Raw genomic sequence first — 56,900 nt, 5'->3', positions numbered from 1 at the left:
CGTGGTGGAGCCGGCAGCCGACCTGGCGGTCGCGCTGGCGGTCGCCTCCGGCGGGCTCAACCTGGCCATCGCGCCGCACCTGGTGGCGATCGGCGAGGTGGGGCTGACCGGCGAGGTGCGCCGGGTCGGGGCGGTTCCGCGCCGGCTCGCCGAGGCGGCCCGGCTGGGGTTCAAGGTGGCCCTGGTCCCGCCCGGCTGCGGCCCGACCAGCACCGGCGCCGGTCCCGAGCAGATGCGGGTGACCGAGGTCACGGACGTCCGCTCGGCGCTGCACCACGCGGCCCGCGCGTCCGCCGAGTGACGCACCGTGCCGACGGGGACGGCGATACCGGACAGCGCGCCGCAAGCGGGAAACGGTTGGAGGGGCAGCATCGTGACACATCACAGTAACCACGACAGCACCCACCGCACGGCAGTCCGTAGACTGTGCCCGTGCCGATCGACCGCGATACCACCAAGCCTGCCGGCGCGCCGCCTCACGCCCGCACCGGCGGCGTGGGCTCGCCCGCCCGTCCGATCAGCGTGAGCGTGACCGCGGGAGCCGCCGGGAGCGCCGGGGACCCCCTGCGGGCGAACCTCGCCCTGATGGCGCCCGGCACCGCGCTGCGGGACGGGTTGGAGCGCATTCTGCGCGGCCGCACGGGCGCGCTCATCGTGCTCGGCTACGACAAGGTCGTCGAGGGCCTGTGCACCGGCGGCTTCCCCCTGGACGTGGAGTTCTCCGCGACCCGGGTACGGGAGCTCTGCAAGATGGACGGCGCGGTCGTGCTCTCCAGCGACGGCACCCGGATCGTCCGGGCGGCCGTGCACCTGATGCCCGACCCGTCCATCCCGACCGAGGAGTCCGGCACCCGGCACCGCACCGCCGAGCGGGTCGCCCGGCAGACCGGCTATCCGGTCATCTCGGTCAGCCAGTCGATGCGCATCATCAGCCTCTACGTCAACGGTCAGCGGCACGTGCTCGACGACTCGGCGGCCATCCTCTCCAGGGCCAACCAGGCGCTGGCCACCCTGGAGCGCTACAAGCTCCGGCTGGACGAGGTCTCCGGGACGCTCTCCGCTCTGGAGATCGAGGATCTGGTCACCGTGCGGGATGCGGTGGCGGTGGTGCAGCGACTGGAGATGGTCCGCCGGATCGCCGACGAGATCGCCGGCTACGTGGTCGAGCTGGGCACCGACGGCCGCCTGCTCGCCCTCCAGCTCGACGAGCTGATGGCCGGCGTGGACGCCGACCGGACGCTGGTCATCCGGGACTACCTCCCGGTCGGCCGCAAGTCCCGCACTCTGGACGAGGCGCTGGTCGAGCTGGATCTGCTCGGCGCCACCGAGCTGATCGACCTGGTGTCGGTGGCCAAGGCGATCGGTTACCCGGCCGCATCGGACGCGTTGGACGCCGCGGTCAGCCCTCGGGGCTTCCGACTGCTGGCCAAGGTGCCCCGACTGCCGGTGCCGGTGGTCGACCGGCTGGTGGTGCACTTCGGCAGCCTCCAGCGGCTGCTGGGCGCGACGGTGGAGGACCTGCAGGCCGTCGAGGGGGTCGGCGACGCCCGGGCCCGGGGCGTCCGCGAGGGGCTGTCCCGGCTCGCCGAGGCATCCATCCTGGAGCGGTACGTCTGACCCGGCTCAGCCGGTGATGGTGATCTTCACCGGCGCGCTGTGCTTGGTGCCGACCCGGGCGAACACCTGGTACGTCCCAGCGGGCGGGAACGGGCCGGCGGCCAACCCGCCGCTGTCGCACCGGCTGGTGTCCCGCCCGTTCCAACCCACCTCGTAGGCACGCTCGAAGCCGGGCGTGAAGGACTGCACGTCCGAACCCTTGACCTTGCCGCAGGTGTCCGACGACCACACCTTCTCGGCGCCGGACTTAATGAAGATCTCCTGGAGGTCGGCGCCGACGTTCCGGCTGCACGTCCGGTCCGAGGTGTTTTTGATCTTTAGTTGGAGGTCGACCACCACCCCGCGCTGCACCGAGGTGGGCCGCGCCACCGACGTCACGCTGATCTCGGCGTCGGTGCAGGTGCCGTCGTCCACCGACCCGGCAGCCGAACCCGGTGGCGGTTCGTTGCTGGTGACCTCCGGGCTCGGACTCACGGTGTCAGGATCGGCGGACGCCGGCGGAGCGCCGGTCTGCGGGGTCAACACCGGCCCACCGGGACCCGGGGTCGCGGCGGACGTCGGAGCCGACGTCGGCGTCGCCCCCGCCTGCGGTCGACCGTCGGAGCGACCCGAGCCGGTGCAGGAGTAGAGCAGGACAATCAGGAAGAGAAGCCCCGCTCCGAGTACGACGGCGCGACGCCGCCAGTACACGGCGGGTGGCAGGGGGCCGACCGTCAGACGCATGATGCCTCCCACCGTAGCGGCGCCGCACCCGCCAGTCCGCCGCGACGCGCCGGAGCGCCGCGGGCACGACCCGAAAACCGTCCACTGAGGACGAATGCGTCGGTCGCCCGGCGCGCCGTCAGAGGTAGACCTTGCGCTGGTAGACGGCGTGTGCGCCGGCCACCCGGTCGAGGAAGAGCAGCCCGGCGCAGTGGTCGATCTCGTGCTGCAACGCCCGCGCCTCGAAGCCGTCGGTCACCAGGCGGACCGGCTTTCCGCTGCCCGGCAGGTCGCCCTCCACCACCAACCGGCTGGCCCGCTTCACGTCCCCGGTCAGGTCCGGCACCGACATGCACCCCTCCCGGCCCGGTTTCCACCGGGTCGCCTCGACCACGCGAGCGTTGCAGAGCACGAAGGTGCCGTGCACGGTGACCGCCTTCGGATGCCCGGTCACGTCGACGGCGAAGACCCGGGCGGCCACGCCGATCTGCGGTGCGGCCAGGCCGACGCAACCCGGCGACACCCGCATGGTGGCGACCAGGTCGACGGCCAGCCGGATCGTCTCCGCCGCGGTCGGATCCACCTCGCCACCGGCCCGGCTCAGCACCGGGTGCGGGGCAGACACCACCGCACGCACCTCGCCCGGCACGGCCAGCGACTCCGGCGTCCACTCGCCCAGGCCGACGTACGTCCCGACGTTCCGGCCGGTGTCCGGGCCGCTCAGCTCGCCGGTCACAGCAGATCCGGATCCGCCGGCCGGAGGGTGACCTCGACACCCAGCTCGCCAGCCGTCCGATGCAACCGGTCGGTCAGCCCGTCGGCGACGCCGGCCGGCAACTCCACCTCAGCCAGCACCACGTAGAGCGAGCCGGCCAACCGCGTACTCAGGTCGGTGACGTTCCCACCGGCGTCCACCAGCACCCGGGTCATCGCCGCGACGATGCCCATCCGGTCCGACCCGTGCACCGCCATCACGTACGGCTCGCCCACCGGGGCCACCTCACCGTCCGGGGTGACCGCACGTACCGTCGCCAGAAGCTGGCCCTCGGCGGCCAGCGGCGCCAGCGCGGCCTCGACCTCGGCGGCGGCCGGACCGGTGCAGATGAGGGTCATCGCGAAATGCCCCCGCAGCCGGGTCATGGTGCTGTCGGTGAGATTGGCGCCCAGTCGGGCCAGCACCTCAGCGACGTCGGCCACGATGCCCGGCCGGTCCCGACCGATGACGGTGATCGCGAGCTCGTTCATCCGGGCATTCTGCCCGATCCGCCGGCCGCCGCCGTGGCACCCCGCCCGAGCCGCCCATCCAGCGGGACCGCGCCTCGTGACATCATCGACGGCGCGATGACTCAACCCGATTTCACCACCCTGGTCAGCCAGTGGTACCGACAGCACGCCCGTGACCTGCCATGGCGCGAGCCCGGCGTCAGCCCGTGGGCCATTCTGGTCAGCGAGGTCATGCTCCAGCAGACGCCGGTGGTCCGGGTGGTCCCCGCCTGGCAGGCGTGGATGGTCCGCTGGCCGGATCCGGCCGCCCTGGCGGCGGACAGCCCGGCCGAGGCGATCCGGATGTGGGGGCGCCTCGGCTACCCCCGCCGGGCGGTCCGGCTGCGGGAGTGCGCGGTCGCGATCGTGGACCGGCACGGCGGCCAGGTGCCGGACCGGCTGGAGCAGTTGCTGGCGCTGCCCGGGGTTGGCACGTACACGGCGCGGGCGGTGGCCGCGTTCGCGTACGGGCAGCGGCACCCGGTGGTCGACACGAATGTGCGCCGGGTGGTCTGCCGGGCGGTGGCCGGCGAACCGGACGCGGGGACCGTCACCCGGCCGGCCGACCTGGTCGCGACCGAGGAGCTGCTGCCTTCGGAGCCGACCGCCGCGGCGCTGGCGAGCGCGGCGTTCATGGAGCTGGGAGCGGTGATCTGCATGGCCCGGTCACCGCGCTGCGCTGCCTGCCCGGTCGAGTCGGTCTGCGCGTGGCGGGCCTCCGGGCAGGAGGCGCCGGCCGGGCCCACCCGCCGACCACAGCGGTACGCGGGCACCGACCGGCAGGTACGCGGGCTGCTGCTCGGGGTGCTCCGGGAGACCACCGGACCGGTCCCGCACCAACGGCTGGACCAGGTCTGGACCGACGACGTGCAGCGCGCCCGGGCCCTCGCCGGTCTGGTGCAGGACGGGCTGGTGGAACCGGTCGGCACCGACGCCTTCCGCCTCGCCGGCGACGGCCCGTCCCTGCCCACCGCCGACCTCACCGCCTGACCCGCCCAAACCTTCGGTGCACCCGGCCGCCCGCCCGCCACGGGGGCGAGGCGCGCCGCAGGCGTCTGCCTCCAGGAGGCAGTGCCGCTCTGCCGGAGGCCCGGCGTCGGGCCGACTCGTGAGTCGGTGATCGACTCCATATCGCCGACATTGGTGCCAACGGCGCCAGGACACCGCGACATCGCCGACACCGAGTCGATCACCGCAACGACACCGGCCGAGGCGGACGACGACCGTCGAGGTCGAAGCCGCGCGCGGCGGGGCCGACGGACAGCGAAAAGGCGGGGCCCCGGTGGCTTTCACCACCGGGGCCCCGCCCCTTGCTGCTGGTTCTACTCGTCCGCGCCTGCGGCGGCGGTGCCGCCGAGATCGGCCGGCACGGCGTCCGGAACTTCGACCGGCTTGTCCGCGCCGTGGAACACGAGCTTGGACTTGTCGATGTCGTTCGGGTCGCCCTCGCAGTCCACCACAACGATCTGACCCGGGGTCAGCTCGTTGAACAGGATCCGCTCGGAGAGGTTGTCCTCAATGTCGCGCTGGATCGTGCGACGCAGAGGACGGGCACCGAGCACCGGGTCGAAGCCCTTCAGCGCCAGGTACTTCTTGGCGTTGTCGGTCAGCTCCAGACCCATGTCCTTGTTGCGCAGCTGCGTCTCGATCCGCTGGATCATGATGTCCACGATCGAGAGGATCTCGTTCTGGCGCAGCTGGTGGAAGACGATGGTGTCGTCGATCCGGTTAAGGAACTCAGGCCGGAAGTGCTGCTTGAGCTCGTCGTTGACCTTCTGCTTCATCCGGTCGTAGGTGGACTCGGAGTCCTCCGACTGCTGGAAGCCGAGCGACACCGCCTTGGCGACGTCCCTGGTGCCCAGGTTGGTCGTCAGGATGATGACCGTGTTCTTGAAGTCCACGATCCGACCCTGACCGTCGGTGAGCCGACCGTCCTCCAGGATCTGGAGCAGCGTGTTGAACACGTCCGGGTGGGCCTTCTCGATCTCGTCGAAGAGAACCACCGAGAACGGCCGACGCCGCACCTTCTCGGTCAGCTGCCCGCCCTCGTCGTAGCCGACGTAGCCGGGAGGGGCACCCACCAGCCGGGAGACCGTGTAGCGGTCGTGGAACTCGGACATGTCCAGCTGGATGAGGGCGTCCTCGCTGCCGAAGAGGAACTCGGCGAGCGCCTTGGACAGCTCGGTCTTACCGACGCCGGACGGGCCGGCGAAGATGAACGAGCCCGACGGGCGCTTCGGGTCCTTCAGGCCGGCCCGGGTACGCCGGATCGCCTTCGAGACCGCCTTGACCGCGTCCTCCTGGCCGATGACGCGCTTGTGCAGCTCGTCCTCCATGCGCAGCAGGCGCGAGGTCTCCTCCTCGGTCAGCTTGTAGACCGGGATGCCGGTCCAGTTGCCGAGCACCTCGGCGATCTGCTCGTCGTCAACCTCGCTGACGACGTCCAGGTCACCGGCCTTCCACTCCTTCTCCCGCTGCGCCTTCTGGCCGAGGAGCTGCTTCTCCTTGTCGCGCAGCTGGGCGGCGCGCTCGAAGTCCTGCGCGTCGATCGCGGACTCCTTGTCGCGACGCACCTGGGCGATGCGCTCGTCGAAGTCACGCAGGTCTGGCGGCGCGGTCATCCGGCGGATCCGCATCCGGGCACCGGCCTCGTCGATCAGGTCGATCGCCTTGTCCGGCAGGAAGCGGTCGGAGATGTATCTATCGGCCAGAGTTGCGGCAGCCACCAGGGCCGCGTCCGTGATCGAGACGCGGTGGTGCGCCTCGTAGCGGTCGCGCAGGCCCTTGAGGATCTCGATGGTGTGCGCCAGCGACGGCTCACCCACCTGGATCGGCTGGAACCGGCGCTCGAGCGCGGCGTCCTTCTCCAGGTGCTTGCGGTACTCGTCGAGCGTGGTGGCACCAATGGTCTGCAGCTCACCACGGGCCAGCATCGGCTTGAGGATGCTCGCCGCGTCGATCGCGCCCTCGGCGGCACCCGCACCCACCAGGGTGTGGATCTCGTCGATGAACAGGATGATGTCGCCGCGGGTGCGGATCTCCTTGAGCACCTTCTTGAGGCGCTCCTCGAAGTCACCGCGGTAGCGGGAACCGGCGACCAACGCACCGAGGTCGAGCGTGTAGAGCTGCTTGTCCTTGAGCGTCTCGGGCACCTCGCCCTTGATGATCTTCTGGGACAGGCCCTCCACCACGGCGGTCTTACCGACGCCGGGCTCACCGATCAGGACCGGGTTGTTCTTGGTACGGCGGGAGAGCACCTGCATGACCCGCTCGATTTCCTTCTCGCGCCCGATGACCGGGTCGAGCTTGCCCTCACGGGCGGCCTGGGTCAGGTTGCGGCCGAACTGGTCCAGCACCAGGCTGGTCGACGGCGCGGCCTCACCCGGCGCGGCGCCCGCCGCGGCCGGCTCCTTGCCCTGGTAGCCGGAGAGCAGCTGGATCACCTGCTGGCGGACCCGGTTGAGGTCGGCGCCGAGCTTGACCAGCACCTGGGCGGCGACGCCCTCGCCCTCGCGGATCAGACCGAGCAGGATGTGCTCCGTGCCGATGTAGTTGTGGCCGAGCTGCAGCGCCTCGCGCAGCGACAGCTCCAGCACCTTCTTGGCCCGCGGCGTGAACGGGATGTGCCCGCTCGGCGCCTGCTGGCCCTGGCCGATGATCTCCTCGACCTGCTGGCGGACGCCCTCCAGGGAGATGCCGAGGCTCTCCAGGGCCTTTGCCGCGACGCCTTCACCTTCGTGGATCAGGCCCAGCAGGATGTGTTCCGTACCGATGTAGTTGTGGTTGAGCATCCGGGCCTCTTCTTGGGCCAGGACGACAACCCGTCGCGCTCGGTCGGTGAACCGCTCGAACATGCCCTCGTGCTCCTCACGTGCCGTGCGCCTTGATGGTCAAGATCTTGGCGGGGCCGGTGCACGAACGTCCGGGACGGGCGTCCGTGCCTCCTTACTCTATCGTCGCTGACCGACTCAGCTGAGGTCGTGTGTCTCGGGTACGGGTCGGTTCCACGTCGTTTTGAACAACCGTCCGCGCTCAGAAGGTGTTCCGGTACCCCTGTCGCTACGCGCAGAGCGAAATCCGACTGGCTCGACGGAAGCCCTCTCCCGGCTCCGGAAGGCTCCGGGGAGGGGGACCGACGCCGGCGACGAACGCCGCACCCGGCCCTGGGGAGGGTTGTCCACAGGCTGTGGACAGCTGCTCCACCGGTTGTGGACAACGTCGGTCGCGCGGGAATGCTTCCCCGACCCCGGGGCCCGGCCTCCGGCGCCCGGTCGGCGGCTGACGGGAATACGGCGACGCCGGCCCGGAGAATGCTCCGGCCCGGCGTCGGTGTCGCCCTGCGGCGGCCGCTGGCCACCAGACTGCTGACGGATCAGCGCTTCGCGTGGTACTCGTCGACGATCTCCTGCGGGATGCGCCCCCGGTCCGAGATGTCCTTGCCGGCCTTCTTGGCCCACTCCCGGATCGCCTTGTTCTGCTCCCGGTCGGCGGTCGCGCCGCCCCGGCCGCGGGCGGCCCGTCCACCGATCACCACGCCGCCCCGGCCCACCTTGGTGCCGGCGCCCACGTAGGGGGCGAATACGTCGCGCAATTTCGCGGCGTTGGAACTCGACAGGTCGATCTCGTACTGAACGCCGTCGAGCGCGAACTTGACGGTCTCGTCCGCGTCCCCGCCGTCCAGGTCATCGACCAGCTTGTGAATGATCTGCTTGGCCACGTCCCACATTCCTTTCGAGCAGGGTGCTCCTGCTAACGAGAGCACAATAACCCGCGCGCTGCTCGCCCCGTCAATAGGATGCGGTATCGACGCGGCACGAGCCGAGCCGGACTACTCGGGGCGGACCAACGGGAAGAGGATCGTTTCCCGAATTCCGAGCCCGGTCAGGGCCATCAACAGCCGGTCGATTCCCATTCCCATACCGCCGGCCGGCGGCATTCCATACTCCATCGCCCGGAGAAAGTCCTCGTCGAGACGCATCGCCTCGTCGTCGCCGCGGGCGGCGAGCTGCGCCTGGGCCACCAGCCGCTCCCGCTGCACCACCGGGTCGACCAGCTCGGAGTACGCGGTGCCCAGCTCGAACCCGAGAACGTAGAGGTCCCACTTCTCGGCCAGCCCCGGCTCGCTGCGGTGCGCCCGGGTGAGCGGGCTGGTCTCCTCCGGGTAGTCCCGGACGAAGGTCGGCGCCTCCAGGCCGGGGACGACCAGCTCCTCGAACAGTTCCTCGGCCAGCTTGCCCGGGCCCCACTTCGGGTCCACGGCCAATCCCACCTTGTCCGCGTACTCCACCAGGCGGGACCGGTCGGTGCGGACCGTGACCTCCTCGCCAAGCGCCTCGGAAAGCACCCCGAACAGGGTCACCGACCGCCACTCACCGCCCAGGTCGAACTCCCGACCGCTGGCGTGGGTCACCACGGTCGAGCCGCTGACCGCGACCGCCGCCTCTTGTACGAGATTGCGGGTCAACTCGGCCATCGTGTCGTAGTCGCCGTACGCCTCGTACGTCTCCAGCATCGCGAACTCGGGTGAGTGCGAAGAGTCGACACCCTCATTACGGAAGTTGCGGTTGATCTCGAAGACACGGTCGACACCGCCGACCACGGCGCGCTTGAGAAACAGTTCCGGAGCGATTCGCAGATACAGATCGGTGTTCAACGCATTGCTGTGGGTCACGAACGGTCGGGCCGCCGCGCCGCCGTGCAGCAGTTGCAGCATCGGAGTTTCCACCTCGATGAAGCCCTGCCCGTGCAGCGAATCGCGAAGGCTGCGCACCGCCGCGGACCGGGTACGGACCATCTGGCGGGCCTGCGGCCGGACGATCAGGTCGACGTAGCGCTGCCGGACGCGCGCCTCCTCGGAGAGCGGCTTGTGCGCCACCGGCAACGGCCGCAGCGCCTTGGCGGTCATGTCCCAGCGCTCGGCCAGCACCGACAGCTCACCCCGGCGACTGGTGATCACCTCGCCGGTGACGCCGACGTGGTCGCCGAGGTCGACCAGCCGCTTCCAGGCCTCCAGCCGCTCCGGCCCGACCCGGTCCAGCGAGAGCATCGCCTGCAACTCGGTGCCGTCGCCGTCCCGCAAGGTCGCGAAGCAGAGCTTGCCCGTGTTGCGTACGAAGATCACCCGGCCGGTGACCGAGACCTGGTCGCCGGTGGCGGTGTCGGTCGGCAGGTCGGCGTAACGCGCCCGGACCTCGGACAGGGTGGTGGTGCGGGAGAATCCGACCGGGTAGGCCTCGATGCCGTCGGCGATCATCCGGTCCCGCTTCTCCCGGCGGACCTTCATCTGCTCGGGAAGGTCGTCGGCGGGGTCCACTGGCACGGCGTTCTGCTCGCTCACGGCACGCTTCCTCGTCACGGAGATACGGGGGGTCAGGCCCGAGCGTACTCAAGCGCCCTGAGGGTCGTTACCAGATAACCTGCGCCTCATGGCCGATCACACTCACGCCCTCTCCTTCGGTGCCGCGGCGAGTGACTATGACCGGTTTCGTCCCAGTTATCCGCAAGAGGCGGTCCGCTGGGCGCTTGACGGGCTGAGCGACGCCGCCCAGGTCGTCGACCTCGGGGCGGGCACCGGCATCCTGACCAGGGCCGTACGGGCACTGGGCCACCAGGTGCTGCCGGTGGAGCCCGACCCCGGCATGCGGGCCCAACTGGACGCCGCCACCCCCGACGTAACGGCCCTGGCCGGCAGCGCCGAATCGATGCCGCTACCGGACGGCAGCGCCGACGGGGTGCTGGTCGGCCAGGCCTACCACTGGTTCGACAGGGAGCCCGCGCACGCCGAGGTCGCCCGGGTGCTGCGGCCGGGCGGGACGTTCGCGCCGATCTGGAACGTCCGTGACGACCGGGCGGCCAGCTGGGTGGTCGAGCTGAGCCGGATCGCCGACCTCCGGGACAACTCGGCCAACCTGTTCGAACAGGTCACCGGCTTCGGCCCGGCCTTCGGGCCGGTGGAGGTGGCCCAGTTCGCGCACCGGACGCTGCTCACCCCGGACGAACTGCTCGGCATGCTGCACACCCGCTCCTACTGGCTCACAGCGCCGATGGAGGAACGGGAGAAGATCGACCGAGAGGTACGGGGACTCCTGGCCAGCCATCCGGACCTCGTCGGGCGGGAGACCTTCGAGCTGCCGTACCGGACACTGGCCTTCCGCGCCCGCCGGCGCTGAAGCACGGGGGTCACAGGTTCCGGTCGTAGACCATCCGCAGACCGATCAGTGTGATCATCGGCTCGTGGTGGGTGATGGTGTGGCACTCGTTGATCACCAGCGAGGCGAGGCCGCCGGTGGCGATCACCGCCTTCACCTCGCCCAACTCCTCGGTCATCCGCTCGACGATCCGGTCCACCTGCCCGGCGAAGCCGAAGTACAGGCCGGACTGGAGGCACTCCACGGTGTTCTTGCCGATCACCGAGCGGGGCTTGGTGGCCTCGACCTTGCGCAGCTGGGCGGCCCTGGCGGCCAGCGCGTCGAAGGAGATCTCGATGCCCGGGGCGAACGCCCCGCCGAGGAACTCACCCCGACCGCTGATCACGTCGAAGTTGGTGGTGGTACCGAAGTCCACCACGATCGACGGCCCGCCGTAGAGCGTGTACGCGGCCAGGGTGTTCACCACCCGGTCGGCGCCCACCTCCTTCGGGTTGTCGATCGCCAGCTGAACCCCGGTCCGCACCCCGGGCTCGACGATCACGCTCGGCAGGTCGGCGTAGTAGCGGCCGAGCATGGTGCGCAGCGAGCGCAGCGCGGCCGGCACGGTGGAGCAGGCGGCCACGCCGGTGATCTCGACGTTGTCCCCCGCGAGCAGACCCCGGAACATCAGACCCAGCTCGTCCGCCGTCGAGCGGGCGTCGGTCTTGATCCGCCAGGAGTGCACCAGCTTGTCGCCGTCGAAGGTCGCCAGCACGGTGTTGGTGTTTCCGATGTCGATGCAGAGCAGCACGCACGAAGCCTAGACAACGACCGTCCGGGCGGGCGCGGACCGGCCGGCGGACCGTATCCTGGTGCCATCACGACATGAACACAGGTCGATCCACGGCGCGGCCGGACGGGGAGCGGACATGTCGGGGACGTGGTGGGTGCGAGGGCGCAACACCCTGCGCCGGCGTCGGCGCCACGTGCTCGTGCTGGTGGCTCTGGCCGGCGGCGCGATCTGGATGATCGTGCGGGCGTGGCAGGCGTCCCGACGGGAGACCGGCAGCTTCGCCGGCGACCTCTACCTCAACATCGGCGCCGCGCTGATCATGACGCTGCTGACCTATGTGGTGCTCAACCCGCTCTTCCGCGAACTCCAGACGGTCAGCATCATCGAGCATCCCCGGTTGGACCGGGACGCGCTGATCGAACGGGTCGCCCAGTGCCGGGAGATCGTGGCCATCCTGGAGACCTGGACCAGCATGCTGGAGGGCCCGTACGCGAGCCGGTTCGTGGCCGCGCTGCGCTCCGCGCTCGCCAACGGCGCCACCGTCAAGGTGCTGCTGCTGGACCCGGACTCACCGGCGGTCCGGCTGCGCGGCGAGGAGCTGCGCCGACGGGACGCCTCGGTGGCCATCCTCAACAACCTGTGGCACCTGGCCCGGCTCCGCGAGGAGCTGCCGGAAGCGGCCCGCGCCCGGCTCCAGGTCCGGGTCTACAGCGCCGCCCCCTCGGTGCAGATGTACCGCTGGGACGGCAAGGCGTTCATCTCGTTCTTCCCGGTGCAGGGCAGCACCTTCGACACCCAGCAGATCGAGGCGTTCGTCTCCACTCCGCTGGGCGAGTTCGTCGACGACCGGTTCGCCGAGCTGTGGGAGACCGCGCCCCTGGAGGATCTGGAGGCCTGCCTCAGCCTGCGGCTCTGCCTGCGCCAGGCTGGGCGGGACCTGGAGACCTGCGAGGCGCTCTACGTACGCTCCGACGGCGACTGGTACATCGCCGGCACCGACCTGGTGCGCAACGTGGCCCGGCACGGGCTGGCCGGGCTGAGCGTCGTGCTGGACCGGCCCGAGGCGGCCGGCGAGGTCTTCGCCATCGGCGAGGCCGACGAGCTGGCGCCCGAGATCTACAACCGGGTGCTGGAGCTCTTCCGGGCCAAGTACGGCCTGGACGGCCGGCAGGACACCGAGAACCGGGTGATCTTCAATCTGGCCGCGACCTCACTGACCACCGTCTGAAGCCCGATCAGGCATCCGTCATTCGACGCGCAGGTCCATCGCGATGTCCAGGATGGGCGACGAGTGGGTCAGCGCGCCCACCGAGAGGAAGTCCACGCCGGTGGCGGCGTACCGGGCGGCCACCTCCAGGGTGAGCCCGCCGGTCGCCTCCAGCTCCGCCCGGTCACCCACCGCGGCCACCGCCTCGGCCAGATTCTCCGGGGTCATGTTGTCGCAGAGCAGGAAGTCCGCGCCGGCGTCCACCGCCTCCAGCGCCTCGCCGACCGTGGTCACCTCGACCTGCACCGGCACCTCCGGGAACGCCTCCCGGACCCGCCGGTACGCCGCGGTGATGCCCCCGGCCGCGAGCTTGTGGTTGTCCTTGATCATGGCCACGTCGTAGAGGCCCATCCGCTTGTTGGTGCCGCCGCCCGCCCGCACCGCGTACTTCTCCAGCGCCCGCAGGCCCGGCGTGGTCTTGCGGGTGTCCAGCACCATCGCCTTCGTGCCGTCCAACGCGTCCGCCCAGGCCCGGGTGTGGGTGGCCACCCCGGACATCCGGCAGAGCAGGTTGAGCGCCGTCCGTTCGGCGGTGAGGAGCAGCCGGGTCGGCCCGGTCACCGTCGCCAGCACATCGCCGCGGGCAACCCGCTCACCGTCGCGGGCCACCTGCGACACCTCGACGGTACGGCCGAACCCGGTCACCTCGCCGACCAGCTCGAACACGGCGGCGGCCACGGCCAGCCCGGCCACCACGCCGTCCGCGCGGGCCACCAGGTCGGCGGTGTCGGTCTGCTCCGCCGGGATGGTGGCCACGCTGGTGACGTCGAGGAAGTCCGGCCCCAGATCCTCGACCAGCGCGCCCTCGATCACCCGCCGCACCTGCGCCGGGTCCAGTCCGATCGCCCGCAACGCCTGCTGCGTCGACTCCGTCATGGCCGTCCCTCCCACTGCTGCGTCAACCCGCCCTGCGCCCCGATCGACCCGACCAGGTGGCCCGACCACCGCTCGTCGGCCGTCGGGAAGTCCTCCCGCCAGTGGCAACCCCGGGTCTCGCCGCGCGCGTACGCGGCGGCCACCAGCGTCGATGCCACGGTGAGCAGGTTTGTCGCCTCCCAGTCGGCCGTCCGCGGCCGACCTCGGGCGGCGCCCAGCTCGGTCAGCGTCCCGGCCGTCTCGGCCAGCGTGGCAGCCGAGCGGAGCACCCCGGCACCCCGGGTCATCGCCCGTTGCAGGGCCGGCGTCGCCTCGGCCGGCAGCACCCAGCCCGCACCACCGCGCCACGCGCCGGTGTCCGCCGGTCGGACCTGCTCGGGCAGGCCCGCCGCGATGTCGTCGGCGATCCGCCGGGAGAAGACCAGACCCTCCAATAGCGAGTTGCTGGCCAGGCGGTTCGCGCCGTGCACGCCCGTGCAGGCGACCTCACCGCACGCGTAGAGGCCGGGGATCGAGGTGCGGCCGAAAAGATCGGTACGGACACCGCCGGAGGCGTAGTGCGCGGCCGGGGCGACCGGGATCAGGTCGGTGGCCGGGTCCACGCCGATCGCCAGGCAGGACGCCACGATGGTCGGGAACCGCGCGGCCAGGAACTCCCCGCCCAGGTGCCGGGCGTCGAGGAAGACATGGTCCGCGCCGGTGGCGAGCAGCACCCGGTGGATGCCCTTGGCCACCACGTCCCGGGGAGCCAGCTCGGCCAGCTCGTGCTGGCCCACCATGAACCGCTTGCCGTCCGCGTCCACCAGGTGGGCGCCCTCGCCGCGCAGCGCCTCGGAGACCAGCGGCTGCTGCGCGTGCCCGGCGCCGGGCACACCGGCACCGGGCGGCGTGATCAGGGCGGTCGGATGGAACTGGACGAACTCCACGTCGGTCACCGCCGCGCCGGCCCGCATCGCCAGCGCCACCCCGTCCCCGGTGGAAACCGCCGGGTTGGTGGTGGCCGCGAAGATCTGGCCCATCCCGCCGGTGGCCAGTACCACCGCCCGGGCCAGCAGTGCGCCGACACCGTCCTCGCTGCCCTCGCCGAGCACGTGCAGCGTGATCCCACAGGCCGGTCCGAGCCCGTCCGGGCCGTCGCCGGGCGCCCGCAGCAGGTCCAGCACCAGGGCGTGCTCGACCAACCGGATCCACGGGTCCCGCCGCACCGCCGCGTGCAGGGCCCGCTGCACCTCGGCCCCGGTGGCGTCCCCGCCGGCGTGCACGATCCGGTCCGCCCGGTGCCCGCCTTCACGGGTCAGCATCAACGAGCCGTCCGGGTGGCGGTCGAACTCGGCGCCGATCCGGATCAGCTCCCGCAGCCGGATCGGCCCCTCCTCGACCAGCACCTGGACCGCCGCCGGGTCGCAGAGCCCGACGCCGGCGATCTCGGTGTCCGAGGCGTGCGCCGCCGGAGTGTCCCTCGGGTCGAGCACCGCCGCGATGCCGCCCTGCGCCCACCGGGTCGACCCGTCATCGATGTTGACCTTGGTGACCACCGTGACGTGCAGGCCCGCCTCGCGCAGGTGCAGCGCCGCGGTCAACCCGGCCACCCCGGAACCCACCACGATCACGTCGGTGGTCTCCACCCAGCCGGGGGCGGGCGCGGCCAGCAACGGGGGCAGGGCCGGCAGGTCGACGGTCGGAAGGTCCATTCCCCCAGTCAACCCGAACCATCCTCGTCCGGGGCGGCGGGGGCTGGACGAGTGGTATGGACTACCCCGTCCCGCACCCACCGTGCCGCGCCGACCGGCGGGCCGTGGTCACTTCGTCCGGACCGGCAGCCCCGCCGGGCCCGCGCCCCGCAGCGAGGCGGTCACGGTACGGTCGCTGAGCCAGAGATAGCAGCGGACCCCCCGGTCACCGACCCGCCAGCGCCCCGCGCCCGGCGGGCGGACCACCACCCCGCTGCGGAACCGCAGCTCGGCGTCGTCCGGCACCCCGACGTACCGCCCGAGGACGCTACGACAACCCGTGTAGAGCGGAGCCCAGTCGGCATCCCGGGTCGGATAAGGCCCGTCCGGCGCCCGCCACACCCCGACGAACTCGGCGTCGTGCCGAACGCCGCACTCCACCGGGACCAGCGTCCGCACGCCCCGGCCGGCCCCGCCGCGGGTCTGCTGGCAGCCCAGACGCAGCCCGGAGGGCCCCTTCAACGCGTCCCGCAGGCTGCCCGACCGGACCACCACCGTGGCCGCCGCCTCCACCGTGGTCAACTCGCTGACGTCGCACCGGTACCAGCGCGACCCGGCCGCCCAGCCCGGCACCGAGGGCAGCGCCACCGACAACCGCAGCCGGCCGGCCTGCCAGTCGTCGCCCACGTACCCGGTGGCCCGGGTGTCGCACTCGGCGAACGCGCCACGCAGCTCCGCCGAGCCGCCGGCCGGGGCGGTGGCCCGCTCGGCCGGGAAAGCGCCCACGTGCACGGTCTCCAGCCGGTGCGGGCCGGCGCAGTCCATCGGCTGGTAGCTGGCCAGGGTGACCACGTCGGTGAAGTCGGCGGCCTGACACACCGCCGCTGCCGGAGTGAACGCCGCCGCTGGCGGCAGCGCCGCCCAGTCGTCGGTCAGATCACCGTCCAGGTCACCGGCTCCGGCGCAGCCGACCAGCAGAACTGCCGTGACGGCAGCGGCGAGCAGGGTCGTCATGGCACGGCGCATCGCGGCCTCCCCCAGCCACCGACCAGCTTCCGACGGCGTGACAAGGGTAACCGGAAATGACCTTCCGGTGACAGACCGGAATCGCCGCGCGCGGGATCAGACGCTCGCCACGGCCAATGGGCTGGGCACCGGGTCGCCGGCCGTGCCCGGAGCCGCGGCGGCCGGATCGGCGCCCAGCTCGACCACCCGGTTGTCGGCGTCCACGTGCACCACCCGCGGCCGGTACGACCGGGCGTCGGCGTCGTCCATCTGCCCGTACGAGATCAGGATGACCAGGTCACCGGGGTGCACCAGGTGCGCGGCCGCGCCATTGATGCCGATCACGCCGCTGCCCCGCTCGCCCGGAATGACGTACGTCTCCAGCCGGGCACCGTTGGTGATGTCCACGATCGCCACCTGCTCGCCGGGGAGCAGGTCGGCAGCGTCGAGCAGATCCTCGTCCACCGTGACCGAACCGACGTAGTGCAGGTCGGCCTGGGTCACCGTGGCCCGGTGGATCTTCGACTTGAGCATGGTCCGCAGCATCGGGATGGCCTTTCGCGAAAGTGGTTGAGGATGCGGCCGGGTCAGCGGCGGGGGGCGAGGTGGATCGCCATGTTGTCGATCAACCGCGTTGCGCCCACCCACGCGGCGATCAGCAGCCGTGCCGGCCCGGACACCGGCCCCGGCTCCAGCTCGGGATCGGTGAGCACCAGGTAGTCGAGCCGGGCACCCGGCGTACCGGCGCCGAACACGGCGTGCGCGGCGGTCAGCACCGCCCCCGCGTCCAGGCCGGCGTCGGCGGCCTGGACTCCGGCCCGCAGCGCCGCGGACAGGCTCAGCGCGGCGGCCCGCTCGGGCTCGCTCAGGTAGCGGTTGCGGCTGGACAGCGCCAACCCGTCCGACTCCCGGACGGTCGGCACACCGAGCACCTCGACGGGCACGTCCAGGTCCCGGGCCATCCGCCGGACCAGGGTGAGCTGCTGGTAGTCCTTCTCGCCGAAGAACGCCAGGTCAGGCTGGGTGAGCTGGAACAGCTTCAGCACCACGGTGAGCACCCCGTGGAAGAAGCCGGGGCGACTCGCGCCCTCCAGCTCCCCGCCGAGCGGGCCCGGGTCGAGCCGCACCCGCGGCTGACCGTCCGGGTACATCTCGGCCACCGACGGGGCGAACACCAGGTCCGCGCCCGCCCGACGGCACACCTCCAGGTCCGTGTCCAGTGTCCGCGGGTAGCGGTCGAAGTCCTCGTTCGGCCCGAACTGCAACGGGTTCACGAAGATCGTCACCAGCACGTGGTCGGCCTGGTCCCGAGCCGCGCGCAGCAGCGTCTCGTGCCCGGAGTGCAGGGCACCCATGGTCATCACCACACCGACCGTGCCCTTCAGCCCGGCGCGAGCCTCGGCCAGGTCGGCGCGGGTGTGCACCAGCTGCGTCACCGCGTCACCTCGGTTCGCGACCGCGGGGCGCGCAAGATCGGCTCACTCCGTACGCTCACGCGTTCACCGCCCGGCTGGTGTCGGCGAGCACGCCGAGCAGCGACTGCGCGTCCACCGGCCGCAGCCGACCGGCGGCGATCGCCCGGTCGGCGGTACGCCGGGCGAGCGCCAGGTAGGCGGGAACGGACTCCGGTGCGGTAGCGGCCAACCGGGCCAGATGCCGCTGGACCGTGCCCGCGTCACCGCGGGAGACCGGGCCGGTCAGCGCGTCGTCGCCGAGCCGCAGCGCGTTCTCCAGTGCGGCCCGCAGCAACGGGGCGAGCACCTTCTCCGGCCGGGCCACGCCGGCGTCACGCAGCCGGTCGGTCGCCTCGTTCACGAGGGTCACCAGGTGGTTCGCGCCGTGCGCCAGCGCTGCGTGGTACAGCGGGCGGTCGGACTCGCCCACCCACTCGGGCACGCCGCCGAGATCGGCGACCAGCCGGGCGGCCAGCGGGCGCAGCTCCGCCGGGGCGGTCACTCCGTACGAGATGCCGGCCAGCCGGGACAGGTCGTCCGGCGTACCGGTGAAGGTCATGGCCGGGTGCAGGGCGAGCGGCCGGGCGCCGACCGCGGCAGCCGGCGCCAGCACGGCCAGCCCGTGCGCGCCGGAGGTGTGCGCGACCACCTGGCCCGGGCGCAGCGCGCCCCGGTCGGCAAGGTCGGCGACCACACCGGCCAGCGCGTCGTCCGGCACCGCGATCAGCAGCAGGTCGGCTGCGGCGTGGGCGACGGCGGGAACCGGGCGGCGGGGCACCTCGGGCAGCAGCAGGGCGAGCCGGGCACGGCTGGCCCCGGAGCCGCCGGCGACGGCGACCACCCGGTGGCCAGCAGCGACGAGTGCGGCGCCCAGCACGGCACCGACCCGGCCGGCACCGACGACGCCGACGGTGAGCAGGCGGGAGGTGACGGCAGCCGGGGCGCCGGTGACGGCGCGATCCCGCGATGCGGCGGGCCCGTACGGGGCCGCCGGACGCGGGCGCAACGGTGCGCTCATGACGACGATCCAGTCCTCGAGAAGGGGTACCGGTCGATCGCAAGTATGCGCCCGGCCCGCCGAACCGGGACAAGCATGTGTGAAAACCTTCACCACCGAAGGAAGGGCCCCTTGTTAACGCCTCCGGTTGTACAAGGGGCCCTTCCTGACAAGTCAGCGGCCGGGGTGCAGGAAACCGGCGTCGAGGAAATTGGAGCCGGCAGCAGCGGTACGACCGTCAGCGCGGGGATCACGAGTCGTCTCCTGACCGCTGACCGTAGGGTCGGCACGGTGATGCACCCTGGACGTGGAGCGAACTGATGTCGATTCCCTGGCGGGACGCGATGAGCCGGGCCCTCTACGGGCCGGGCGGCTTCTTCGTCTCCGGCACCGGACCGTCCGACCACTTCCGGACCAGCGTGCACGCCTCCCCGGCGTTCGCCGCCGCCCTGCTGCGGCTGATCTCCGAGGTGGACGCGGCCCTCGGCCACCCTGACCGACTCGACGTGGTCGACGTGGGCGCGGGTCGTGGGGAACTCTTGCGCACCCTGCTGCGCTCCATCGAAGACGCCGTCGGGCTTGCGGTGGGAAATTCCGGGGAGCCCACCCGCTCCGGGCGGTCCGGCTTGATCCCTCCGCGGGCGGGCTCCCCGGAAACCCTGACCTCCACGGCCGCCGCCCGTCCGTCGCGGGACGATCCGTCGTCGGTCGCCGTCCGTCCGTCGCTCGCGGAACGAGTGCGCTTCACAGCAGTCGAGTACGCAACCCGCCCGCAAAACCTCCCAGAAGAGATCAACTGGACCTCTGAGATCCCTGATGGGATCAACGGGCTGTTGCTGGCCACCGAGTGGTTGGACAACGTTCCACTCGACGTGGCGGTGCACACCGCAGATGGCTGGCGATATGTGCTGGTCGACCCCGACGGTGGTGCGGAAACAGTTGGCGAGCCGGTCAGCCATGCCGATCTCGATTGGCTGACCACCTGGTGGCCTCACCCCACGAGCCCGCCCCACGCGGCCCGTGATCTGACCTCGACGGATGCGACAAGCCAGTCCGGGTCGGGTTTCGGGGCAGCCCGGCCGGCGCAGGGATCAAGCCTGACCGCCCGGAGCCGGCCCGGCCGCCCCGAAACCCCGCACAGCGACCACCGCGCAGAGATGGGAAGGTCGAGGGACGAGGCCTGGGCGAACGCGGTGAAGAAGATCAGCCGAGGGCTCGCGGTGGCTGTGGACTACGGGCATCTGAAGGAGGACCGGCCGATCGACGGGACGTTGACCGGGTACCGGGCTGGGCGGCAGGTGCCTCCGGTGCCGGACGGGACGACAGACGTGACCGCGCATGTCGCCATGGACTCGGTCGCCTCCGCCGGTGCGGCGGTCGCCCGGTGCGCGTACTCCCTGGTCTCGCAGCGGGAGGCGCTGCGGGCGCTCGGGGCCGACGGCGGCCGACCGCCGCTGAGCCTGGCCGGCACCGACCCGGCCGGGTACGTGCGGGCTCTGGCCGCCGCGTCGGCGGTGGCCGAGCTGACCGACCCGGCCGGGCTCGGCGGGCACTGGTGGCTGCGCCAACCGGTCGGCATCCCGCTCGGTCCGGCCGTGGCACGATGACGGGCATGACCACCGACGCCGGGGACCTCCGTGAACTGACCGTCGGCACCGGGGCCGGCCTGGTCGCCGGCACCGGCGACCAGCAGCTCGGCACCGACATGGTGCTGAACATCGGCCCGCAGCACCCCTCCACCCACGGCGTGCTGCGGCTGAAGCTGGTGCTCGACGGCGAGCGGGTGATCGCCTGCGAACCGATCGTCGGCTACATGCACCGGGGCGCGGAGAAGCTCTTCGAGGTGCGCGACTACCGGCAGATCATCGTGCTGGCCAACCGGCACGACTGGCTCTCGGCCTTCTCCAACGAGCTGGGTGTCGTGCTCGCGGTGGAGCGGCTGATGGGCATGGAGGTGCCCGAGCGGGCCACCTGGCTGCGGATGGCCCTGGCCGAGCTGAACCGGGTGCTCAACCACCTGATGTTCCTCGGCTCCTACCCGCTGGAGATCGGCGCGATCACGCCGGTCTTCTACGCCTTCCGGGAACGGGAGACCATCCAGGCGGTCATGGAGGAGGTGTCCGGCGGCCGGATCCACTACATGTTCAACCGGGTGGGCGGCCTCAAGGAGGAGGTGCCGTACGGCTGGACCGGCCGGGCCCGCGCGGCGATCGGCGAGGTACGCCGGCGGCTGCCCGACCTGGACCACCTGATCCGGCGCAACGAGATCTTCCTGGCCCGGACGGTGGGCGTGGGGGTGCTCTCCGCCGCGGACGCCGCCGCGTTCGGCGCGTCCGGGCCGGTGGCCCGGGCCTCCGGGCTCGACCTGGACCTGCGCCGCGACGATCCCTACCTGGCCTACGACGAGCTGGACGTGCCGGTGGTGACGAAGACCGCCGGAGACTGCCACGCCCGCTTCGAGGTGCTGCTCGATCAGGTGTACGCCTCGCTGGACATCGCCGAGCAGTGCCTGGACCGGGTGGACCGGCTGACCGGGCCGATCAACACCCGCCTGCCGAAGGTGCTCAAGGCGCCGGAGGGGCACACCTACGCCTGGACCGAGAACCCGCTCGGCATCAACGGCTACTACCTGGTGTCCCGGGGTGAGAAGACGCCCTGGCGGTTGAAGCTGCGCACGGCGTCGTACGCCAACGTGCAGGCACTGGCCACCCTGCTCCCCGGCTGCCTGGTGCCGGACCTGATCGCCATCCTCGGCTCGATGTTCTTCGTGGTCGGGGACATCGACAAGTGACCCCGAGCGGCCCGGCCGCCGGTCAGCGCCAGCGGTCGGTGGCCGGGGCGCCCCCGGCGCGCGGCACGTCGTCCTGCGGCGGGTAGCCGTACCGCTCGTCGACCCGGCGCCGGCCGGTCCGCTCCGGTGCGGGCTCCGCCTGGTGGCCCCGCTGGCGCGGCGGACGCCACTCGTCGGGCACCGGCACGCCGCCCACCGGCAGCGCCGGCCGGTCCGCCGGTTCGTCCCGCCAACCGCCGTCGCGGTCGTGCCGGCGCGCCGGCTCGTCCCGGTGGTACGGCTCGCGCTCGTCGTACCGACGCGGTTCGTCGTAGCCGCGCGCGTCCTCGTGGCGGCGGGGCTCCTCGTGGCGGACGGAGGCCCAGCGGTCCGCCACCCGGTACTCGGCGCCCGTGGCGTCGGCGTGCACCTCGGCCCGGCGCTCCCCGACCCGCAGCTCACGGCCGTTCTCGTCGTCCCGCACGGCGGCCCACCGGTCACCGGCCCGCAGCTGTGACCAGTACTCACCGGTGTCGTCCGCCCGCAGAGCCGGTCCGGGCTGCCCCGGGGCGACCGGCCGGTCGGGTTCCCGCTGCTCCGACCAGCCGCGGTCGTCGGGGCCCACCCACGAATCCGGCTGCGGCCGGTCCGCGACGGGCTGCGGCCGGGCACCCCAGCCGGGCTCTTCGGGCTGGTAGTACGCGTCGCGCGGATCGGCCCACTCCGGCTCGTCGCGGCGGGCCGTCCAGTCGGGCTCACCCCGGGTCGCGGGCTGCGCGCCCCGGAAACGGTCGTCCGTGGGGCGGGCACGGTCGTCGGCGTACCCCGACGCGGGGTGCTCCTCGGGCTCACCCCAGGAGCGGTCCGCCGGCCGGGAGCGCTCCTCCGCGCCGCCGCCCGGGGTCCACTCCTGCGCCGGCGGGGTCCACTGCCCGGCGTACCCGCCGCCGTACCGCCCACCCGGCTCGGCCGGACCGCCGTCCACCACGGTGTGCCGGGTGGTGACGTGCACGGTCTCGGTGTGCCGCACCACCCCGACCGGGCGGTGCCCCGACTCGGGGCGGTCGTGCTCACGGGGGCGGGGCACGGAGCCGTACCCGGCAGCGGCAGGCCGCTCCGCGCCGTACCCGGCGGCCGGCCGGTCCGCGCCGTACAGCCCGGGGGCCGGCGGCTCCGCACCGTAGACCCCGTCGCTGGCCGGAGGCTCGGCGCCGGCATCGGGGGTCGCCCGGCGGTACGCCGGCTCGTCATCGTCCACGCGCTCGGGGTGACCCCACCGCGCACCGGCGGGCTCCGGGGGCGACACCCGGCCTCGGCCCGCCGGGGCGTCGCCGGGCACCGGCACGCGGCTGCGGACGACCGGGACATCGTCCGCCGGCTCGCCGGCCGACACCCGCGCCCGGCCGGCACCCGCCGGTTCGCTGGCGGCGGGGGCGGCACCGGCGAGCGCGGCGCCGCTGGCGTCGAGGCGGCGGCGGACGGCGACGACACCCTCCTGGGCCCTTTGTGCCTGGTCGAGCGCCTGGTTACCGCGCTGCGCGGCCGCGACGATCTCGGCGCGCAGCTCCCGGCGGAGTTCCTCGATCTCGTCCAGCAGCTCATCGGCTCGCGCCGAGGCGTCCTCACCGTCGGGCCGCAGCGCGATGGACAGGCCGATCAGCACCACCGCCAGGATGGCGAGCACCGCCGCGAAGCGCAGCGGGCCGTTGCCGTCGGCGACCAGCAGGATCAGCGCCGCCACCGGAGCGAGGCCCACTCCGGCCCAGAAGAGCAGGGTGAGCAGCGGCGGTTGACGCCGGGCATCGGGGGCGACCGGGGCTGGCATGGCTGTGCAGCCTACCGAGGATCCCCAGCTGACGGAACGGGGTCCCGGGAAGCGCGGACGCCCCCGCCCCGGGTGGGGGCGGAGGCGTCCGTCATCACGCCACGAGGTGGCTCAGCTGCTGGCGAAGGCACCGTCCGACGAGAAGATCAGGCCTACGCTGATCGCGCCGGTACGCAGCCCGTTCTTGGTCAACGGCCCGCCCTGGTCCAGCGAGGAGAACGAACCCACCGACAGCCCGTACGTCTTCTCCAGGCCCGGCTTGCAGAACGGGCGCTGCTGGCACTCCGGCGGACCACCCAGCACGGTCGCGTTGCCCGAGCACTTCGCGGCCAGCTCGGACAGGGTCCGCACGCCGTACTTGTCGGCGAACGCCTGCGTGACCGCGAAGGCGTTCTGGTTCTGTGCGGCGGCTGGCGCGCCGAAGGTGATGCCCACCTTGTCGCCCTCGGCCTTCAGCGCGGTCACGGTGTTGTTGATGTCGGGCGAGGAGACCGGCTGTGCGTTGGGGCCGTTGGCCTTGGTGTTGAGGAACTCTGCCATGGTCGCCGCGTACTCCGGGACGACCTGGACCTCGCCCTTCTCCAGCGCCGGCTCGTAGAGCTCCCGGTTGCCGATCTGCTGCACCTTGACCTGGTAGCCGGCGGCGGTGAGCGCGATCCGGTACAGCTCGCCCAGGGTCTGGCTCTCGGCGAAGTTGCCCGCTCCCACCACGATCTCGCCGCCCGGGCCCTTGGCGATGCCCGCGGTGACGTTGTTGGCGGAAGCGAACTCCTCGGCCGCCACCTTGGGGGTCTTGCGGTCGTCGTTGACGGCCTTGTTGAGCTGGATCAGCTTCGGCGTGTCGAGCGCGGCCGAGACCTTGTCCAGCGCGGCGATCAACTGCGGGTTGACCGCCTTGCTGTTGACCGCCGGAATGACGTTGTCGGCGTTCTGGAGCTTCTTGTCGTCCTGCAGTGCGATGAGCTGCTGCCCGGCGACCGGGGCGCACCCGGCCCCGGAGGCGCCCTGCTGGGGCGCGTCGGTGCCGGACGAGCCGGCGTCACCGCACCCGGTCAGAAGCCCTGCCGCAGCGACGGCGCCGATCGCGCCGATCGCCAGACGTGTACGTGCGCGCATATGCCCGCCTTCCGTGTCCCGGCGCGACCCGTTCCGGGCCGGCCGCGTGTCCGACGGGCGATCCTGACTGTCGGCCGCCCGCGAATGTCCACCCAACATCCTCCGCGTCCGACCGACAACTTGAGGTGGAGTTCGTCACCGCATCGTCACCGACCGGCCGGCTGCCGGTCACCGGTCCGGAGACCGCTCACCCAGAAGGGTCGTCCGTGGGGCGCACCGGGACAGATCAGGCGCGGCCGGTGGCGTCGGCGGGCCGGGGCCGCCCCGCGCGTTGCCGGTCGCGCCGCAGCGGACGGGGGGTGACCAGCCGTTCGACGCCGCCCAGGACCACCTCGGCCAGCAGGGCGAGCCCGGCCACCAGCACGCCGCCCGCCAGGATCTGGCCCCCGCCCGCCGCGATACTCAGGCCGAAGCCGGTACGGATGATCTCGCCGAGGCCGCCGCCGTTGACGAACGAGGCCAACGCGGTGGTGGCGATCACCTGCACGGCGGCGGTCCGGAACCCGGCGGCCAGGTAGGGCACCGCGAGCGGCAGCTCCACCCGCCGCAGCACCTGCCCGCCGGACAGGCCCATCCCACGGGCCGCGTCGAGCGCCTCCAGGTCCGCCTGGCGTACGCCGGTGTAGGCGTTGGCCAGCAGCGGCGGAACGGCGAAGACGGCCAGCGCCACCACCACCGGCGTGCGGCCGAAGCCGAGGAAGGTCAACGGCAGGATGGTCAGCAGCGCGAGGGTAGGGATGGCCAGGGTGGCGTTGGACACCAGCACCACCAGGCCACCACCCCGCCCGGTGTGCCCCAGCCAGAGTCCGAGCGGCCAGGCCACCAGGCAGCCGAGCGCCACCGCCGCGGCGGAGATCTCCAGGTGCTCGCCGAGCCGGTCCAGGATGCCGCCGGGGTTGGTCCAGTTCAGTGGGTCGTTGAGCCACATCACCGCCTGCTGCACCGGGCTCGCCGCGGCGCTCACCGGACGCCCCGGGCGGACCAGGGGGTGACCAGCCGGCCGACCAGGACCAGCAGCAGGTCCAGCAGCACCGCGAGCGCCACGCAGAGCACCGTGCCGGTCATGATCTCGGCCTTGTAGAGGTTGTTCTGAAAGCCCGCGAAGATCAGCTGGCCGAGCCCGCCGTGCCCGACCAGCACCCCCACGGTGACCAGCGCGACCGTCGACACGGTGGCCAGCCGCAGCCCGGTCATGATGCCCGGGATCGCCAGCGGCAGGTCGATCCGGAACAGCCGGCCCCACCGGCCGTAGCCCATGCCCTCGGCAGCCTCGCGGACCTCGGGCGGCACCTGGTTGAGCCCCGCAACCACGTTGCGGACGATCAGCAGCAGCGCGTACAGGACCAACCCGACCAACACGGTGGTGGCGCCGGTGCCCAGGTAGGGCGCGATGAACGCGAACAGCGCCAGCGACGGAATGGTGTAGATCACGCCGGTGACGCCGAGGATGGGCCCGGCCAGCGGGCGGAACCAGTACGCGGCCACGGACAACGGCATGGCGATCAGCACCGCGACCAGCACCGCACGCCCGGTGAGGGAGGCGTGTTCACCCGCCGCCGCGAGGATCGTGTCAGAGTTGTCCCGCACGTACTGCCAGGAGAACCAGGGGTTACCCGGGTCGGCCCGGTAGCTCAGGCGGAAGGACATACGTGGACGTTACCCCGGAGGCTGCCGGCGGGGTCGGATCCCCTCGCGCAGCGTCGATCTCCCTTCAGGGCATCCATAAGCGCTACCCGAACGGCACCGAGGCCGTCCGGGAACTCAGCCTGGAGGTCAAGGCCGGCGAGCTGGTGGTGCTGATCGGCCCGTCCGGCTGCGGCAAGTCGACGGTGCTGCGCATGGTCAACCGGCTGATCGAGCCGACCGCCGGGCGGATCATGCTCGGCGACGAGGACGTCACCGACGTCGACCCGGTGCGGCTGCGCCGCCGGATCGGCTACGTGATCCAGAACGTCGGGCTGTTTCCACACCAGACGGTCCGGGCGAACGTGGCCACCGTGCCCGGGCTGCTCGGCTGGTCCCGTGACCAGACCCGGGCCCGGGTCGACGAACTGCTCGACCTGGTCGGGCTGGACCCGGCCCAGTTCGGTCGCCGCTACCCGCACGAACTGTCGGGTGGGCAGCGGCAGCGGGTCGGGGTGGCTCGTGCGCTCGCCGCCGACCCCGTTGTGCTCCTGATGGACGAGCCGTTCTCGGCCGTCGACCCGATCGTCCGGGCCCGCCTCCAGGAGGAGTTCCTCCGGCTCCAGGCCGAGGTCCGCAAGACGATCCTGCTGGTCACCCACGACCTCGACGAGGCGGTCCGGCTCGGCGACCGGATCGCGGTGCTCTCCCAGGGCGGGCACCTGGAGCAGTACGACACGCCGGCCGCCCTGCTGGGCGCGCCCGCCACGCCGTTCGTGCGCGAGTTCGTCGGGGCCGACCGGGGCATCCGCCGGCTGGCGGTCACCCAGCTCGACCGGGACGCGCTGGAGCCGGTGCCCGGCGACGTCGAGGCGGACCTGCCCACCGTGCCGCTGGACGGCTCCGCGTACGACGCGCTGGCGGTACTGCTCACCTCGGGACGGGACCGGCTCGTGGTCACCGACGGCGGCCGACCCGTGGGCGCGCTCAGCCGGCAGCGCCTGCTCGACCTCGGCCGCGTGACGGGCTGACCCACCCGGCTCGACCGGTCGGGTCAGGCCCGACCGCCGAGGCTGGCGGTGCCGATGATCCAACCGGAGAGGAAGCCGTAGCCGGCGCCGCTGCTGGCGTCCTGCAACGCGCCCAGCAGCGACGGGTCCGGGCCGAACGGCGCCGCGAGCACGGCGGCGAGCCCACCGGCCAGCACGTACGCGGCCCAGCCGGAGAAGAACTGGCTCACCGGGCCGGGCACCCGGGCCACCTGGGCGGCGGGCAGCAGGTAGAGCAGGGCCACCGCGAGGACCACCAGCAGGACGGCCCGCAGGTCGGCGGCGAGCAAGCCGCCGGGCTGCCCGTCCGCGTCCAGCCGCCAGGCAGGCCAGGCGAGCAGGCGCAGGTAGTAGTCACCGGCCGATGCCGGGTCGGCCCGCGTGCCGGCCCATCCGGTGTACGCCGGGCTGCCGCAGATCCCGACCAGCAGCAGCACGGCGAGCGCGCCGGTGCCGGCGGCCGTCCCGTAACGGCTGACCGGGCCGCTGCGGTGGAAGAGCCCCATGATCCGCCCAGGGCCCGAGCCGACCGACCGGGCGGACCTGGGCTGCCCCGACCGGCTCAGCGCTTCAACAGGTAGTCGATGAAGGCGGCCCGCAGCAGCGGCTCCGACTCCTCGTAGCCGTGACCGGTCAGCTCACGCCACAGCGCGTTGGCCTCGTCGATGATCGGACCGATCGAGTTCGGCGCGCCGTCCAGCACCGTCGCCTCGTCCGCGTTCGGCAGATGCCGCAGCACCGACCAGAAGAAACCCACGTCACGGTGCTCCCGGGCCCGGGCGAACGCCCGCTCCCGCAGCTCCTCGGTGGACAGCGCGTCGAGCTCCTCGAACGAGGTTCCGCCGGGGGTGGCGGCAGGTGTGTCGGTCATGCCGCCGAGCCTAACGGTCGAGATCAGCTCCGGCTCGGCGGACGCCGCACGGCTCATCGCTCACCGGCGTCCCACCGGCGCGGGCTGTCCTCCCAGCGCGGATCCCGCCACGGGTCGACCGGTTGCGGTGCGGCCGGCGTCGGCAGGGTGGGAGGCCAGTTGTCGACCGGCTGCGACCGTGGCATCGTCCAGCCCGTGCTGATCGCGCCGTCGCCGATCGGCTCGGGGTTGTCGGTGCTGCCCGGCCGGGGCCGCCCGTACGTCTCGACCAACCGGGTGACCAGCAGTCCGACGCCGATCGCGACCGCGCCGACCGTCCAGCGGTCGACCGTCCAGCCGCGCGCCGGCGCGTACGCCTGGAAGACGGTGACCAGGCTCACCGCCAGCAGGGTGCCGAACAGGCCACCCCGACGGCCGTACGCGCTGGTGCCGCCGAGCAGGGCGACCCCGATCGCCAGCACCGTCCAGTCCAGCCCCGGCGTGGGTGTGACCGGCCCGGGGCCGTTGGCGGCGAGCAACACGCCGGCGAGGGCGGCGAGCACGGTGGAGCCGACCAGCGCGAGCGCCGTGACCACGGCGGCCACCACTCCCCGGCGACGGGCCGGATCGGTGACCGGCCGGTACCGGCCGACCAGCCGGCGGATCGCCCGGATGGCGCCGAACAGCCCGCCGAGGACCGCCACCGCGGCGAAGCCGGCGAAGAGGTAGCCCGCGCTCCGGCCGGGGTCGTAGTCGCCCTGCACCAGCACCGGCGCCGACCGGCGTTCGATGTACACCACCACCCCGGCCGCGCCGGCGAGACTGGCTGCCCAGCCCGGCACGTGCAGCACCACCACGGCCAGCGCCAGCGCCAGCCCGCCCAGCGCGGCGACCGCGACCGCCGGGCCGACGGAGGCCGCCAGACCCTGGTCACCCTGCTCCGCGTAGTGCAGTGCGGCGGCGACCGCGACCGGCCCGACGGCCAGGTTCGGGGCGGCGGTACGCAGGCTCAGCCCGGCGGCGAGGGCGAGCAGCCCGAGCCCGACCATGCCGACCAGCAGGGTGCGCAGGTTGTCGCCACGCAGCACGTCCGAGTCGGCCCGCCAGAGCAGCCAGCCCAGGGTGGCGAGACCGGCCAGCAGCAGGACCTCCCACACCAGGTGCACACCGACCCGGTCCCGGCCGGAATCACCTTGACCGGGGTCGTCGAAGACGTTCTCCAGAACGGCGGCGGGCACCTCGGACGAGGGCTCGACCGACCCTTCCCGGCCCGTTTCTTCGTACCCCATGACGCCGCCTCCCCAGTGGCCCGCCGTCCCCGCCCCGGTTCGCGGACGGACCGGGGCGGCCGTTGCTCTCCGATCGCAGGCACCGTACCCGCGCCCGGAGCCGGGCGTAACCCCCTGTCAGAGGCTGTCGGGAGACCCCGGGGCGGGCGAGGCGGAGTCCAGGCGGCGATCCGGCAAGGCGGGGTTGGGTCTGGATACCGGTGTTGTATCCGGACCCAACTCCAACGCCGCCGGTCGTCGCCGGGGCCGCCGCAGCCGCCGCGGGGTCTCCCGACAGCTCTCAACGCTGGCCGGGGTGGCTCTCCCGCTGGTCGGGCTCACGCTCGTCGTCCGGGCGCTCCGGCACCCGGCAGGAGCGCTCCAGCCAGAGCGCGGCGCCCACCAGCGCCAACGAGGCGAGCAGGCCGGCGCCGGCGGCCGGTCGATCCTCCGTCGCGGCCCGGGTGTTCTCGACGAGGAGCCAGCCGGTGAGCCCGGCGTAGAAGCCGGCGAAGATGGCCGCGGCCAAGGCCGACGCCTTGGCCAGCACCACGAACCGGGCGACCAGCAACGGGTTGACCGGGTCCCGGCCGGGCTTGCGCTCGATCCGACCCCGGGTGTTGACCGCGGCGTACGCCTCGAGCACGGCGAGCGCCGCCAGCGTCACCACCGGCAGCCAGGGCAGCCGGGGGATGCCGCTGTAGTAGAGGGTGCTGATCAGCAGCCAGGCCACCGCCGCCGCGGCCAGGGCGGCCACGACCAGGGTGGAGATCCGGGTGGGGCCCATCCGCGACCCGTCGGGGCCCGGCCCGCCCGGTGGTGGGGACTTCGCCTGGGTCATGCCGGCCGGCTCCGCTCGGTCATGCCGTCGACTCTAACGCCAGTTCCGGTCGGGGACGCAGATCCAGCGCGTCGTCGGCGGCCGGGCCGGCGGTGAGCAGGTCGGTCAGCCAGCCGTGACCGGGCAGCCGCCCGTACGGCTGGATGTCGATCCACGGTCGCAGCACGAAGGCGCGCAGGTGCGCCCGGGGGTGCGGCAGGGTCAGCTCGGGGTCGTCGCTGAGCACCGGCTCGTCGTCGTCGCCCCAGACCGCGATCACGTCCACGTCGAGGGTGCGCGGCCCGAACCTCCGCTGCGGGTCACGGACCCGGTCGGCCGCGCGCTCCGCGGCCCGCGCCCGCTCCAACCAGTCGCGTGGGGTCGCGGCGTCGTCCTGGGCCAGCAGCACCGCGTTGAGGTACGCGGGCTGATCGGCGTCGCCCCACGGTGGAGTCTCGTACACGCCGGAGAGCACCAGCACGCTGTCGCCGAGCGTGGCGACGGCCGTACGCAGGTGGCCCAGCCGGTCGCCCAGGTTGCTGCCGAGCGAGAGCACGGCCCGGGTCACCGGGCACGCGCCCGGGTCATGGTGACGGCCACGTCGGTGAAGGTGTGCGGCACCGGCGCCTCCGGCTTGTGCACGGTGATGGTGGCGCTGGCGACCCGCTCGTCGGCCAGGCAGACCGCGAGCAGCCGGTCAGCGAGGGTCTCGATCAGGTTCACCGGCTCGCCGGTCACCACCGCGACCAGGCGTTCGGCCAGCTCGCCGTAGTGGACGGTGGCGGTGACGTCGTCGCTGGCGGCGGCCGGGGCGAGGTCCAGTTCCAGCACGGCGTCGACGACGAAATCCTGCCCCTGGACCCGTTCGAAGTCGTACACCCCGTGCCGGCCCCGGGCCCGCAGGCCGATCAGGTGGATCCGGTCTGTCATCGCTGGACCTCCCGCTCGTGACCGGCCGGGGCGGGGACCACCCGCGGACTGCCGGTGGCGACCCAGACGGCGAGCGCGTCGGCGGTGGCCTGGACGTCGTGCACGCGTACCCCCCAGGCGCCCGTCGCGACCGCCAGCACGCTGGTGGCGACGGTGGCCGCCTCCCGCTGCGCGGTGGGCCGCGGCGTCCCGTCCGGGCCGGCGAGCAGTCGGCCGAGGTAGGACTTGCGGCTGGCGCCGAAGAGCAGTGGGTAGCCGAGGTCGAGCAGCTCCGGCAGGCGGGCGCTCAGCTCCCAGTTGTGGGCGGCGGTCTTGGCGAAGCCGAGGCCGGGATCGATGACGATGCGGTCGGCGGCCACGCCGGCGGCCAGCGCCGCGTCGATCCGCTGGGCCAGCTCGGCCCGGACGTCGGCCACCACGTCGGTGTAGCTGGCCAGGTCGCGCATCTCCCGGGAGTGGCCACGCCAGTGCATCAGCACCCAGGGACAGCCGGCGTCGCGGACCACCCGGGCCATGTCCGGGTCGGCCAGCCCGCCGGAGACGTCGTTGACGACAACCGCGCCGGCAGCCAGTGCGGCCTCGGCGACCCGGGCGCGGCTGGTGTCGATGCTGACCGGCACGCCGGCGGCGGTCAGCTCGCGGATGACCGGCAGGACCCGGTCCGCCTCGGTCTCCGCGTCGATCCTCTCGGCGCCCGGTCGCGTCGACTCACCGCCGACATCGACCAGGTGGGCCCCCGCAGCGCGCAGACGGACGCCGTGTCCGACGGCCGCACCGAGGTCGGCGTACCGTCCGCCGTCGGAGAAGGAGTCCGGCGTGACGTTGAGGACGCCCATCACCACCGGGCCGGGGGCCCGCACCAGATCGGTCACGACTAGACGGTACCGGTCGTGGCGGTCGGCCCGGCCGACCCGGGTCCGCCCCCGGGTCACCATCCCTGACGTGCGCATTGGAACAGGTGTACGATCGGTCGTCCGGGCAGTATCGGGCAGTCCCTTCGCGGCTTGTCGCAATCCGGGGCGGCCCGTACGCTTTGGAATTGGCCAGCATCGAGATGGCGAAGCCTGGAGGGAGGGCCGAAGCGGGGGAAAACCGCCCAAAGCTCACCACTCTCCGTGGTGAGTAACGAACGCAGGGTCGAGAACGCTGCGCCCTGTGAGCACATTTCCCGCCAGGCTTGCCTATTGCACCGCCGCGGCATCGCCGGCCGCGCTATGGGGAGGTTCCAGTGATCGCCTTCGAGCTCATGGAGACGACGTCGTCCGGCGTCGCCCACGCGCTCTCCACCCTGGCGTCGACTCCGCTCGCCGAGCCGGCACCGAAGGGGATCGACACCAACAGTGTGGTCACCTTCTTCGCCAGCAAGATCGCGCCGATCCTGCTCGCCGTCCTGGGCGTCATCTTCATCGGGCGGGCCAGCCGGGGCGAGATCTCCAAGGTGCTGACCAGCTCCGCGATCGCCATCGTCGGGCTGGCCTTCATCGCCGGCGCGGCCACACTCTTCTTCGTCGGCGATTACCTGATCGACCTGATCTTCGAATAGGCGCGTTCCCAGATGCGGCTGCGCACCGACGACGACATCTACCGGGCCCGCCTGGTCTACCTCGGGCCGCCCGGCTACACCCTTCCGGTCCACCTGCCGTATGCCCAGTACGGGCTCTTCATGCTGCTCGTCCCCCTCTACATGTTCATCCACTGGCTGTTCACGCTGACGGTCGAGCTCTTCCCGGCGTGGGAGATCGCGCTCGCCATCGTGACCACGTCGTTCATCTTCCGGCACGTCGACCCGGACCGGCCGGCGCGGGTGGTCATCCGCACCGCGCTGACCGACTGGCGACGCACCCGGGAGCCGGCGATCGAGCAGCGCGACCCGCGCCTGGTCGGCAGCCGGATCAGGATCCGGGAGGAGCTGGCATGACCGGGCGTACGCCGATCGGTCCGTCGCACGACGCGGGTAGGAGGCTGTCGGCGGGCCCCGGGGCGAGCGAGGCGGCGCGGCAGCCGCTGCGGGGTCTCCCGAGAGTCTCTAAGGCGGTCGCATGAGTCGCTCTTCCACGCCGGGTCCCCCGGCCGGCCGTCCGGCCGTGCCGGGAGGTCACCGTGCGCAGTCAGTTGACTACACCGACTCCGAGGACGAGGTGGCGCTCGACCCCGCGCTGGTGACCTCGCCCGGGCACGGTGCGGTCGGGGTCTTCCAGGCCCCCCGGCCGGTGCCCCGCCGGACGCCGCCTGCCGAGCCCAGCGCGGTGGCGGCCGGCGAGAACGCCGACATCGACTCCCCGTTCCTGGACTTCTTCGGCGCGTCCCGGCCCGGCGCGACGCGTGCCGTGCCGGCCGGACCGCCCCACCGGGAGCAGCCGGCGATCCCGCAACAGCAGCCCGCCACCGAGCCGACCCGGCCGGCCCACCGGGCACCGGGCCTCGAACCGCCCTGGACTCCCGAGGACGCGTCCACCAGCAGTGGGGCGTCCGTCGAGCGGCGGCGCGGCGGCGGCAACCCGGCCGGCGAATCCCGGGTGCCGCACCAGGCCGGCGACCGGCTGCCAATGCTCCGGCCACCGCGCGAGCCCGACCCGGTCGCAGAGGGTGCGCCGACGACGTCGACCGCCGGTGCGACGACCCGACCGTCCAGCGCCGCGCCAGCGGGCCGCCCGACGGCACCGGCGGCCGGGCCGGCCAGCGCCGCCCCGACGGAGCGACCGGCGCTGGAGCGCGCACCACGCCGCGCCACCGGGACCGGCCCGGCGCGGCCGGCAACGATCGACACGGAGCCGACCGGGCGGGAGGTCGCCGCACCCCGACAACGGGCCGTGAGCCGGCAGGAACGGCCGACCCGGCCGGCCCGGGTCCGCGCCCCGAAGATCAAGTTTGGGGACCGGGACCCGTCGGTCGAACTGGCCATCACCGAGATCGCCGGCCACCTGACCTTCACCCCGAACACGGTCACCGCCTGGTACTGGCTGCCCGAGGTGCGCTGGGCCTTCCGGCCGGACGCCGAACGCGAGGCGCTGCTCTCGGCGATCTCCGAGCAGTACGCCGGCCTGGCCGGCTTCCGGCTGCACCTGCGCCGCACCACCCGGCCGTTCCCCGCCGACGAGTGGGCCCGCACCATCGACGCGCACACCCCGGCACCGCTACCCGACGTGGCCGGCACCACCGGCTGGGCCGACCACCTGGTCGCCGCCCAGCGGCACCTGATGGCGGTCAACCACGCCGAGGGGCAGACCTACCTGGGCGTCACCTTCGCCCGCCGGTCGCTCGGTGACTCGCTCACCGAGCGGTTGCTGCGCACCTTCGGGCGGGGCACCGCCGAGGGCGAACGCCGCAAGCTGGGCCGCACCGTGGAGCAGTTCGACGAGGTGCTCGGCGCGTTCGGCATGCGCGGCCGGCGGGTCACCGCCCAGGAACTGGAGTGGTTGCTCTACCGCTCGGTGGCGCTGTGCATGGCACCTCCCGGCACGCTCTCCCCGGTGACCAACGGTCGCTGGGAGCGCGGTGACCTGCTCGCCCTGACCGAGCAGGTCGAGCGCTACCGCACCCCGTACGGCTCGACGGTGAAGCTGGTCAACCGGGTGACCGGTGAGGAACGGCACGTCGCCGTGCTCGCTGTCGGCCGGATGGAGCCACTGGAGATCCCGGAACGGCACGAGCCGTGGCTGCACTTCCACGAGCGGCTGCCCTGGCCGATGGAGATCTCCACCCGGGTCGACATCCTCGGCTCCGGCGACTCGTTCCGCAATCTCGAACACCGGCTGCGGATGATCCGCTCACAGCAACTCGACTACGCCGAGCACGGCATCGACGCGCCGCCCGAGTTGGAGCGGCTGGCCAAGCGGGCGCTGGTGATCGGCGACGAGATGACCACCGGGCTGCCGGTCGACTCGGCCCGCGCACACGGCTGGCACCGGATCGCGGTCGGCGGCCGGACCCGGGAGGAGTGCCTGGAACGGGCCCGCCGGCTCATCCAGCTCTACTCCCGGGAGCTGCGCATCTCGCTTCAGCACCCGAAGAACCAGGACTGGCTAGCCCGCGAGTTCATTCCCGGCGAGCCGATCGCCAACACCGGCTACGTCCGTCGGATGCCGGTTCCGCTGCTCGCCGCCGCGCTCCCCCAGGCCGCCTCCAACGTGGGCGACCGGCGGGGCGACCTGATCGGCCGCACCGCAGGCACCTGCCGCCGCCCGGTCTTCCTCGACCTGCACTTCCCCATGGAGGTACGGGAGCGCTCCGGGCTCGCGGTGTTCGTGGCCGAGCCGGGCGGTGGCAAGTCGACCCTGCTCGGCGCGCTGGGCTATCTCGCCGCACGGCGGGGCGTCCAGGTGACCCTGCTCGACCCGTCCGGGCCGCTGGCCCGGCTCTGCGCCATGCCCGAACTGCGGCCGTACTCCCGGGTGCTGAACCTCACCGGCTCGGAGCACGGCACCCTGGCGCCCTACTCGCTCATCCCGACGCCGCTGCGCAGTGAGTTCGGCGCCGGCGCCTCCGGTGACCGGGAGTTCGAGATCGCGGTCTCCAATGCCCGGGCCGAGCGCCGGATGCTCGTCCAGGACATCTGCATGATGCTGGTGCCGCCGCAGGTGGCCCGGGAGGCGTCCACCGCCACCCTGTTCCGGCACGCGGTCCGCCAGGTCCCCGCCGAGGAGACGTCCACCCTGGACGACGTGGTGAGCTGCCTCGGGCGACTCGACGACGACGCCGGCAAGGAGCTGGCCAACCTTCTGCTGGACACCGCCGAGATGCCGCTGGCCATGCTCTTCTTCGGCCGACCACCGGAAGGGCTGCTCGGCGCCGACGCCGCGCTCACGGTGATCACCATGGCCGGGTTGCGGCTGCCCGACCTCAAGATCGAACGGGAGTACTGGTCCGCCGAGGAGGCACTCGCCCTGCCGATGCTGCACACCGCGCACCGGCTCGCCGTCCGCCGCTGCTACGGCGGGTCGATGTCGTCGCGCAAGCTGGTCGGCCTGGACGAGGCGCACTTCATGGAGGGCTGGCGGTCCGGGCGATCGTTCCTCGTACGGCTCGCCCGGGACTCCCGCAAGTGGAACCTGGCCGCGCTGGTGGCCTCCCAGAACCCGCGCGACATCCTCGGCCTCGACGTGCAGAATCTCGTCTCCACCGTCTTCGTCGGCCGGATCGCCGAGGACGCCGAAATCGCCTCCGAAGCGCTGCGGCTGCTGCGGGTGCCGGTCAACGACGGGTACGAGGCCACCCTGGCCTCGCTCTCCGCCGCCGACACCAGCTCGGCCGCCCGCCTCGGCTTCCGCGAGTTCGTGATGCGCGACGTCGACGGGCGGGTGCAGAAGGTCCGTGTCGACGTCTCGTACGTCGAGGGGCTGCTGGACCACCTCGACACGACGCCCGCCGCGATCGCCGCAGCGGCCGGAGTGCTGCCGAGCATCCCCCTGCCGGACCTGGAGGCGTGACATGGCTAGGGCCTGGGTCAAGGTCCTCGGTCGAGCCGAGGCGGAGTCCAGGCGGCGTCCGGCAAGCCCTCGGGCCCGGGCACGGATCGCGGCGTTCCTGCTCGCCCTCGGCGTACTGGCCGGGGCCTCCCTCACCTGGCCGCTGATCGGCGCGGAGGCGGCTGCCGCCGCCCCGCCCGCCGCCGCCCAGGCCCGCGCCGACCTCTGCACGACCGCGGAGTGGCAGGCCGACTTCCGGGCCTGTGTGGCGAAGCTCAAGGAGGTCAGCGAGGACGAGGTCACCTGCCGCAACGCACCGACCCCCGGCACTCCCGACTCCGGCCTCGCCGGCTGGTTCGCGGCAGCGCCACCGGCAGAGGCGGCGAACGGAGTCGCCGGCCGCTACAGCCTCTACGGCTACGCGGGTTACAGCTATACCACCTACGACATCGGTGGTTGCGCATCAAGCGTGCTGCATCCCGACTACAAGTTCACCACCACGATTGCCAATGGCGAATTCATGGCCGCAACCGCGATCATCGGTGCATCAAACGCGCTCAGGGAGCGTGCCTGGAATCCAGGATCGATGTGGGGCTGGGCTGATCCTCTGGTAGACAAGGCAACCAAAGCCGTCTACGAGAAGGTATTCAGCGTCTTCGGCATCGTCACGCTCTGCGTGGTGGGGCTCTACCTGCTTTGGCGGTCTCGCCAGGCGGACATGAGCAACGCCATGACCACCGCTGGCTGGGCGCTGCTGGTCATGGTCGCGGTCACCGCGCTCGCCGCATGGCCGGTGAAGTCAGCGAACGTTGCCGATGGTGCGCTTGTCACCGGCCTGGGAGTGGTACACGACGCTGTGGGGCCGCAGGCGAAGGAGCCGGCGCCAGGACGGTGCATCGACCCTAGTCGCTGCAAGGACCTCCGCACCCCTGCCGTCCGAGCCAGCGACACCGCTACCGACACCATGCTGTACCGAAATTGGCTCCGTGGGGTGCTGGGTTCTGCGGATAGTGAGACCGCGCGTAAGTACGGCCCCGCCCTTTATGACGCACGGTCTCTAACCTGGGGCGAAGCTCAGTCCATGCGCGCTAATCCGGAGACGCGGAAGGCGACGATCAAGGCCAAGCAGCAGCAGTGGGCGCGAGTGGCCCAACAGATTCAGGACGAGGACCCGGAGGCGTACGAGTACCTCCAGGGTGTGCGGGACATGGAGCGGGTGGGTGCCGGGTTCATCGCGGTGCTGGCGTCGGTGCTGTTCGCCATGTTCGATCTGACCGCGTCGCTGCTGGTCCTGCTGGGCTTCCTGATCTTCCGGTGGGCCGTGATCGCGGCACCCATCCTGGGCACCGTCGGTCTGCTCCGACCGGCGAGCGCCGGGCTGCGGCGGCTCGCGAACGCCGTGGTCGCCGCGGTCTTCAACATCGCCATCTTCGGCACCGGGGCAGCGATCTACCTGTTCGCGGTCGACCTGATCATGAGCACACCCACCCTGCCCGGCTGGCTCCAGGTGGTGCTGGTCTGGCTCTGCGGGGTGGTCGGTTGGCTACTGCTGCGGCCCTACCGGCGGATCACCCAGCTCGGCGGCAAGGACAGCAGCGAGGCGGTCAGTTCGGCCGGGTCCTGGCACCGCCGGTTCTTCCGGGACATGCGGACCGCCGCGCGGCTGGACGTGGCGGAACCGGGCGGCACGGCGGAGCCGGTGGGAGGCCGCCGCCGCTCACCGGTGGCGGAGCAGACCACGCTGCGCCCGGAGGCGCGGCGGGAGGACCCGGTCCTGGCACCGACCACCCCCGTCGAAGGCTCGCGTTCCGGCGCGGGGCGTCCGGACGGTCAGGAACGCGCGGAGGACGCGCCGAAGGAGGAGACCGGTGGCCGGGGCCGGCCGGTCGCGCCTAAACCCCGTCGCCGGCAGCCAGCGAGCTGGACCGAGCCGGACGTGCCAGCCGAGAACCCGTCGTTCGTGGTCTACCGACCCGGCTCCGCCGAACGTGCGCCGGACCGCGCCGGACCGCGGGTGCGCACAGAGGCACGGTGACGGCGATGCGACGGGCTCTGGAGTTTCTGTTCACCCGGGTCCTGCGGTCCCGACTGGGGGTGGCGCTGGTGATCGCGGTGCTCGTCTTCGGCGTGCTCGGGGCGGCCCGGCTGGTCGCCGGCCCGGCCGATCCGGCGGACGGGTTGAGCAGCCGTCCGGACCGGCCGATCACCACCGTGGACCCGACGGCCGGCGACGATGGTGCGATCTCCACCGAAGCTCCGCCGTCGCCGGTGACCCGGCCGGGCGACCGCACGCCCGAGCAGACCGCCGACCGGTTCACCGCGGCCTGGATCGGCCGCCCCGGGATGACCGCCGAACAGTGGCAGGCCGGCCTGCAACCGTTGTCCACAGCGGCGTTGACCGAGAAGCTGGCCGGCGTCGACCCCGCCGGTGTCCCGGCCGAGGAGGTCGCCGGCCCACCGGCGGTGCGGGCGCGCACCGAGACGTTCGTCGAGGTGCTGCTGCCCCTCGACACCGGCCGGCTGCGGCTGGAGTTGGTCGCAGCGGATGACGGCTGGCTGGTCGACGTGGTGGATTGGGAGCGGCAGTGAACGCCGGCAGCGGCGGCGCCTTCCGCCGGCCGGTACGGGTCGGTGTAATCGCCACAATCCTCACCGGGGTACTGCTCCTGCTCTGCTGCACCGGGGGGACCGCGGCGTTCTTCCTCAGCGGACTCGGCGGGGACCCGGAGGACGCGGACACCCTCATGGGCCGGGGCTGCGGCCCGGTCCGCCCGGTGGACATCGCCGGTGAGCTGCCGCGGTTCACCGAGTACGGCGACGCGCAGATCCGCAACGCCGCCATCATCATCAAGGTCGGCCAGGACCTGGGGGTGCCGTCGCGGGGTTGGGTGATCGCCCTGGCCACCGCGATGCAGGAGTCCGCTCTGCGCAACCTGGCAAACACTGGCGTGCCCGCGTCACTGGCCCTGCCGCACGAAGGGGTCGGCGCCGACCATGACTCGCTGGGCCTTTTCCAGCAGCGGCCGGGGTGGGGAACTGCCACCGAGCGGATGACTCCCGCGTACACGGCCCGCAAGTTCTACGAGAAGCTGGTCAAGGTGCGGAGCTGGCAGCGCCGACCACTGACGGTGGTGGCACAGCAGGTCCAGATCAGCGCCTATCCGGACGCGTACGCCAAGCACGAGGAGTTGGCCAGCCGGATCGTCGACGCGCTGGCGGGTGGCGCGGCGCGCACGATCGAGATCAACGGCAAGGCGGTGTGCAACGCGGCCGAGCGCGGCCAGATCGCCGCCTCCGGGTGGACAGCACCGATTCCGGGCGACGTCGGCTCCGGCTTCCGTACCAGCAGCCGACCCAGCCACAACGGGGTCGACATCGGGGCGGCCAAGGGCACCGAGATCCGTGCCGCCGCCGCCGGCCGGGTGCTGGTCGCACGCTGCGACCCGGACGACCGCGGCCGGAAGGACTGCGACGTGGACGGGCACCCCGGCAAGGGGGGTTGCGGCTGGTTCGTCGACATGCTGCACGCGGGTGGCTACATCACCCGGTACTGCCACATGGTGGTCCGTCCCCGGGTGTCACCCGATCAGATCGTGCCGGCCGGCGAGGTGATCGGGCAGGTCGGCAGCAGCGGCAACTCGTCCGGCCCGCACCTGCACTTCGAGGTGCACCTGCGCAACGACCGCACCAGCCGCGGCGCGATCGATCCGGTCCCGTTCATGCGCGAGCGGGGCGCCCCGCTGCGCAGCGCGGAGTGAGGCCACCACGGGCATGACCGGACCGCTGCCGGACCCGTTCGCCGACCAGCCCGACTGGGCGCCCCGGCCACCCCGGCCACTGGCGATCGTGCCGGCCACCGAACGGGTGGAGCTGCGCGGGCGACGGGTGCTGGTCGGGCTGCCAGGGCTGGGCTGGCGGGGCGACCTGCGCGCGGACGACCGGGTGGTGCAGGGCGCCCGGACCTATGTGCCGGTGATCCCCGAGCACGAGTGGTACCGAGCCGAGACCGACCAAGTCGAGGTGTTCGCGCCGCTGGTGCCGGTCGATCGGGTCTGGGTGGAGACGGTCGGAGACCGGCCGGGGACGGACGACACCCGGGGCACCGGCATCCGGCTGGTCTCGCTGGACGGCCCGGCCCACCGGTCCCCCACACCGGTCTTCGAGGCGGATGCCGTCACCGGGCGCCGGGTCGTGCACGTCGAGGGCGCTCTGGAGCACCGCGACCTGCGGGCGGTGACCGAGACCTACTCGGGCGCCGAGGGAGACATCTGCGTCCGCATCACACCCGAGGTGGAGTGGTACCGCTGGGCCTGGCGAGGCCAGGCGCCCTCCACTCTGGAGGTTCCCGTCCATTTGCTGTGGATCGAGTGAGAATTCAGCCGACTCTGGCACCGGCGCAAACGCGCCAGCCCTCCCTCTCTTGCACGTCAAATTGCCACGTATCGGTCAGGCTCTGCTGGACTCCGTCTATCGATGCGCTACGGCGGATGACAGCAACAACCGATGCATCAGCAGGACCGTCCTTCGAAACAGCGACGTTCTCGATGTTGATCGAGAACGATACGTTCAACTCCTGCTCTCGCCGTACCATCTGCGCGCCGAACTCTTCCAAGGCGGGAACCGCTCCGTCGCAGGTGAACAGCGTCGCCCTGTTGGGATCGCGGGACACGAGTGCTGCCTGGAGATAATTGACCACCACCACGTCGGGCGCGCTGCGGTCCGGGGTAGAAGCGCGGTCGTACAGCACATAAGCGGTGGCCACCGCGCCCAGGCAGAGCAGGGCGAGAACGCCCCCGACCACCGTCAGCACGGTGCGCGCCCGGCGGCGTGGCCGCTGCGGCGCTGGCGCGGCCGGGGCCGGCGGCAGCTGCTCGGACGGCGTCCGCTGGGCCGGTACGCGGGAGACCTGGGAACCGGCGGGGGGCTGCACTGATTCCACCCCCTGAAGCTAACGGCTGGACGCCCCGGAGCCAATGCCTCAAGTCCAGCGGATCGTGACGGACCCCTGTCCATCGGTGACATCCCCGACAACACCGGCGCACCGCCGTGGCACCTCCCGGAGGAGCGGCCCCGGCTGGGATACCGTCTCTGCTCAGGGAGGGGTTGCCAACCTCGGGCAGAGGGGGTGGACGCGGTGGCCGGTCCGAAGGCACGCACGAACCGCGCCGCAGCCCTGCACCGGCGGGCTGCGGCCGTCGCGACCGCCGCGGCCGGCATCCTCGACGAGACCCGACCTGCCCCCGCCGATCAGCGCCGCCAGTACGACCTGGCCGACCGGCTGCGGGCGGTCGCCGCGCGGCTGGCCCCGGGATGGTCGGGGGCCGCCCTGGACTCCCTCACCGTTGACTCGCCGGCTGGCGACGGCCCGCCGCCCTTCGTGCGGGTCGGCACCGCGGCGCCACTGGACGACGCCCGCTTTCCCGCGCTGGTGCCGCTGGTCGGCACCGGGCACCTGAGCGTGGACACCGACGCCCGGGAACCGCGGGTGGCGGGGTTGCTTCGGGCTGTGCTGCTGCGGTCCCTGGCGGCGGCACCGGCGGGTGCGCTGCTGGTGCGCGCGGTGGACGCCACGGCGGGCGTGCTCACCCCGTTCGGGGCGCTGGCGGACGCTGGCCTGCTGCCGCCACCGGCGGTGGACGTGGCGGGTCTGCGCGCGGTGCTGACCGAGGCGGAGCAGTGGGTCACGCCGGGGGCGAGCGGGCGACGCCGGCATGACCGGACACTGCTGCTGGTGGTCGCCGCGCTGCCGGAGCTGACCGGGCCTACCGACCTGGCACGGATCGAGGCGTTGGCCGAGCAGGGGCCGGCGGCCGGGCTGCACCTGGTGGTGGCCGGCTGGCCTCCCGCCGGCCCGTACGCGGCCCGTGGGCCACTGCCGCGTGCCACCCCGCTGGTGCTGCGCAACGCGTACGCGCTGCTCGGTGACCCGCCGGGGGCGTCCTTCGCCAGCCCTGGCGCCGACCCGCCGGGCGGGTTGAACTCACCGGTCTTCGTCGAGGCGGACCCGCCGGCGGACCTGGTCGACGCGGTATGCCGGCGGCTCGCCGCTCAGGTGGAGGCGGGTTCCCGGTTGGCCCTGGCGGATCTGCTGCCGCCGACGGGTGAGCGGCTGTGGGAGTCGGATTGCGCGGACGGGTTGACCACGACGGTCGGTGATGCCGGGGGCCGCCCGGTGCCGCTGGGTTTCACCGAGCTGACCCCGCACTGGCTGGTCAGCGGCCGGTCCGGTGCGGGCCGCGCGGCGTTCCTGACCACCGCGCTGCTCGGGCTCGCGGCGCGGTACGGCCCGGACGACCTGGCGCTCTACCTGGTGGATCTGGGCGGCGGCGAGTCCTTCGTGGAGTTCCTCCAGACCGAGCGGGACCGCTCCTGGATTCCGCAGGTGCGGGCGGCCGCGATGGCCGCCGATCGGGAGTACGTCCGGGACCTGCTCGATCAGTTGACGGTCGAGGTGCAGCGCCGGGCCGAGGCCGGCGGGCGCGCCGGTGGGCAACGCTTCGCGGAGCTGCGCCAGCATCGGCCGCTGCCCCGGATCGTGTGCGTGCTGGACAATCTGCCGCTGATCTTCGCCGAGCGGGACCGGCTGGCCGCCGAGGTGGCCGCCCAGCTGGATGGGCTGGCTCGCGCCGGCCGGGCGTACGGCGTGCACCTGGTGCTGGCCGGCGCGGGCGAGCTGGGGCTGAGTGGCCGGGCGGACACCGGGCACCGGGATTCGGTGCTCGGCCAGTTCCCGGTGCGGGTGGCGCTGCCGGGCGGCGGGCCGGTGCTCGAACCGACCAATGACTCGGCCGCCGGCCTTCCGGTGGGTAGCGCGGTGGTGAACACCGCTGGCGGGCTCGGCGGCCCCCGGGGCGCGATCCGAGGTCACGAACGGTTGATCCGCCACCCCGATCCGCAGGACCACCCGGAGGTGGTGGATCGACTGCGGCACGAGCTGTGGACGGCACGGCCGGCCGGGTCGGTGCCGCCGGTGGTGTTCGCCGGGTACGCCCGTCCGTTGTTGGGTAACGATCCGCGACACCGGGCGGCGTTGGCCGGCCAGGCGCACGGGCCGGCGGCCCTGCTCGGCCGGGCGGTGGACGTGGCCCGCTCGACGGTCGCCGTACCGCTGGGGCCGGCGGCGGGGCGCAACCTCGCGGTGCTGGGGTCCGGCCCGGCGGCCGGCGGGCTGCTGGCGACGGCGGCGCGGAGCACGGCGGATCACCACTCGCCCGGCACCGCCCGGTTCCTGGTGGCGGCGCCGGACCCGGGTTCCCGGCAGCTGGCGGAGGCGTTGACGGCCGAGTTGGCGGTCCGTCATCCGGCCACCCTGGTGGACCTGCCGACGCTGCTCGCGGACGCGGACGGGGAGCTGCCGACCTACCTGGTCGTCTTCGGCCTGGACCGGCCGGGGCCCCGCGAGCTGCCGGTGGACCGGCTGCGCGCTCTGCTGCGGGACGGGCCGCCGTCGGGTCGGCACCTGCTGGGCTGGTGGCGGGCGGTGCCACCGTTCGCCGCGTTGCTGGAGCCGGAGGGCGAGGTGGACAAGCTCGCCGCCGTGGCCGTGCTGGACGTGCCGGCCGCCCAGCTGGCCGCAGTCTTCGGTCGGCCGGTGGAGTGGCGGGCCCGTCCCGACCGGGCGGTGCTCTGGGACGGGCCGGACGAGCGGGGCACGGTCCTGGTGCCGTTCGCCGACGAGGCCGGGTGATCCGGTGATGCGCGCGGGGGGTGTCGGGATGGGTCCGAACGCGACGGTGACCGGGCCGGGACGGCAGCGGGCCGCCGCTCCGGACGGGGGCGTCGCGCCGGCGGGCGCGGAGACCACCACCACGGCCTGGTCGGAGTATCTCGCCGCGGCCCGTCAGCTGGACGGGGTACGTCGCAGCGCGGCGGCCGCCGCCGGTGAGCAGGCCCGCTCGGCGGAGGCCGCCCGGGAGGAGCTGACGGTGGTTCGCACCGGGCTGGCGAGCCAGCAGGAGCGGCTGCGCGAGCTGAGCGTACCGGCGATCTCGCTGGTGCCGTCCCCACCGGAGCTGAGCGAGGCGGCCCGGTCGATGGTGGGCGGCCCGGCGGCCGTGCTGGCGGCACTGCGGGCCGCGCGGGGGCGGGCCGAGGCGGCGGACGCGGCGCTGGCCGCGCGTGGTCGATTCCGCCTTGGGTCCTGGTCGGCGCGGGGACGCAACCTCCTGGTGTACGGGCCCTTGGCGCTGCTGGTGCCGCTGATCCAGGTCGTGGTGTTCGTGGCGACCGGAACGGGCCCGGCCAGTGTGGCGGCGTTGATCTGCGGTCTGCCGATGCCGGCGGTCGCCTTCGTCGCCGGCTGGGTGGGCATCGGCCGGGTGTTCCGCGCCGGCCCCGGCGAACGGCTGGACCGTACGGTGCGCTTCGGTGCGCTGGTCTGCCTGGTGCCGGCGGTGCTGGTCACGGCCGGCCTGTTGCTGGCCCTGCTGGCCGGCTGACCGGTCAGGAGGCGGGCAGTCGGCGGAAGGCCCGGCCGGATACGGCGAGCCGCGGAGACGGAACGACCGGCCGTCCCGGGGTGGGTCGGCCGGCCGTCGACGCGTCCGGGTGTCAGCGAGGGATGATCAGCGCCATCGCCTCGGCCCGCGACTTCGCGTCGTGCTGCAGGGTGCCGCGTACGGCCGACGTGATGGTCTTGGCACCCGACTTCTGGATGCCGCGCATCGCCATGCACATGTGCTCGCACTCGAGCACGACGACGACGCCGCGTGGGGCGAGTTTGCTCATCAGCAGATCGGCGACCTGCGAGGTGAGCCGCTCCTGCACCTGCGGCCGACGGGCGAAGACCTCGACCAGCCGGGCCAGCTTGGACAGGCCGGTGATCCGTCCGTCCGGGCCGGGAATGTAGCCGATGTGCGCACTGCCGCGGAACGGCAGCAGGTGGTGCTCGCAGAGGCTCATCACGTCGATGTCCCGGACGATCACCAGCTCTTGGTGGTTGGCCTCGAAGGTGGTGCTGAGCACCTGGGCCGGGTCGACCCGCAGGCCGGCGAAGAGTTCGGCGTACGCCCGGGCTACCCGGGCCGGCGTCTGCTGGAGCCCGTCGCGGTCCGGGTCCTCCCCGACGGCGATCAGGATCTCCCGGACCGCCTTCTCGATCCGGCCCAGGTCGATCGCGTCCTCGACCGGGCGGCCGGTCAGCTTGCCGCTGATCAGCCGTGCGGCCACGTAGTCCAGCCCGTCGTCGCCGTCGGGCTCGGTCGCGGAGACGGCCAGCTCCCGGTGGGGGGAGCTGGCCGTCGGGTCGGTGCTCAGTGCGTGCCGTCCGAGTTGTTGGACGAGGCGCCGCCGCCCACCGACGCCTGCGCGCCGTCGGCCTCGGCCTGCGCCTTGAGCTTGTCCTTCTCCGCCGGGGTGAGCACGGGCGGCTCGGTGGAGGGCTGGCGCTTGCCGAAGCCGTTGTACGGCACCAGCGGCGGGCGCTTGACCACCCGCGCGCAGATCCGGGCCATGTCGGCGGTGGAGAGAGTTTCCTTCTCCATCAGCTCGAGCACGATGTTGTCCAGGACGTCCCGGTATTCCACCAGGATCTCCCAGGCCTCGTCGTGCGCCAGCTCGACCAGTGCCCGCATCTCGCCGTCGATCTCGGCGGCCACCGAGTCCGAGTAGTCCCGCTCGTGACCCATGTTGCGGCCGAGGAACGGCTCGTCCCCGCTGGTGCCGTACTTGATCGCACCGAGCTTGGAGCTCATGCCGTACTGGGTGATCATCGCGCGGGCCAGTTGGGTGGCCTTCTCGATGTCGTTGCCAGCACCGGTCGTCGGCTCGTGGAAGACCAGTTCCTCGGCGGCGCGACCGCCCAGCGCGTACGCCAGGGTGTCGATCATTTCGGCGCGGGTCTGGGTGTACTTGTCTTCGGTCGGGAGCACCAGGGTGTGGCCCAGCGAGCGACCACGGGACAGGATCGTCACCTTGTGCACCGGCGCGGCGTGCGGCAGCGCCCAGGCGACCAACGCGTGGCCACCCTCGTGGTACGCGGTGATCTTCTTTTCCTGGTCGCTCATCACGCGGGTCCGTCGCTGCGGACCCGCGATCACCCGGTCGATCGACTCTTCCAGCGAGTCGTTGGAGATCGCGCGCTGATCCTTACGGGCGGTGAGCAGGGCCGACTCGTTGATCACGTTGGCCAGGTCGGCGCCGCTGAAGCCCGGGGTACGCCGGGCCACCGAGTCGAGGTCGACGTCGGGGGTGAACGGCTTGCCCTTGGCGTGCACCCGCAGGATGGCCTTGCGGCCCTCCATGTCGGGGGCGTCCACCGGGATCTGCCGGTCGAACCGGCCCGGGCGCAGCAGCGCCGGGTCGAGGATGTCCGGCCGGTTGGTGGCCGCGATCAGGATGACCCCGCCCTTGGTGTCGAAGCCGTCCATCTCGACGAGCAGCTGGTTGAGCGTCTGCTCGCGCTCGTCGTGACCGCCGCCCATGCCGGCGCCACGGTGCCGGCCGACGGCGTCGATCTCGTCGACGAAGACGATCGCCGGAGCGTTCGCCTTGGCCTGCTCGAACAGGTCACGGACCCGGCTGGCGCCGACACCGACGAACATCTCCACAAAGTCGGAGCCGGAGATGGAGTAGAAGGGCACCCCGGCCTCGCCGGCGACCGCGCGGGCCAGCAGGGTCTTGCCGGTGCCGGGCGGGCCGAACAGCAGCACGCCCTTCGGGATCTTGGCACCCAGGGCCTGGTACTTCGCCGGGTTCTGCAGGAAGTCCTTGATCTCGTGCAGCTCCTCGACGGCCTCCTCGGCACCCGCGACGTCCGCGAAGGTCGTCTTCGGAGTGTCCTTGGTGATCATCTTCGCCTTGGACTTGCCGAAGTTGAGCACCCGGGAGCCGCCGCCCTGCATCTGCGACATGAAGAACAGCAGCAGGAGCACGAGCAGCGCGATCGGCAGCAGGTTGACCAGCAGGCTCACCCAGATGCTGTCCGACGAGACCTTGGCGTCGGCCGGGCCGGTGACCCGGTTGGCCGCCTTGGCGTCCAGCACCTCGTTCCAGACTTCGTCCCCAACCTGGTACGGGAACTGGGCCTCGATCTTGTTGGTGGTGGTCTCGCCGAACTTCGTCTTCTGGGCCAGGTCCAGCTGGAGCGTCTGCTCCTTGTCCTGGAAGACGACCTTATTGATCTTGGCGGTGTGGAGCTGGTCGAGCGCAACGGAAGTGTCCACGCGGTGGTAGCTGGGACCAGCGGTGAACAGCTGACTGAGCACAACGGCGCCGAGGATGACCAGGATGATCCAGACCACCGGTCGGCGGAAGAAACGCGTACGTTCCATACTGTTGTCGAGCGCCGGAGCGCCCGCATCCTCCTGATCGACGTCCTGACCGTCTGATGGTGTCGCCGCGGTTGAGCGGCGGCCGGAGCCGCCGTGCGGGCCGGCCTCGGCCCCGAGGCGCGGAAACTGCCGCGCCGCGGTCATTCGACGGTACACCGTGTACGCGAGGAGTGAGCTTGCGAGCCCCGCACTCGGCACACCTTCGCGATCGACGGCGCGCACTGTGGGCAGGCTCACCAGCCCTCACCGATACGTACAGCGGGTCCGGGCAGAAGCCGGCGTGGCGGAGAGTCCGGCCCGACCACCCGAACGCCCGGTCACGCGGTCGAGGGGGTCGGGCGCGGATTAACCTCCGCGCCACCGGGCTCCACGGTAGCCGGAACAGCTGAGAGCGCGCTGAACGTCGGCTTGACGGATGCCGATGCGAGTTGATCTCACACCGCGGGCGGGCCCGGCGGTTGTGGCTCCGGCCGGCGTCAGGACCGGGCGTAGACCTCGGGCTTGAGCACCCCGACGTACGGCAGCTCCCGGTAGCGCTCACCGAAGTCCAGGCCGTACCCGACCACGAACTCGGTCGGGATGTCGAAACCGACGTACTTGACCGGAACCGGCACCCGGACCGCGTCCGGCTTGCGGAACAACGCGACCACCTCGACGCTCGCCGCGGAGCGGGACTCCAGGTAGCGCAGCAGCCAGGAGAGCGTCAGGCCGGAGTCGACGATGTCCTCGACGACCACCACGTGCCGGCCGGCGATGTCCCGGTCGAGGTCCTTGAGGATGCGGACCACCCCGGAGGAGGTGGTGCCCTGGCCGTAGGAGGAGATGGCCATGAAGTCGAGTTCGGCCGGGGGACCGTTGCGGCCCAGTGCCCGGGCGAAGTCCGCCATGAACATCACCGCGCCCTTGAGCACGCAGACCAGGAGCAGTCCATCGCCCACGTGGGCGTAGTCGGCGGAGACCTGTTTGGCCAGTTCCGCCGTCTTTTCGCGGATCTGCGCCTCAGAAATGATCACGTGGTCGATGTCGGCGTCGTACCAGGAGCCGTCAGCCATGACTCCTAGCCTGCCGTACGTCGGATGGCCTCCGTCGGCGGGGCCGCACCTTTTGGCGCGGTCCCGCCGGGGATTTTCGCCGCAAAGGCCACCAAACACATCAGCTGGTACGGGACCGCCAGCGGCGGCCGTCGTCGCTGGGCTTCCAGTCGGCCGAATCGCGGCTGTCCGTGGTGAGGCCGGCCGCCGAGGCGGCGGCGAGAAGGATCACGAACAGGAGGAAGAGCAGGAACTCCATGGCGGCGCTCGCTTTCGCATGGTTGCTGTCGGTTTCGCCGCCGGTGCGCACCGGACTGGGACCAGTCTGCGACGACTCGCACCGACCGGACAGTGGCAGGGATGCCACTGGTCATCGATTTTCTGCCACCTGTCGGGTTACCCTCGTCACATGCTTCGCTCCGTGGCCGTCCTCGCCCTCGACCAGGTCGCCCCCTTCGAGCTCGGCGTGCTCGCCGAGGTCTTCGGCACCGACCGCACGGCCGACGGTTTCCCCGGTTACCGCTTCCGTGTGTGCAGTCCGGACGGCGCACCCGTGCGCACCTCATCCGGCTTCCACCTCACCCCGCACGCCGATCTCGGCCCGGTGGAGGACGCCGACCTGGTGGCCGTGCCCGCGCACAGCCAGGGCACCACCGTTCCCGGCCCGGTGCTCGACGCGTTGCGCCGGGCCGACGCGCGCGGCGCGTACCTGTTCAGCGTCTGCTCCGGCGCCTTCCTGCTCGGCGCGGCCGGGCTGCTGGACGACCGGGAGTGCACCACCCACTGGCGGTACGTCGACGAGTTGCAACACCGGCACCCACGCGCCCGGGTGCGCTGCAACTCCCTGTACGTCCAGGACGGTCGGCTGCTCACCAGCGCCGGCACGGCGGCCGGCATCGACGCCTGCCTGCACCTGGTCCGCCAGGAGCACGGCTCGGCCACCGCGACCCGGCTCGCCCGGCGGATGGTGGTCCCGCCGCACCGCGACGGCGGCCAGTCGCAGTACGTGGAAGCGCCCATCCCGAAGGCACCCGAGGCGCCCACCCTGGAGCCGGTGCTGGAGTGGCTGATGGGACACCTGGACCGGACGATCACGGTGGAGGAACTGGCCGCCAGGGCGGGCATGGCACCGCGTACGTTCGCCCGCCGGTTCCGGGCCGAGACCGGCACCACCCCGCATGACTGGCTCACCAACCAGCGGGTGCTACTCGCCCGGCGGCTGCTGGAGGAGACCCCGTTGAGCGTGGAGGCGGTCGCCGACCAGGCCGGCTTCAGCGACGCGGCGGCGCTGCGCCACCACTTCAGTCGCCGGGTCGGCGCCACCCCGCACGGCTACCGGACCACCTTCCGCGACCGGGCGCACAGCGGCTGAGACCAGCCGACCCGATGCACCACCCGCACGGCCGATCAGGTGGGGGCCACCGGCGCCAGCCGGTCGGCGCGGCGGAGCACCCGGACACCGCCGGGCAGGTCGGTCGGGCCCTGACCGTGCCACCCGGTGACCAGGGCGTCCAGCGCGGCGACGTGCCGGTACGACAGGGCACCCGGCGGGGCTCCCAGCTCGCGCGCCCACGCGTGCAGCACCCGGCCGCGTACGGCGGGGGCCAGGCCGACCAGTACCGGCACCCGGAGCCCACCCCCGGGATGCCGGGCCGCCGCCAGTGCCGCCTGCGCCACATCGTCGAGGGCGGCGTTGTCGGCCGCCACCAGCCGGGCGGTACGCGCCAGATTGTCGAGTACGTCCGGCCCGAGCGCCCGCACCAGCGCCGGCAGCACGTCGGCCCGCACCCGGGACCGGGCGTACGACGGATCGGTGTTGTGCGGGTCCTGCCACGGGCTCAACCCGAGCACCTCACACGCGGCGCGGGTCTGCTCTCGACCGATCTCCAGCAGCGGCCGCAGCAGCGGCACCCCGGACAGCTCCCGCCGGACGGGCATCCCGGCCAGCCCGCGCGGACCGGCACCCCGGGCGAGGGCGAGCAGCACCGTCTCCGCCTGATCGTCGCGGGTGTGCCCGGTGAGCACCGCGACCGCGCCGTGCTGCCCGGCGATCTCGGTCAGCGCCGCATAGCGGGCCTCCCGGGCGGCCGCCTCCGGTCCACCCGGTCTCCCGGCCACCTCCACACGGACCGCGGTCGCCGGCATGAAACCGGCCTCCCGGGCCCAGGCTGCCACCGCCTCGGCGCGCTGCGCCGAGCCGTTCTGCAGGCCGTGGTCGACGGTCACCAGGCTGGCGGCACGACCCAAGCGGGGCGCCACGAACGCGGTGGCCGCCGCCAGGGCGAGCGAGTCGGCGCCGCCGGAGCAGGCGACCAGCACCGGCCCACCGGACGGCAGACCGGTCAGCGCGCGGCGGACCGCCACCCGGATCGCGGCCACCGACGGAGCGAGCGCGGCCACCGGCGGATGGTCAGCCGGCGGCCGGGAAGGTGCCGGCCGGGCCGTGCACCCGGGCCACCCAGGCGTCCGGATCGCCCAGCTCGGAGAGCCGGGGCAGGGTGAGCGGCGAGTTGAAGATCGAGTTGAACCCGTCCATGCCGACCCGCTCGACCACGCCGTGCACGAACTTGCGCCCCTCTGCGTACTGGCGCATCTTGACGTCCACCCCGAGCAGCCGGCGGATTGCCTTCTCCAGCGGGTTGCCCGCCTCGCGGCGCCGGTTGAACGACGCCCGAATCCGCTCCACGCTCGGGATCACCTGCGGGCCGACGCCGTCCATGACGAACTCGGCATGCCCCTCCAGCAGGGTCATCAGCGCGGTGAGCCGGTCCAGCACCGCCCGCTGCGCCGGGGTCTGCACGATGTCCAGCACGCTGGTGCGGCTCTCCGGGTCGCGGACCGCGTCGGACAGGGTGGCCACCCCACGCCGCAGCCGCTCGACCAGGTGCTCGCCGCCGCTGGACGAGGCGTCCACGAACGCCTGCACCTCGCTCAGGAAGTAGGCCCGCATCCACGGCACCGCGGTGAACTGGGTCCGGTGGGTGACCTCGTGCAGGCACACCCAGAGCCGGAAGTCCCGCGGGTCGGCGCCGAGCTTGCGCTCCACCTCGACGATGTTCGGCGCGACCAGCAGCAGCTGGCCCGGGTCGGCGGAGAAGACCTCGTACTGGCCGAGCACCCGGCCGGAGAGGTAGGCCAGCACGGTGCCGGCCTGCACCCCGGTCAGCCGGGACCCGATCGCCTCGGTCAGCGCGCCGGGCCGCTTGTCGCCGGAGAGCCGGCTGACCAACGGGGTGATCACCTCACGTAGCCCGGCGATGTTGGCGGCGGCCCAGTCCCGGCGGTCGACCACCCGCACCGGCGGGTGCGCCACCTGCGCCCGCAGCCCCGTGTAGTCGGCCACGTGCCCGGCTGCCTCGTCGGTCAGCCGCCGCAGGTCGCCGACCACGTCGGTGGCCTCGGTGTACGACACCCGGGGGCCCGACTTGCTCAACGCCCCCGCGGTGGCGGCGGCCAGATCCCAGTCCACGAACTGCGCCATGGACCCACCGTACCCGCGCCGCAACACCCTGGCCCGGGCTCGCGACGGCGCTCGCGGCGTCCGCCGTCGAGGGCACCGCCGCCGTCGAGGGCGCCCCGGGCCGGCGACGGTCAGCGGCAGCCGCAGCCGGCCAGCGCGGCGGCGATCCGGTCCAGCGCCGGTTGGGCGGTTTCCTTTCCGCCGGGCACCTGGTCGGTGAGCACCGCAAAGGTGAGCAGCCGGCCGTCGGCCGTGGTGACCAGGCCCGCAATGGCGTGCACGCCGGTCAGCGTGCCGGTCTTGGCCCGTACGGTGCCCGCCCCGGCACCCGTGCCGGGGGCGTTGCGGTAGCGGTCGTCCAGGGTGCCGGACCAGCCGCCCACCGGCAGGCCACCGAAGATGCCGGCCAGCTCCGGATGGTCGGGGCTGGCGGCCAGCCGGACCAGGTCGGTCAGCAGGGACGGGCTGATCCGGTTGCGGCGGGACAGCCCGCTGCCGTCGGAGAGGCTGATCTCGTCGGCGGGCAGGCCCAGCTCGGCCACCTCCGCGTCCATCGCGGCGGCGGCCCCGTCGAACGAGGCCGGCTGGTTGCGGGCCAACGCGACCTGCCGTGCCAGCGCCTCGGCCAACAGATTGTCACTCTCGCTGATCATGACGTCGACCAGCCGGATCAGCGGCGGCGACTGCACCACCCCCAGCTCCGTGCCGGGCGCCGGGGTCGTGCCACCGGCGGCGGCGGCCGGCGCCGTGCCGCGCTTGACGGCGGCGGCCGGTACGCCGAGCAGCCGCGCGAACGAGCGGCCGGCGGCCAGGTCGGGCTCGCTGACCCGCTCGGCGGCGCCCGGCCCGACGCTCGGGTCCCTGCGCGCCCCGTCGGCCATCAACGCGGTCACCGCTCCGCCAGACCCGCCGGTGGGGATGTCGTCGTCCCAACCCGGGCCGTAGACCGGACCGGAGTAGATCGAGCCGTCGACGATGACGCTGGTCGGGGCGGCGCCGCCGAGCGCGGTGCGCACCTGGGCGGCCAGGTCGTCGAGGCGCGCCGCACCCGGGTAGTAGCCCTTCTTGTCGACCGCGAGGGTGGGGTCGCCCCCACCGACGATCACCACCTCGCCGGGGTTGGCGCCGGCCACCGCCCGGGTGGGGATCCGGTACCCGGGGCCACGCGCGGCAAGCACGGTCACCGCCGTCGCCAGTTTGGTCACCGAGGCGGGCACCGTCCCGTCGTCCGCCCCCTTGGCGAACAGCGTGTTGCCGGAGGTCACGTCGGCCACCGAAACGTTCACCCGGTCACCCAGGTCGGCCGCCCCGACCAGCGGGTCCAGCGCGGCGCGTACCCCGTCGGCGCTGGGCAGGGGGGCGTTCGGGTCCGACCCGGCCAGCACGTCCGACGGGTCGGGTTCAGGGGTCGCGCCGGCGGCGGTCGGCGCGGGCCCCGCGTCGTCGCCCAGCCAGCCGGCGACCGGGCCGGGCTGGGTCACGCCGACCCCGACGCCGGCGAGCACCAGCAGCAGTACCACGGCGAGCACCATCGGCAGCCGTCGGCGCGGCGCGGCAGGCGTGGGAAGTGGTTCGGCGCCGGCGGGAGTGGGGGGCGACGCGGCGCCGCCGGGGGCGGGCAGCGCGGAGATCGGCGGATACAGCGGTGGGACGCCGGTCGGGATCGGGATGGTCGACTCGTCGCCGGCCGGCGGGCGCCCCGGGGCCGGGCTGGTCGGGATCGCAGCGCTCCCGCCGGGCGGGGCGCTCGTGGGCCGGTTGCCGTCGAAGGTCGGAAAGCGACCGGTGTTCGGGCCTACGGGAGCCGACCCCGCGGGTGGGCGCCACGGCAGTGGCGGAGGACGCTCGGGAACGTGCTCCGGCGCCGAAGGTGCCGGCTCTGCCGCCCGAGGGAGGTGGGCGTCGGGCACCGGGACCCTGCCGGTGGCACCACCGGAGCCGGATCGTCCGGTACCGCGCGCGGCGCCCCCGTCCGGGCGGTAGTGTGAATCTTCCCTCCCCACGACCCCCTCCTCCCCCAGCGAAAATCGGCTTGGGTGACACTACTTCGGTCCGAAGACTATGCGGCGGCCGGAGTCGGTGGGTGGGCATTCGCCTGTCCCGGGGGGCCGCCAGTGGTTTCCGTTAGCCAGCGTGGGCAGACGAGGGAGCGTGCAGATGGATTTCGACGTGACGGTTGAGATCCCCAAGGGTCACCGGAACAAGTACGAGGTGGACCACGCGACCGGCCGGATCCGGCTGGACCGCACCCTCTTCACGTCCACCCAGTACCCGGCGGACTACGGGTTCATTGAGGGCACGCTGGGCGAGGACGGCGACCCGCTGGACGCCCTGGTGCTGGTCCCCGAGCCGACCTTCCCGGGCTGCCTGATCCGCTGCCGCACCATCGGCATGTTCCGGATGACCGACGAAAAGGGCGGCGACGACAAGGTCCTCTGCGTGCCCTACGAGGACCCCCGCCAGGAGCACCTGCGCGACATCCACCACCTGGGCGAGTTCGACCGGCTGGAGATCCAGCACTTCTTCGAGGTGTACAAGGACCTGGAGCCGGGCAAGTCGGTGGAGGGCGCGACCTGGGTCGGCCGCACCGAGGCCGAGGCTGAGATCCACGCCTCCTACCAGCGGGCGCGGGACGCTGAGGCCCGCGGCGAATCCGCCCACTGACGATCGCTGACGTGCCGGGCCCGGGGGCCGCTCAACCGAGCAGCCCCCGGGCCCGGTCGTACAGGTCGAGCACCGCACAGGCGACCGGCACCACGGCGACCACCAGCGCCGTGTCGGTCAGGTCCGCGATCCGGCCCAGGTACGGCGAGACCGGCCGGCGGGCGTACCCGGTGCCGGCCGCGACGGCCACCAGGGCCAGCGCCGCCCCGCCGAGGACCAGCGCCAGCCGCCCGGCGTCGTCGGCCCGGCCGACCAGCACCGCGCCCAGCACGGCGTAGCCGGCCAGACCGGCGAGCACCGGCGACACCCGGTGCCGCAGCGCCACGAACAGCCGCGCCCGCAGCAGCAGCACGGCCGAGGTCACCGCCACAAGCTCCCGGCCGGCGGTCCCGCCGGCCACCCCGAGCACCGCCGCCGCGGCCACCGCCAGCAGAGCGTGCCCGAGCAGCATCCCGGTGAGCATCTCCTCGGTGCGGGTCACCGCCGCGTGCACCCGGCCCCGGTCCGGCAGGTCCCGGGCCCGCTCCGGCTCCGCAGCGGGGGTGGCGGCCGGCAGGGTGATCGGCGGCAACGGCAGCTTGCCCAGGCGGATGGCCAGCAGCGGGATCGCCCCCACGGCGAAGACCAACGTGCTGAGCAGCACCGCCGCCGTGCCGGCCGGGGTCAGCAGAAGCCCACCGAGCGCCGCCCCGGCCCCGACCAGCCCCACCGTGACGCCGGCCACGAAGACCCGCAGCCGGCTGGCCACCCCGAGCAGCCCGAGCAGCGCGACCAGCAGGAGCGCCACCGAACCGGCCAGCAGTTCGGGCGCGCCGACCCAGCGCACCGGCCCGAACACGCCGACCGGGTCGCCCGAGCCGACCGCGAGGGCGCCGGCCACGAACGCGTACGGCAGGGCGTAGCCGCCGAGCGTCGCCCCGGCGGCGCCGTCGCCGTTGGCCCGGGAGGCGACCGTGCCGGCCACCGTGAGCAGCACCGCCACCACCGCCGCCGCGATCCAGCCGCCCCGGGGCGCCGGACCGCCGGCGAGCAGCGCGAGCAGCCCGACGGCGAGCGGTACCGCGGCGCCGGCCAGACCGGCCACCCGGGTGGCGGTGGGCGACCAGGCGCCGCCGCGGCGGCGGGCGCCGTCGGCGATCGCCTCCACCACGTCGTCGTACTCCAACTCCGGCCAGTGGGCGCGGGCCGGCACCAGGTGCAGCACCTCACCGTCGCGGACCCCCTGTGGCAGCAGCGCCTGAGCGGTCGCCAGCAGCGCTCCGTCAGTCCGGCGCAGCACCCAGCCGCCGTGCCGTTCGCCGTCGTCGGCCAGCCCCTCACCGGCGTGCCGGAGCACGTCGGGCAGCAGCTCGGCCAGGGGCACCTGCTCCGGCAGGGCGACGTCCACCCGCCGTTGCGGAGTGCTGATGGTGACGCGTGCCAGCCCGGTTGTCATCGACTGATCTCCATATCGAGGGGGATCGGAGGCTGCGCGGACGACAGGACTTTACCTACCATGAGCCAGGCTCGGGTTACCCAGCGCTGTCAGGAGGCCGAGTGTCCACCGTCGTCATCAAGCGCCCGCCCCGCCGGCCGGCGCCGGAGATCCCTGCCGGTGAACTGCCGGTCGAGGCGCCACCGGAGATCCCCGCGGTGACCGGTGGGCGGTGGCAGCAGATACTCATGCTGCTGCCCATGCTCGGCGGCACGGTGGCAATGGCGATGATGTTCGGCCGGGGTGGCGGCGCCTACTCGTACGTGGTGGGCGGGATGTTCGGGCTCTCCTCGCTGGCGATGCTGGTGACCTCCTGGGGCAGCGCATCGGGCACGCCCAAGAAGTCCGAGATGATGGCCGCCCGCCGGGAGTACCTGCGCCACCTGGCCACGCTGCGCCGCCGGGTCCGGCAGACCGTCGGGCGGCAGCGAGCCGGGCTCTACTACCGACACCCGGACCCGGGTCGACTGTGGTCGACGGTGGACAGCCACCGGGTCTGGGAGCGGCGCCCCGCCGACCCGGACTTCGCGGTGGTCCGGGTCGCCGTCGGGCCGCAGACGCTGGCCACCCCGCT

The 56,900-nt window shown here is 72.9% G+C and carries 53 protein-coding genes (2 of these 53 only partly in view); 20 read left to right on the top strand and 33 right to left on the bottom strand.

The features are described 5' to 3' along the window. Positions 1-301, top strand: the 3' end of a protein-coding gene (radA, locus tag KBX63_RS16255; RefSeq protein WP_210912075.1) for a DNA repair protein RadA. Its footprint begins 1,157 nt before the window's first position; the window shows 301 of its 1,458 coding nt (coding positions 1,158-1,458); the start codon falls outside the window, past its left edge; it ends in the stop codon at positions 299-301. 131 nt (positions 302-432) lie between these two features. Further along, a complete protein-coding gene (gene disA / locus KBX63_RS16250; RefSeq protein ID WP_074318983.1) occupies positions 433-1,617 on the top strand; it encodes a DNA integrity scanning diadenylate cyclase DisA in 1,185 nt (394 codons plus the stop codon). A 6-nt stretch (positions 1,618-1,623) separates the two neighbouring features. On the opposite strand, the gene KBX63_RS16245 is transcribed toward disA, so the two are convergent. From KBX63_RS16245 to KBX63_RS16235, 3 genes are all read right to left on the bottom strand, one after another. Further along, complete coding sequence (locus KBX63_RS16245; RefSeq protein ID WP_210912074.1) at positions 1,624-2,340, bottom strand: hypothetical protein; 717 nt, start codon at positions 2,338-2,340, stop codon at positions 1,624-1,626. Positions 2,341-2,458: 118 nt separating this feature from the next. Further along, positions 2,459-3,055 carry a peptide deformylase gene (locus KBX63_RS16240; protein WP_210912073.1) on the bottom strand — a complete coding sequence of 199 codons (597 nt, stop codon included), beginning with the start codon at positions 3,053-3,055 and terminating at the stop codon, positions 2,459-2,461. Continuing rightward, the gene (locus KBX63_RS16235; RefSeq protein ID WP_210912072.1) at positions 3,052-3,564 is read right to left on the bottom strand and encodes a glycine cleavage system protein R; all 513 of its coding nucleotides are present in this window, start codon (positions 3,562-3,564) and stop codon (positions 3,052-3,054) included. Before KBX63_RS16235 ends, KBX63_RS16240 begins: the two co-directional genes overlap by 4 nt. A 96-nt stretch (positions 3,565-3,660) precedes the next feature. Here KBX63_RS16235 and KBX63_RS16230 point away from each other — a divergent pair, with 96 nt between their 5' ends. Next, positions 3,661-4,572, top strand: coding sequence for an A/G-specific adenine glycosylase (locus tag KBX63_RS16230; protein ID WP_210912071.1), 912 nt, complete (start codon positions 3,661-3,663; stop codon positions 4,570-4,572). A 332-nt stretch (positions 4,573-4,904) separates the two neighbouring features. Here the strand turns inward: KBX63_RS16230 and KBX63_RS16225 are convergent, their stop codons facing one another. The 3 genes from KBX63_RS16225 to lysS all read right to left on the bottom strand — a co-directional run bounded on the left by KBX63_RS16225 (position 4,905) and on the right by lysS (position 9,919). Further along, a complete protein-coding gene (locus KBX63_RS16225) occupies positions 4,905-7,436 on the bottom strand; it encodes an ATP-dependent Clp protease ATP-binding subunit (RefSeq protein WP_074315081.1) in 2,532 nt (843 codons plus the stop codon). A gap of 518 nt (positions 7,437-7,954) precedes the next feature. Next, the gene (locus tag KBX63_RS16220; RefSeq protein WP_074318984.1) at positions 7,955-8,299 is read right to left on the bottom strand and encodes an Lsr2 family protein; all 345 of its coding nucleotides are present in this window, start codon (positions 8,297-8,299) and stop codon (positions 7,955-7,957) included. Between the two features lie 111 nt (positions 8,300-8,410). Continuing rightward, the gene (lysS, locus tag KBX63_RS16215; RefSeq protein WP_210912070.1) at positions 8,411-9,919 is read right to left on the bottom strand and encodes a lysine--tRNA ligase; all 1,509 of its coding nucleotides are present in this window, start codon (positions 9,917-9,919) and stop codon (positions 8,411-8,413) included. A gap of 88 nt (positions 9,920-10,007) precedes the next feature. Between lysS and KBX63_RS16210 the strand changes: the two genes are divergently transcribed. Next, on the top strand, positions 10,008-10,751 hold the full coding sequence (locus KBX63_RS16210) for a class I SAM-dependent methyltransferase (protein ID WP_210912069.1): 744 nt from the start codon (positions 10,008-10,010) through the stop codon (positions 10,749-10,751). 10 nt (positions 10,752-10,761) lie between these two features. Here KBX63_RS16210 and KBX63_RS16205 read toward each other — a convergent pair whose 3' ends face one another. Continuing rightward, complete coding sequence (locus KBX63_RS16205; protein WP_210912068.1) at positions 10,762-11,520, bottom strand: type III pantothenate kinase; 759 nt, start codon at positions 11,518-11,520, stop codon at positions 10,762-10,764. Between the two features lie 118 nt (positions 11,521-11,638). Here KBX63_RS16205 and KBX63_RS16200 point away from each other — a divergent pair, with 118 nt between their 5' ends. Continuing rightward, on the top strand, positions 11,639-12,730 hold the full coding sequence (locus KBX63_RS16200; RefSeq protein ID WP_210912067.1) for a DUF5919 domain-containing protein: 1,092 nt from the start codon (positions 11,639-11,641) through the stop codon (positions 12,728-12,730). 18 nt (positions 12,731-12,748) lie between these two features. On the opposite strand, the gene nadC is transcribed toward KBX63_RS16200, so the two are convergent. From nadC to KBX63_RS16170, 6 genes are all read right to left on the bottom strand, one after another. Continuing rightward, a complete protein-coding gene (gene nadC, locus KBX63_RS16195; protein WP_210912066.1) occupies positions 12,749-13,645 on the bottom strand; it encodes a carboxylating nicotinate-nucleotide diphosphorylase in 897 nt (298 codons plus the stop codon). Beyond that, positions 13,642-15,336, bottom strand: coding sequence for an L-aspartate oxidase (locus tag KBX63_RS16190; RefSeq protein ID WP_210912065.1), 1,695 nt, complete (start codon positions 15,334-15,336; stop codon positions 13,642-13,644). The genes nadC and KBX63_RS16190 overlap by 4 nt, the downstream gene beginning before the upstream one ends. A 108-nt stretch (positions 15,337-15,444) precedes the next feature. Continuing rightward, positions 15,445-16,341: a septum formation family protein gene (locus KBX63_RS16185; protein ID WP_210912064.1), complete on the bottom strand. Its 897-nt coding sequence runs from the start codon at positions 16,339-16,341 to the stop codon at positions 15,445-15,447. Between the two features lie 96 nt (positions 16,342-16,437). After that, complete coding sequence (gene panD, locus KBX63_RS16180; protein WP_210912063.1) at positions 16,438-16,866, bottom strand: aspartate 1-decarboxylase; 429 nt, start codon at positions 16,864-16,866, stop codon at positions 16,438-16,440. 41 nt (positions 16,867-16,907) lie between these two features. After that, the gene (gene panC / locus KBX63_RS16175; RefSeq protein ID WP_210912062.1) at positions 16,908-17,756 is read right to left on the bottom strand and encodes a pantoate--beta-alanine ligase; all 849 of its coding nucleotides are present in this window, start codon (positions 17,754-17,756) and stop codon (positions 16,908-16,910) included. A gap of 55 nt (positions 17,757-17,811) precedes the next feature. Further along, positions 17,812-18,792, bottom strand: coding sequence for a Rossmann-like and DUF2520 domain-containing protein (locus tag KBX63_RS16170; protein ID WP_247662459.1), 981 nt, complete (start codon positions 18,790-18,792; stop codon positions 17,812-17,814). Positions 18,793-19,091: 299 nt separating this feature from the next. Between KBX63_RS16170 and KBX63_RS16160 the strand changes: the two genes are divergently transcribed. Next, complete coding sequence (locus KBX63_RS16160; RefSeq protein WP_247662458.1) at positions 19,092-20,378, top strand: SAM-dependent methyltransferase; 1,287 nt, start codon at positions 19,092-19,094, stop codon at positions 20,376-20,378. Then, positions 20,375-21,562 (top strand): NADH-quinone oxidoreductase subunit D, encoded by a 1,188-nt coding sequence (locus KBX63_RS16155; RefSeq protein WP_210912061.1) that lies wholly within the window; start codon positions 20,375-20,377, stop codon positions 21,560-21,562. Before KBX63_RS16160 ends, KBX63_RS16155 begins: the two co-directional genes overlap by 4 nt. A 22-nt stretch (positions 21,563-21,584) precedes the next feature. Here the strand turns inward: KBX63_RS16155 and KBX63_RS16150 are convergent, their stop codons facing one another. The 4 genes from KBX63_RS16150 to KBX63_RS16135 all read right to left on the bottom strand — a co-directional run bounded on the left by KBX63_RS16150 (position 21,585) and on the right by KBX63_RS16135 (position 26,129). Beyond that, the gene (locus KBX63_RS16150) at positions 21,585-23,366 is read right to left on the bottom strand and encodes a hypothetical protein (protein ID WP_210912060.1); all 1,782 of its coding nucleotides are present in this window, start codon (positions 23,364-23,366) and stop codon (positions 21,585-21,587) included. Between the two features lie 111 nt (positions 23,367-23,477). Then, positions 23,478-24,482 carry a glycine betaine ABC transporter substrate-binding protein gene (locus KBX63_RS16145; RefSeq protein ID WP_210912059.1) on the bottom strand — a complete coding sequence of 335 codons (1,005 nt, stop codon included), beginning with the start codon at positions 24,480-24,482 and terminating at the stop codon, positions 23,478-23,480. A gap of 226 nt (positions 24,483-24,708) precedes the next feature. Next, positions 24,709-25,410 carry an ABC transporter permease gene (locus tag KBX63_RS16140; protein WP_210912106.1) on the bottom strand — a complete coding sequence of 234 codons (702 nt, stop codon included), beginning with the start codon at positions 25,408-25,410 and terminating at the stop codon, positions 24,709-24,711. A gap of 32 nt (positions 25,411-25,442) precedes the next feature. Beyond that, positions 25,443-26,129, bottom strand: coding sequence for an ABC transporter permease (locus KBX63_RS16135; protein WP_210912058.1), 687 nt, complete (start codon positions 26,127-26,129; stop codon positions 25,443-25,445). Between the two features lie 2 nt (positions 26,130-26,131). Between KBX63_RS16135 and KBX63_RS16130 the strand changes: the two genes are divergently transcribed. Next, entirely contained in the window at positions 26,132-27,136 is a 1,005-nt protein-coding gene (locus tag KBX63_RS16130; protein WP_210912057.1) for an ABC transporter ATP-binding protein, read from the top strand. Between the two features lie 23 nt (positions 27,137-27,159). Here KBX63_RS16130 and KBX63_RS16125 read toward each other — a convergent pair whose 3' ends face one another. From KBX63_RS16125 to folP, 7 genes are all read right to left on the bottom strand, one after another. Further along, the gene (locus tag KBX63_RS16125; protein WP_210912056.1) at positions 27,160-27,660 is read right to left on the bottom strand and encodes a hypothetical protein; all 501 of its coding nucleotides are present in this window, start codon (positions 27,658-27,660) and stop codon (positions 27,160-27,162) included. A 56-nt stretch (positions 27,661-27,716) separates the two neighbouring features. Then, complete coding sequence (locus KBX63_RS16120; RefSeq protein WP_210912055.1) at positions 27,717-28,025, bottom strand: hypothetical protein; 309 nt, start codon at positions 28,023-28,025, stop codon at positions 27,717-27,719. Between the two features lie 53 nt (positions 28,026-28,078). Further along, the gene (locus tag KBX63_RS16115; RefSeq protein WP_210912054.1) at positions 28,079-29,293 is read right to left on the bottom strand and encodes an ABC transporter permease; all 1,215 of its coding nucleotides are present in this window, start codon (positions 29,291-29,293) and stop codon (positions 28,079-28,081) included. 280 nt (positions 29,294-29,573) lie between these two features. Next, positions 29,574-30,113 (bottom strand): DUF3180 domain-containing protein, encoded by a 540-nt coding sequence (locus tag KBX63_RS16110; RefSeq protein ID WP_210912053.1) that lies wholly within the window; start codon positions 30,111-30,113, stop codon positions 29,574-29,576. A gap of 19 nt (positions 30,114-30,132) precedes the next feature. After that, positions 30,133-30,660, bottom strand: a complete 528-nt coding sequence (gene folK, locus KBX63_RS16105) for a 2-amino-4-hydroxy-6-hydroxymethyldihydropteridine diphosphokinase (RefSeq protein ID WP_210912052.1) — start codon at positions 30,658-30,660, stop codon at positions 30,133-30,135. Then, positions 30,657-31,022 (bottom strand): dihydroneopterin aldolase, encoded by a 366-nt coding sequence (gene folB, locus KBX63_RS16100; protein WP_210912051.1) that lies wholly within the window; start codon positions 31,020-31,022, stop codon positions 30,657-30,659. Before folB ends, folK begins: the two co-directional genes overlap by 4 nt. Further along, the gene (gene folP / locus KBX63_RS16095; protein WP_210912050.1) at positions 31,019-31,894 is read right to left on the bottom strand and encodes a dihydropteroate synthase; all 876 of its coding nucleotides are present in this window, start codon (positions 31,892-31,894) and stop codon (positions 31,019-31,021) included. The genes folB and folP overlap by 4 nt, the downstream gene beginning before the upstream one ends. 356 nt (positions 31,895-32,250) lie before the next feature. Between folP and KBX63_RS16090 the strand changes: the two genes are divergently transcribed. The 7 genes from KBX63_RS16090 to KBX63_RS16060 all read left to right on the top strand — a co-directional run bounded on the left by KBX63_RS16090 (position 32,251) and on the right by KBX63_RS16060 (position 40,798). Continuing rightward, complete coding sequence (locus KBX63_RS16090; RefSeq protein WP_210912049.1) at positions 32,251-32,565, top strand: hypothetical protein; 315 nt, start codon at positions 32,251-32,253, stop codon at positions 32,563-32,565. 12 nt (positions 32,566-32,577) lie between these two features. After that, complete coding sequence (locus KBX63_RS16085) at positions 32,578-32,940, top strand: hypothetical protein (protein WP_007466101.1); 363 nt, start codon at positions 32,578-32,580, stop codon at positions 32,938-32,940. A 121-nt stretch (positions 32,941-33,061) separates the two neighbouring features. Continuing rightward, positions 33,062-36,448: an ATP-binding protein gene (locus KBX63_RS16080; protein ID WP_210912048.1), complete on the top strand. Its 3,387-nt coding sequence runs from the start codon at positions 33,062-33,064 to the stop codon at positions 36,446-36,448. A 1-nt stretch (position 36,449) separates the two neighbouring features. Beyond that, the gene (locus KBX63_RS16075; RefSeq protein ID WP_247662457.1) at positions 36,450-38,462 is read left to right on the top strand and encodes an MFS transporter; all 2,013 of its coding nucleotides are present in this window, start codon (positions 36,450-36,452) and stop codon (positions 38,460-38,462) included. Then, positions 38,459-39,016 (top strand): hypothetical protein, encoded by a 558-nt coding sequence (locus tag KBX63_RS16070; RefSeq protein ID WP_210912047.1) that lies wholly within the window; start codon positions 38,459-38,461, stop codon positions 39,014-39,016. Before KBX63_RS16075 ends, KBX63_RS16070 begins: the two co-directional genes overlap by 4 nt. Next, positions 39,013-40,185, top strand: coding sequence for a M23 family metallopeptidase (locus KBX63_RS16065; RefSeq protein WP_210912046.1), 1,173 nt, complete (start codon positions 39,013-39,015; stop codon positions 40,183-40,185). Before KBX63_RS16070 ends, KBX63_RS16065 begins: the two co-directional genes overlap by 4 nt. A 13-nt stretch (positions 40,186-40,198) precedes the next feature. Next, positions 40,199-40,798 (top strand): hypothetical protein, encoded by a 600-nt coding sequence (locus KBX63_RS16060; RefSeq protein ID WP_210912045.1) that lies wholly within the window; start codon positions 40,199-40,201, stop codon positions 40,796-40,798. Between the two features lie 4 nt (positions 40,799-40,802). On the opposite strand, the gene KBX63_RS16055 is transcribed toward KBX63_RS16060, so the two are convergent. After that, entirely contained in the window at positions 40,803-41,357 is a 555-nt protein-coding gene (locus KBX63_RS16055; protein ID WP_210912104.1) for a hypothetical protein, read from the bottom strand. Positions 41,358-41,552: 195 nt separating this feature from the next. Between KBX63_RS16055 and KBX63_RS16050 the strand changes: the two genes are divergently transcribed. Both KBX63_RS16050 and KBX63_RS16045 read left to right on the top strand, forming a co-directional pair. After that, positions 41,553-44,114, top strand: coding sequence for an FtsK/SpoIIIE domain-containing protein (locus KBX63_RS16050; protein WP_210912044.1), 2,562 nt, complete (start codon positions 41,553-41,555; stop codon positions 44,112-44,114). Between the two features lie 28 nt (positions 44,115-44,142). Further along, positions 44,143-44,865 carry a hypothetical protein gene (locus KBX63_RS16045; RefSeq protein ID WP_210912043.1) on the top strand — a complete coding sequence of 241 codons (723 nt, stop codon included), beginning with the start codon at positions 44,143-44,145 and terminating at the stop codon, positions 44,863-44,865. A gap of 112 nt (positions 44,866-44,977) precedes the next feature. Here KBX63_RS16045 and folE read toward each other — a convergent pair whose 3' ends face one another. The 4 genes from folE to KBX63_RS16025 all read right to left on the bottom strand — a co-directional run bounded on the left by folE (position 44,978) and on the right by KBX63_RS16025 (position 49,038). Then, complete coding sequence (gene folE, locus KBX63_RS16040) at positions 44,978-45,643, bottom strand: GTP cyclohydrolase I FolE (protein WP_210912103.1); 666 nt, start codon at positions 45,641-45,643, stop codon at positions 44,978-44,980. 35 nt (positions 45,644-45,678) lie between these two features. After that, a complete protein-coding gene (gene ftsH / locus KBX63_RS16035; protein ID WP_210912042.1) occupies positions 45,679-47,697 on the bottom strand; it encodes an ATP-dependent zinc metalloprotease FtsH in 2,019 nt (672 codons plus the stop codon). A gap of 476 nt (positions 47,698-48,173) precedes the next feature. Further along, positions 48,174-48,749 (bottom strand): hypoxanthine phosphoribosyltransferase, encoded by a 576-nt coding sequence (hpt, locus tag KBX63_RS16030; protein WP_074315138.1) that lies wholly within the window; start codon positions 48,747-48,749, stop codon positions 48,174-48,176. A 100-nt stretch (positions 48,750-48,849) separates the two neighbouring features. Beyond that, entirely contained in the window at positions 48,850-49,038 is a 189-nt protein-coding gene (locus tag KBX63_RS16025) for a hypothetical protein (RefSeq protein ID WP_210912113.1), read from the bottom strand. Positions 49,039-49,137: 99 nt separating this feature from the next. On the opposite strand from KBX63_RS16025, the gene KBX63_RS16020 reads away from it, so the two are divergent. Next, complete coding sequence (locus KBX63_RS16020) at positions 49,138-50,100, top strand: GlxA family transcriptional regulator (RefSeq protein ID WP_210912041.1); 963 nt, start codon at positions 49,138-49,140, stop codon at positions 50,098-50,100. Positions 50,101-50,135: 35 nt separating this feature from the next. Here KBX63_RS16020 and tilS read toward each other — a convergent pair whose 3' ends face one another. From tilS to dacB, 3 genes are all read right to left on the bottom strand, one after another. Further along, complete coding sequence (gene tilS / locus KBX63_RS16015; protein WP_210912040.1) at positions 50,136-51,128, bottom strand: tRNA lysidine(34) synthetase TilS; 993 nt, start codon at positions 51,126-51,128, stop codon at positions 50,136-50,138. A 10-nt stretch (positions 51,129-51,138) separates the two neighbouring features. Continuing rightward, the gene (locus KBX63_RS16010) at positions 51,139-52,209 is read right to left on the bottom strand and encodes a zinc-dependent metalloprotease (RefSeq protein WP_210912039.1); all 1,071 of its coding nucleotides are present in this window, start codon (positions 52,207-52,209) and stop codon (positions 51,139-51,141) included. Positions 52,210-52,319: 110 nt separating this feature from the next. Further along, the gene (dacB, locus tag KBX63_RS16005; RefSeq protein WP_210912038.1) at positions 52,320-53,720 is read right to left on the bottom strand and encodes a D-alanyl-D-alanine carboxypeptidase/D-alanyl-D-alanine-endopeptidase; all 1,401 of its coding nucleotides are present in this window, start codon (positions 53,718-53,720) and stop codon (positions 52,320-52,322) included. 625 nt (positions 53,721-54,345) lie between these two features. Between dacB and KBX63_RS16000 the strand changes: the two genes are divergently transcribed. Continuing rightward, positions 54,346-54,852, top strand: coding sequence for an inorganic diphosphatase (locus tag KBX63_RS16000; protein ID WP_030489937.1), 507 nt, complete (start codon positions 54,346-54,348; stop codon positions 54,850-54,852). Positions 54,853-54,883: 31 nt separating this feature from the next. Here KBX63_RS16000 and eccD read toward each other — a convergent pair whose 3' ends face one another. Then, on the bottom strand, positions 54,884-56,287 hold the full coding sequence (eccD, locus tag KBX63_RS15995; protein WP_210912037.1) for a type VII secretion integral membrane protein EccD: 1,404 nt from the start codon (positions 56,285-56,287) through the stop codon (positions 54,884-54,886). A 101-nt stretch (positions 56,288-56,388) separates the two neighbouring features. On the opposite strand from eccD, the gene eccCa reads away from it, so the two are divergent. Next, positions 56,389-56,900 carry the 5' portion of a type VII secretion protein EccCa gene (gene eccCa, locus KBX63_RS15990; RefSeq protein WP_210912036.1) on the top strand. It continues 3,472 nt past the right edge of the window, so 512 of the gene's 3,984 nt are visible here — the first part of the coding sequence; it begins with the start codon at positions 56,389-56,391; the stop codon falls past the right edge of the window.

It is taken from the genome of Micromonospora sp. U21 (genome assembly GCF_018070045.1).
Taxonomy (GTDB): domain Bacteria; phylum Actinomycetota; class Actinomycetes; order Mycobacteriales; family Micromonosporaceae; genus Micromonospora.
This window is presented reverse-complemented; position numbering and strand designations above follow the sequence as displayed.

Bases quoted from the DNA above. Each gene is read 5' to 3' on its own strand.
- KBX63_RS16110 (WP_210912053.1), bottom strand. From the start codon at position 30,113: ATGACCCAGGCGAAGTCCCCACCACCGGGCGGGCCGGGCCCCGACGGG.
- KBX63_RS16075 (WP_247662457.1), top strand. From the start codon at position 36,450: ATGGCTAGGGCCTGGGTCAAGGTCCTCGGTCGAGCCGAGGCGGAGTCC.
- KBX63_RS16185 (WP_210912064.1), bottom strand. From the start codon at position 16,341: ATGCGCCGTGCCATGACGACCCTGCTCGCCGCTGCCGTCACGGCAGTT.
- KBX63_RS16080 (WP_210912048.1), top strand. From the start codon at position 33,062: ATGAGTCGCTCTTCCACGCCGGGTCCCCCGGCCGGCCGTCCGGCCGTG.
- KBX63_RS16140 (WP_210912106.1), bottom strand. From the start codon at position 25,410: ATGTGGCTCAACGACCCACTGAACTGGACCAACCCCGGCGGCATCCTG.
- folB (WP_210912051.1), bottom strand. From the start codon at position 31,022: ATGACAGACCGGATCCACCTGATCGGCCTGCGGGCCCGGGGCCGGCAC.
- dacB (WP_210912038.1), bottom strand. From the start codon at position 53,720: ATGGTGCTCGCCGTGGTACTGCTGCTGGTGCTCGCCGGCGTCGGGGTC.
- KBX63_RS16235 (WP_210912072.1), bottom strand. From the start codon at position 3,564: ATGAACGAGCTCGCGATCACCGTCATCGGTCGGGACCGGCCGGGCATC.
- hpt (WP_074315138.1), bottom strand. From the start codon at position 48,749: ATGGCTGACGGCTCCTGGTACGACGCCGACATCGACCACGTGATCATT.
- KBX63_RS16225 (WP_074315081.1), bottom strand. From the start codon at position 7,436: ATGTTCGAGCGGTTCACCGACCGAGCGCGACGGGTTGTCGTCCTGGCC.
- KBX63_RS16120 (WP_210912055.1), bottom strand. From the start codon at position 28,025: ATGACCGACACACCTGCCGCCACCCCCGGCGGAACCTCGTTCGAGGAG.
- KBX63_RS16135 (WP_210912058.1), bottom strand. From the start codon at position 26,129: ATGTCCTTCCGCCTGAGCTACCGGGCCGACCCGGGTAACCCCTGGTTC.
- KBX63_RS16145 (WP_210912059.1), bottom strand. From the start codon at position 24,482: ATGCGCGCACGTACACGTCTGGCGATCGGCGCGATCGGCGCCGTCGCT.
- KBX63_RS16245 (WP_210912074.1), bottom strand. From the start codon at position 2,340: ATGCGTCTGACGGTCGGCCCCCTGCCACCCGCCGTGTACTGGCGGCGT.
- KBX63_RS16045 (WP_210912043.1), top strand. From the start codon at position 44,143: ATGGGTCCGAACGCGACGGTGACCGGGCCGGGACGGCAGCGGGCCGCC.
- panD (WP_210912063.1), bottom strand. From the start codon at position 16,866: ATGCTGCGGACCATGCTCAAGTCGAAGATCCACCGGGCCACGGTGACC.
- KBX63_RS16200 (WP_210912067.1), top strand. From the start codon at position 11,639: ATGTCGGGGACGTGGTGGGTGCGAGGGCGCAACACCCTGCGCCGGCGT.
- KBX63_RS16000 (WP_030489937.1), top strand. From the start codon at position 54,346: ATGGATTTCGACGTGACGGTTGAGATCCCCAAGGGTCACCGGAACAAG.
- KBX63_RS16020 (WP_210912041.1), top strand. From the start codon at position 49,138: ATGCTTCGCTCCGTGGCCGTCCTCGCCCTCGACCAGGTCGCCCCCTTC.
- KBX63_RS16085 (WP_007466101.1), top strand. From the start codon at position 32,578: ATGCGGCTGCGCACCGACGACGACATCTACCGGGCCCGCCTGGTCTAC.
- KBX63_RS16150 (WP_210912060.1), bottom strand. From the start codon at position 23,366: ATGCCAGCCCCGGTCGCCCCCGATGCCCGGCGTCAACCGCCGCTGCTC.
- KBX63_RS16230 (WP_210912071.1), top strand. From the start codon at position 3,661: ATGACTCAACCCGATTTCACCACCCTGGTCAGCCAGTGGTACCGACAG.
- KBX63_RS16170 (WP_247662459.1), bottom strand. From the start codon at position 18,792: ATGAGCGCACCGTTGCGCCCGCGTCCGGCGGCCCCGTACGGGCCCGCC.
- KBX63_RS16190 (WP_210912065.1), bottom strand. From the start codon at position 15,336: ATGGACCTTCCGACCGTCGACCTGCCGGCCCTGCCCCCGTTGCTGGCC.
- KBX63_RS16155 (WP_210912061.1), top strand. From the start codon at position 20,375: ATGACGGGCATGACCACCGACGCCGGGGACCTCCGTGAACTGACCGTC.
- ftsH (WP_210912042.1), bottom strand. From the start codon at position 47,697: ATGGAACGTACGCGTTTCTTCCGCCGACCGGTGGTCTGGATCATCCTG.
- KBX63_RS16060 (WP_210912045.1), top strand. From the start codon at position 40,199: ATGACCGGACCGCTGCCGGACCCGTTCGCCGACCAGCCCGACTGGGCG.
- KBX63_RS16010 (WP_210912039.1), bottom strand. From the start codon at position 52,209: ATGGCGCAGTTCGTGGACTGGGATCTGGCCGCCGCCACCGCGGGGGCG.
- KBX63_RS16125 (WP_210912056.1), bottom strand. From the start codon at position 27,660: ATGGGGCTCTTCCACCGCAGCGGCCCGGTCAGCCGTTACGGGACGGCC.
- KBX63_RS16160 (WP_247662458.1), top strand. From the start codon at position 19,092: ATGTCGATTCCCTGGCGGGACGCGATGAGCCGGGCCCTCTACGGGCCG.
- KBX63_RS16210 (WP_210912069.1), top strand. From the start codon at position 10,008: ATGGCCGATCACACTCACGCCCTCTCCTTCGGTGCCGCGGCGAGTGAC.
- KBX63_RS16115 (WP_210912054.1), bottom strand. From the start codon at position 29,293: ATGGGGTACGAAGAAACGGGCCGGGAAGGGTCGGTCGAGCCCTCGTCC.
- eccD (WP_210912037.1), bottom strand. From the start codon at position 56,287: ATGACAACCGGGCTGGCACGCGTCACCATCAGCACTCCGCAACGGCGG.
- nadC (WP_210912066.1), bottom strand. From the start codon at position 13,645: ATGACGGAGTCGACGCAGCAGGCGTTGCGGGCGATCGGACTGGACCCG.